Genomic DNA, 57671 nt, shown 5'->3' with positions numbered 1-57671 from the left:
ACAATTTGACCTATATAACGCTTATTCTTATTAACTGCATATTCATTCACTAGTGTATTTAAGCGTTGTAATCGCTCTTTCTTCACTTCCATCGGAACATTATCTTGCATTTTTGCAGCTGGTGTACCTTCACGCGGAGAATAAATAAATGTAAATGCCGTATCAAATCCTACTTCACGATATAACGACATCGTCTCTTCAAACTGCTCATCCGTTTCATTTGGGAAACCAACGATAATATCAGTCGTTAGCACTGCATTCGGAATTGTTTCTTTAATTTTTCGTACAAGCTCTAAATAGTGTTCTCGCGAATATTTACGCGCCATAATTTTAAGCATATCTGTACTACCAGATTGAACCGGTAAGTGGATATGTTCTACTAGGTTACCACCTTTTCCAAGAACATCAATTAAATGATTGTCAAAATCACGTGGATGGCTTGTTGTAAAACGAATACGCGCGATATCGATTTTACGAAGTTCATCCATTAAATCGCCAAGACCATATTGTATATCTTCAAAGTCTTTACCGTATGCGTTTACGTTTTGTCCAAGTAACGTAATTTCTTTATAACCGTTCGCAGCTAAATGGCGAATTTCTTTAATAATATCTTCTGGACGTCTGCTGCGCTCTTTTCCGCGTGTATACGGTACAATACAATATGTACAAAACTTATCACAGCCATACATAATATTTACCCAAGCTTTAATATCACCACGACGTACTTTCGGAAGGTTTTCGATTACATCCCCTTCTTTTGACCAAACTTCAACCACCGTCTCTTTTGAGAACATTGCGTCCTTTAGGATATACGGTAATCTATGAATATTGTGTGTACCAAACACCATATCTACATGCTGATTTTTTTGCATAATTTTATTTACAACAGATTCCTCTTGAGACATACAACCACATACACCAATTATAAGATCCGGATTTCTTCGCTTTAATGATTTTAAATGACCAAGTTCACCGAACACTTTATTTTCAGCATTTTCACGAATTGCACAAGTATTTAATAAAATTACATCTGCCTCTTCAGTTGAAAAGGTTGGCTCATATCCAAGTGTTGTAAAAATCCCAGCCATTACTTCTGTATCATGCTCATTCATTTGACAGCCATATGTACGAATGTAAAACTTTCTTCCTGCGCCAAAATTGCGAAACTCTTCAGGTAGGCCAAAATCTCTTTCAATTTTAACTTCTTCTTTCCCACGCTTTTTCGCCAATTTCAAGGAAGGTGGTTGGTATACACTTTCAAAGTATTTACTATAATCTTTCTCTTCTTTTTTCGTAGAGGAATTTGCTTGTCGACTTGCTAATCGTTGTTGCTCGTTCATCGGTAATCTCCTTTCACCCTTAACTATACACACACTCTGTAGTCCATTTTAATGCGCTTAGACCCATCTCAATGATGTTAGATAGCATGAGAGATAACTTGCCCTTTGAAACTTGAGTAATCGATCTAATCATCCGTAAGAATGAAGTCTTCCCCACACAAATAGACATTCCCTTTTTATTATTTCATCTTGTCCTACCCAAAAGCATATTGCTTTATCCCTATACACATTATCATAGTATAGAGCCTTTAGCCAACTTTAACGAAGAAGGCTTCTTATCCTATATTTCATTTCACAGTTAATGAACATGCTATTTTTATACAACGATTTATATATTATTTTATCATTCTGAATTTTCTAAGTAAACAAATCTATTAATTATTTTTATTCACTCAAAAAGAAGGTTACCAAGTGGCAACCTTCTCTCCGATCATTACATAAATTCAGCAACAAGCTCATCAAACATTTTCTGATCCATATTCAAATCAGCTTGCACTAAAGGTTTTTCACTATAGTCTTTTACAAGCTCTTGGTAAGAGGGCTGCTTTGTATTTTGATAAATTAAACCTGTTACTAACCCGTTCTTTTCCATTAATGTTTGCATAGCCATCATGCGGTTAGATGGATCATATCCTTCTACTGTACTTAGTTTCGTTAAATTCTCTTTAAACCAATCATAAGTATTTACTTTATTGTAAGTAACACATGGACTAAATACATTAATTAATGAAAAGCCTTTATGATTAATACCAGCTTCAATAATTTGCGTTAATTCTTTTAAATCACTTGAAAAGCTTTGCGCCACAAATGTCGCACCAGCTGTTAAAGCCATTTCCATAACATTTAGTGATGGTTCAATTGAACCTTGTGGTGTACTTTTCGTTTTAAATCCAGCTTCACTACGTGGTGAAGTTTGACCTTTTGTTAATCCGTAAATTTGGTTATCCATTACGATGTACGTAATATCAATGTTACGACGAATAGAATGGATTGTATGTCCCATACCAATCGCAAAACCATCACCGTCACCACCGGATGCAATAACTGTTAAATCACGATTTGCCATTTTCACACCTTGTGCAATCGGAAGAGCACGTCCGTGAATACTATGCAAACCATATGAATTAATATACCCTGAAATACGACCGGAACAGCCGATACCAGAAATAACAGCTAGCTCATCTGGATTTAAACCAACGTTAGCTGCCGCACGCTGAATCGCAGCCTGCACCGAGAAGTCTCCGCAACCTGGGCACCAGTTTGGTTTTACACTGTTACGAAAGTCCTTAAATGTTGCCATTTAATACAACCCCTTTTTTACATTCGTTGTAAATCTCTTTCGGCAAGAATGGATTTCCATCGTATTTTAAAAGACTAGAAATTTTCTCACCATTGCCAAGATTCATTTTCATAATGTTAGCAAGCTGACCAGTTGCATTGTTTTCTACTACTACAACACGCTTCGCTTTTTTCACAAGTGGATCGATTTCAGCTGTTGGGAACGGATGAATTAAACGTACATGGGCATGGTTTACTTTCATTCCTTCTTGTTCTAAACGCTGCATTGCCTCTTCGATCGCACCACGAGTTGAGTTAAAGCCTACTAACAATACGTCTGCGTCATCATGCTTAGCATTTTTGTAAATAGGGGTATTAAACTGTAAATTCGCCATTTTACGGAAACGTTTGTCCATTTGATCTTTACGATTTAACGCTGATTCAGATGGTTTACCCGTTTCATCATGTTCTACACCTGTAACATGGTGAATACCATTTTTCATACCAGGTAAAACACGTGGTGAAATCCCATCTTCTGTTACTTCATAACGCTTGAAGTATGCTTTATTTTCACGTTCTGGTAATTCTACTTCTAAATCAAGCTTACCACGACGAATTTCCACTTTATCTAACTTAAGTGGTTCTACTGTTTGCTTTCCTAAAGAAAGCTGTAAATCTGTTAAGAAAATAACAGGCACTTGATATTCTTCTGCTAAGTTAAACGCTTCTACAATATCATAGAAAGCTTCTTCAACTGTACTTGGCGCCATTACGATTTTTGGAATTTCACCATGCGTTCCGTAAATCATAGCCATTAAGTCAGACTGCTCTTGTTTTGTTGGTAAGCCCGTACTTGGGCCACCGCGTTGTGTATCAATGATAACTAGCGGTGTTTCAGTAATACCTGCTAAACCAATTGCTTCCATCATTAAAGAAAGACCAGGACCAGCAGATGCTGTTAATGTACGAACACCAGCGTAGTTTGCACCGATCGCCATTGTACAAGCTGCGATTTCATCCTCAGTTTGGATTACTGTTCCGCCGACTTTCGGTAACTTTTTAATTAAATATTCCATAATTTCAGATGCAGGTGTGATTGGATATGCAGACATAAAGCGAGCACCACCAGCTACCGCACCAAATGCGATTGCGTCGTTTCCAATCATAAACATGCGTTTCTGACCATCAGCTTTTTCAAGCTGCATCATGTTTACTTTCTCACCAAGCAATTCTTTCATGTATTGAGAGCCGCGTTTAATTGCTTCCATATTCTTTTGAACGACTTGCTCTCCTTTACGACCAAAGATTTCTTCAACAACCTCTAAATAAGCTGTTTCGTCTAATCCTAATACCGCACTAGATGCCCCAACAGCAACCATGTTTTTCATTAAAGATGTGCCTAATTCTGAAGCGATATCCGTAAATGGTATCACATATAGATTTACATCTGTATTATCAGGTATTGTCGGATTAAATTTCGCATCTGCAACTACAATTCCGCCCGGACGTAGTTCGTGGAAGTTAAAATCAATTGTTTCTTGATCAAAAGCAATTAAAATATCTAAATCATCTGAGATCGCACGTACTTCTGTTGTACTTACGCGAATTTTATTATTTGTATGGCCGCCTTTAATACGTGATGAGAAGTGGCGGTAACCGTATAGGTAATATCCTAATCGGTTTAATGCAATACAGAAGATTTCTCCTGTACTTTCAATTCCTTCACCTTGTTGGCCTCCAACTTTCCATGAAAGTTGACTAATCATCTCCTACACCCCTTTTGGCTGCATTCATTGTAGTGTATTTTTTTACAGTAATAGTTTAGCATTTTTTATGCAAATAAACTACAATGGACGCAAATTATGCCTCTTCTGATTTCCCTTAATCTTTAGTATAATGCTATTTCGTTTACCATTCTAGTATTAGGTCTTAAAAAAATCAATAAATTCAAGTAAATTTATTTTAATTTTTCTGAATTTTTAAAACATATTTTTTAGAACGTTATACAGTCAACAAAATTTTTATACAAAAATCGCTCTACAGTTGATTCATTATACTTTTTACACAGTTGATTCATTATATTTTCATAATCCCTATATGCTTCTACACCTACAACAGTTTCTAAAATCCCATCAAAATCAGAACCAAACCCTATATTTTTTTCTCCACCTAATGAACAAATATATTCCACATGCCTTAATATATCTGCTATATTCGCTTGTCTTTCATTCGTTAAAAACTGCGGTACGAAAGTAATACCAATAATGCTATTTTTCTTTATAAGGGCTCTTATTTGTTCATCGGTTAAATTGCGTGGATGCCCACAAAGTTGATAACAGTTTGAATGAGATGCAATTGGGTTTTTAGCAATTTCAATAACATCCCAAAAGCTTCTTTCATTTAAGTGAGACACATCGGTCCATAAATGTAACGTATTAAGTTCTTGTACAACTTGTCTACCAAATGTAGTTAAACCTGCTCCACGTGCCTCTAGCGCTCCATCAGCTAACAGATTGGCATAGTTCCATGTCAATCCAAAGGAACGTACACCTAAGCGATAAAACAAACGTAATTTCATCGCTTCTTTTCCAATTGCTTCGCATCCTTCTAATGTTAATAATGCTCCAATCTCGTCCTGTTTTAGCATGTTAATATCGTTTTTTGTCTGAATAAACTTCATTCCTGGTAGCGATAGAATTTCATTATGAAAAATATCTATCATTTGCAGCGCAACTTCAAAACGCTTTTCATACGCTACTGTTTCTGGTATATATATAGCAAAGCATTGTATACTTCCTTTTCTTTTCATTAATTGTTCAAATGTAATATGTAATTGTGAATCGTTTTGAAAGTCTTTTTTTCCCTTTGCACTCCATAACTGAAAGAGTACATCGCAATGCGCATCAAAAATTTTCATTTTCATTCCTCCATTACAAAAACAACCTGTTTGCATACATGCAAACAGGTTGTTTCAACTTAACGAGGTTCTACAATTAATTTTATCGCTGTACGCTCTTCACCATCAATCATAATATCTGTAAACGCTGGGATACAAATCAAGTCCAAACCGCTAGGCGCTACAAATCCTCTTGCAATTGCTACTGCCTTTACCGCTTGGTTCAATGCACCTGCACCAATAGCTTGAATTTCTGCTGTTCCGCGTTCGCGAATAACACCTGCAAGTGCACCAGCTACAGAATTAGGGACCGACGTTGCTTTAACTTTTAATATTTCCATTCCGCGTTTCCTCCTCGTTTCTATAAAAAGTAATAGCAATTATTTCACTTTAACTTATATTCACGAGGAATGGCACGTATTCCTGCTAAACTTCTGCAATTTTTCTAAAAAATTAAAATATAACGAATTCTCTAACTTTTCGTTGAAAATCAGTCAAAAAATGGCTGGTCATCATTAATTAAAATGCGCTCAATTTTCTTCGCTTTCCCTGTATTAGGATCCACATCAATTAACACTGCACTTAATTGTGTTCTACCATTCGTCACTTCAAAACGCACTGGTAAGTTCGTTAAAAACTTCTTCAATACCGCTTCGCGATCCATACCTAAAATCCCATCATATGGGCCTGTCATACCAACATCTGTAATATAAGCTGTTCCGCTTGGTAAAATACGATTATCAGCTGTAGGAACGTGTGTATGTGTACCTACTACCGCTGTAGCACGACCGTCTACATACCAACCTAACGCCTGCTTCTCACTTGTTGTTTCAGCATGAAAATCAACAAAGATAATGTTTGTACGTTTTTTTGCAATACTGATTAACTCATCCACTTTACGGAATGGACAATCAATTGGAGGAAGGAAAGTACGTCCTTGTAAGTTAATAACTGCAACTTCTGTTCCATTACAATTTACAAAGATAAGCCCTTTACCCGGCGTTCCTTCTGGGAAGTTAGCTGGTCTTGCAAGATATTTTGCATCATCGATAAATTCAAATACTTCACGGTTATCCCAAGCGTGGTTTCCAAGCGTAACCGCTTGTGCCCCGCACTCTAAAAAGTTTCGATATATTTTTTCCGTAATTCCACGTCCACCCGCAGCATTTTCTCCATTAATAATTGTTACTGTCGGTGTATATTTCTTCTTTAATGCCGGTACGTACTGTTGAATCATGTCTCTACCAGGAGATCCTACTACATCCCCAACAAATAATATTCTCATATGTCTTACCCTTTCTATGTACTACATTTTTTATTACCATACTATAACTTAAAGCTATTTCCTTACAACAGTTACAATTTATCTATTATAAGTTTCTTTCACTTGCATACTGCTCATAAAGTGAAACTATAATCAGTGGGGGTTTTGTTCATCCCCCATTGATTATTAGCCTTCACCAATCGGGCGTTTACGGGCAGTTTATCCCCCACCTAATTTCTTCTCTCAAGCCGAATTTTGAGGTGGGAGTTTTACTGCCCGTTAACGCGGGATAAATAATTTTCTTTATTTTACCCAATTCCAACACAAAAAAATAAAGTGGTGTTTCACCACTTTATTTTGCGTATTCCACTGCACGTGTTTCACGAATAACAGTTACTTTAATATGTCCTGGATAATCCAGTTCATTTTCAATACGTTTTCGAATATCACGAGCTAAACGATGAGCTTCTAAATCATCAATTGTATCTGGTTTTACCAGAATACGAACTTCACGTCCTGCTTGAATTGCGAAAGATTTTTCTACGCCTTCATAAGACTCTGAAATTTCTTCTAACTTTTCAAGACGACGAATGTAATTCTCAAGCGTTTCACTACGAGCTCCCGGTCTTGCAGCTGATAATGCATCTGCTGCAGCAACTAGAACTGCAATGATAGAAGTTGGCTCTGTGTCACCATGGTGAGATGCGATACTGTTTATTACAACAGGATGCTCTTTATATTTCGTTGCGAGTTCAACACCAATTTCAACGTGGCTACCTTCTACTTCATGATCGATTGCTTTTCCGATATCATGTAATAGACCAGCACGTCTTGCTAGTTTTTCATCCTCACCAAGCTCCGCTGCCATAAGTCCAGTTAAGTATGCAACTTCCATAGAGTGTTTTAAGACGTTTTGCCCGTAACTTGTACGGTATTTTAAACGACCTAAAATTTTAATTAAATCTGGATGTAAGCCATGAACACCCACTTCAAACGTTGTTTGCTCTCCGACTTCACGAATATACTCGTCCACTTCACGTCTTGATTTTTCGACCATCTCTTCAATACGCGCTGGGTGAATACGTCCGTCCTGTACTAGTTTATCAAGAGCGATACGAGCTGTTTCACGACGAATCGGGTCAAATCCAGATAGAATTACCGCTTCTGGTGTATCATCGATAATAAGGTCAATACCTGTTAACGTTTCTAACGTACGAATGTTACGACCTTCACGTCCGATAATACGTCCCTTCATTTCGTCATTTGGAAGATTTACAACCGAAACGGTTGTTTCAGCAACATGATCAGCTGCACATCTTTGCATTGCAAGAGATAAAATCTCTTTTGCCTTCTTATCCGCTTCTTCTTTCGCGCGAACTTCACTTTCTTTTACCATAACGGCAATTTCATGAGAAACTTCACTTTCCACTTTACCAAGAATAATTGCTTTCGCTTGTTCGCGGGTCAGATTGGAAATGCGCTCTAATTCTGTTTGTTGCTTTTGAACTAACTCTCCCACTTTGCTTTCCAACTCTTCAATCTGTTGTTGTTTCGCTACAAGAGATTCCTCTTTCTTTTCTAACTGTCGCTCGCGGTTATCGAGCGTTTCGTCTTTACGATCAAGGTTCTCTTCTTTTTGCATCAAACGATTTTCTTGTTTTTGTAATTCGCTTCTACGGTCACGAATTTCTAATTCAGCTTCTGTACGAAGTGTATGAATTTCATCCTTTGCTTCTAAAAGCGCTTCTTTCTTAAGTGCTTCAGCATCACGATTCGCTTCGTCTAGAATACGTTTTGCTTCATTAGCTGCACCATTAATCTTCGCTTCAGCAATAGACTTTCGAACAAAAAAGCCAACAACTGCACCGACTGTTGCAAGCAAAATGGAGATGAGTATCCAAACTGTACTACTACTCATGATTTCACCTCCCCTTGCTATGAATGAAAAAAGACTGTCGGCATGTACATTGAATTACAACGTACAGCAAAGACCGTCGTCCCGCTTTTTTAAGGGACTTTCTTCATTTCACAATTAAAATGTCATATTATTATTTCGGCAAGATTTAAGTCTTACTCCGAATATTACTTCTCTTCTTGAGAAGAGTATATCGTATATAAGAAAAAATATACATTCTCATTGTATCTATCGCAATTTTCATTGTCAAGCGTTGTCTACTTTTACTTTCTTTACCTTCAGCCCTGAATCTTATATGGATTAAAAAAACAGACGGCATATTATCCTGGAAAACCTTAGAAAATCCCAATTCATTCACTTAAAATATATGAATATTCCCCTTTATACATAGCCTTTTGGATAGAATAAATATTTTATCTCCAGCTATATACAACGCTTTCATAGTGGATTAAAAAATAAAAGACACGGGACCGTGTCTTTTATTTTTTAATCTTGACGAGTTGAATCTTCCGTGTCTTCAACACCAGAGTTTTCACCAATTCCGTGATGTTCACGAACAAAGAAGGCAATTTCTTCTCTTAAATCCGTATTCTCTTTTAAGAATTGCTTCGAATTTTCACGACCTTGTCCTAAGCGTTCTTCATTATAAGAGTACCAAGCACCGCTCTTTTGAACGATATCAAGTTCAGAAGCCATATCTAAGATTTCACCTTCTCTTGAAATACCTTCTCCGTACATAATATCAACTTCAGCAACACGGAATGGCGGTGCTACTTTATTTTTAACTACTTTTATTTTCGTTTTATTACCAACAATATCGTTACCTTGCTTTAACTGCTCAGCACGACGTACTTCAAGACGGACAGTTGAATAGAATTTCAACGCACGACCACCTGGAGTTGTTTCTGGCACTATCTATAGATTTTCCATCTCTATAGTCCGGACTATCTCTTCATCTCTTTGCAGAGAGCCTTGCACTTCCAGCAGTAGCCTATCATCTGCCGTACCCTACTCAGTTAACTAAAAGTCCTTTTCGGTAGTCTCTACACCTTCCCCATATCACTATGGAGCTTGGCACGGTATTACCCTAATTAATGGTGGGCTTCACCGTTAGCAACTATATAAATAGTTACACCCTTAGGCAATAAGGTTCACAAGGTTTTTTAACATGCTATCACTAGCAAGGGAAACCCATGGTAAACTCCTTAATCTTTTGCGCGACTTTTTCTTTATTTGCTAGTTCTTCTTCATGTATAACAAGATATTTATAGCAGCTCTCTTCCATAAATAAAAGTTTTCTTTTATCTCGTTCTTTTATTTTTTTGAGTGAGTGTGCCCATTTCCCATGGACATCTAAACAATATTTTCTACCTAAGTAGAAATCAATAGACCACTTATCGATTCTTTTTTGCTTAATGAACACCAAATCTAAGCTTAACAATATCTGTTCAACCTGTTGTTCCAGTAAAGTATCATAATTTTTCTTTCTGACCTTTACATTAAGCTCTTTTCTCCTTTTAGCAACACATGTATCGGATACGCCATACTTAACGGCAATTTCAACATGTGATAAATATGGATTTTTCAACTCTTGTTCAACTTCTGCGGTTTTAGGTAAGTAAATCTTCCAATGTCTGGTTCTTTTAATTCCGAGTAACTTTAATATTTCACCTACTCGCCTTTCATCAAGATTAATTTCTTTACCTATATCTTTTAATTTTCTATCCGCATGTGTCGCAATAAAATCCACTTGCCATTGTTCTATGTTTCGATAAGTTCTATTTCCAATTGTCACTGCCATTTTAATCTCTCCTTATAAGAAATCCCTTATAAAGACTTAAATGAAGAAAACAAATAAAGATTCAAGTACTACACTCTGATTAAGCAACTTGTAGTTGATTTCCGAACATAACCCCAACTTTTTCACGAATTTGGTTGATAAAGATTGCGATTGTTTTTGATTTGTTGATTGCACCTGAAAGTTTACGAAGTGCTTGTGACATTAAACGTGCTTGTAAACCAACGTGAGAGTCACCCATGTCCCCTTCGATCTCAGCTTTCGGTACAAGAGCTGCCACAGAGTCAATTACGATAATATCAACCGCTCCACTTCGTACAAGTGCTTCTGCGATTTCTAGTCCTTGCTCCCCTGTATCAGGCTGTGATAATAGTAATTCATCTATGTTAACACCTAATTTTTGTGCATATACAGGATCCATTGCATGCTCGGCATCAATGAACGCTGCTTGTCCACCTTGACGCTGTACTTCCGCGATTGCGTGTAATGAAACTGTTGTTTTACCTGAACTTTCAGGTCCATAAATTTCAATAACACGGCCACGTGGGTATCCGCCTACCCCTAGTGCCACATCAAGTGCTAAAGAACCACTTGAAAATGTAGAAATTCTACGCTCCGCTTGTTCTCCTAATTTCATAATTGAGCCTTTACCGAATTGCTTCTCTATTTGTTTTAACGCCATATCTAATGCCGCTTGACGATCGCTCATTCAAAATTCCTCCTTAACTAACTTGCTAATCTTATTATACCTATTTTCAATTCAATTTGCCAACAAAAATCGAACATTTATTCGATTTTTTATTTTATATCGAATAAAACTAGGTTTTCCAACAAAAAAAACTAGAAGAAATTTATATCTCTTCTAGCTTTTTAAATAAATGATAAAATCCATATTTTGTAGAGCGTTCTCTAATTTGTTGACGACTTCCACTTAAATTAAGCGAGAAGACTACAGCTGGTTCATCTTTAATCACCAATCCAATAAATACTGTTCCTGGTTCTTTATGCTCTGAAGCATCCGGTCCTGCCACCCCAGTGAAACTAATTCCGATATCTGCTTTTAACAGTTCCTTTACATTTTCAGCAAGATAGCGAGCACACTGTTTACTAACCGCGCCATCAGTACGCAACACTTCTTCAGGTACATGTAAAATTTGTTGCTTCACATCATTTTGATAACAAATGACACCGCCTTTAAATACAGACGAAACACCAGCATTTTCTGTTACTTGATTTCCAAAAAGACCACCTGTTAAACTTTCTGCACACGCTAAAGTTAACCCTTTTTCCTTCAATAGCCTTATTGCCTTGTAATGAAGGAAATCTTGGTCATATCCGTAGAAAAATTCTCCTACTCTTTCTAAAATCAAATCTTCCACATGCTGAATCAGTTTCTCCGCCTCATCAGCATCATGATGTTTGGCAGTTAAACGTAATGTCACTTCTCCATCATTTGCAAGTGGTGCAATGGTTGGGTTCGTTTGTCCATCAATTAAATCTTGAACTTTCACCTCTAATTGAGATTCCCCAATACCAAAAAAACGAAGAACACGAGAATAAATATTTTCCCCCGTTGTAAACTTACATAAAAAAGGCTCTACGTAACTTATATACATCGGCTTCATTTCTTTTGGTGGTCCTGGTAATAAAATATAAACTTTTCCGTTCTTATTTAACCCCATACCAGGCGCCATACCGTGATCATTCGCAAATACAGTCGATCCATTTAAAACGAGCGCCTGCTTTTTATTATTCTCCGTAAATTCACGGCCTGTACGCTTAAAATAATCGCTTATCGATGTTAATGCCTTTTCATCATACACAAGCTCTTCATCTAAACTAGACGCTATTGCTTCTTTCGTTAAATCATCTTTTGTCGGTCCTAATCCACCTGTAAAAATGAGCATATCAGCTCGTTCTTCAGCCAATTCAATTGCCTTCTGTAATCGCTTGTTATTATCCCCAACAACAGTATGGTAGTACACGTTAATTCCGATTGAAGCTAACTTTTCAGATAAAAACTGGGCATTTGTATTTGCAATTTGTCCAAGTAATAATTCCGTTCCAACCGCAATAATTTCAGCATTCATCCCAATTCCCCCATAAACTTCTATTTTGAGTTTACAAAAGCATCTTTATTTTTCCAGAAATAATCCCATCCTGAAATAACGGTAAAGAATAATGCAATCCATATGAAAATATCTGCAACTGGAATATGAAGTAGATTTAACGGTACATCATGTAATAAGTATGCTGCAATCGCAATAATTTGTGTCCATGTCTTAATTTTCCCTAGCTGATTTGCTGCAACTACTTCCCCTGTCCCAGCAAGTACAAGGCGTAAACCTGTTACTGCAAACTCACGGCTTATAATTACAATAACGATCCAAGCAGGTACATATTGCATTTCTACCAATGTGATAAGCGCTGCCGAAACAAGTAATTTATCTGCTAACGGGTCAAGGAATTTCCCTAAATTCGTTACAAGATTATACTTTCTTGCATAATGTCCATCAATCCAATCTGTAGCCGAAGCAATAATAAAGATAAGTGCCCCTACTAAATGTTGAATTGGTAACTCTACATCACCAATTATAAATGAGCCCCACTCAAAGGGCGCTAACATAATTACCATAAAAATTGGAATTAAGAAGATTCTAGATATTGTAATTTTATTTGGTAAATTCACAGCTATTCCTCCATCATGTCAAAAACATTTGTTCATTGAAAAAAGTCATCGAAGCGATGACTGTTATTGCGCAGCTTGCCCTATCCCTTGGTTTTTTATCACCAATCTTTGGTGAAGTTCTTTTGCTGGATCCAATGGGAAAGCAACCACTTGACCATTCAGTTTAACTTCAACATTCGTTGCATTTCCAATATTAAGTCGCACTTCTTTTACTGTTGATAAATCACGTTTTTCTATTTGGCCACCTTGTACTGTAGTGTTTAGAATTTCGTTCCCAGCATCATCTTTAACATCTACATAACTCGCACCTTTACCCGATATTTCCAGTTCTAATGTTTTATTATTATGAATTTCCAAAGTAGATACCTTACCAGTTGTTCCAACTACTTTTATCTCTTGCTGTCCAGTTGGTTGTGCTGGTTGTTCCTCTTTCTTTGGCTCTTCTTTTTTTGGTTCTTCTTTCTTTGGTTCTTCCGCTTTCGCTTCATCTTTCTTTGTATCTAGCGGAGAATTTTTTGCTTTTTGAACCTCAATTTTCTCACTTTGAGCATTTGGAACTTGCCTATCATCTTTTCCAGTTAACGCTTGAATAACAAACCAGACTACCACTCCAAATGCGATTACTAACAACGCAATCAAAATTTTGGGCATATGATCCGCAATTGGCCATGATGAAGATTTTTGCATTGTTTCTTGTGTTTTTTGTCCAGTTGATACTTGTGGAACTTCACGTTTTTCAGACTGTGGTATCGTACTCTGATATTCTACAAGCAGTTCCTCTCCACTTAATCCAACAGCATCTGCATATTGTTTAATGAATGCACGCGCATAAAAAGCTCCTGGCAACACATCATAATTGCCTTCTTCAATCGCTACTAAATGGCGTTTTTGAATTTTTGTAATCTCATGCAGCTGATCAATAGATAAGCCTTTCGCTTCTCTTGCTTCTGTCAGCTTTTGTCCTAATTCCGTCACTACTAACACCTCAATATTTCTTTAAAAGTCGAACATAGAGAAATTGTTTTGCGTACCTTGCTCAATTTCATCTACTAAATTATATTGAATTTCTTCATCATAATCGTTACGCAATTCGATAATATAATCAAAATCATCCAATGTGTATTCTGACTGACTCACAAACACATCCGGATGTTCCACAACTTTCGTTGCAGGCAATCTCATGATTTCACGAACGAGCTGCCAGTGTCTTTCATTTGCACGCTTTGTCGACACAATTCCATCTAGTATGAAAATATTATCGTCGCTATACTCATCTTCAATCAATTGGCTACGAACAGTTTGCTTAATGAGAGTAGATGATACGAATAACCATCTCTTATTTGCACAAACACTTGCGGCAACAATAGATTCTGTTTTTCCGACACGGGGCATTCCTCGTATCCCAATTAATTTATGACCTTCTTTTTTCATTATCTCCGCCATAAAGTCTACAAGCAATCCTAATTCATCACGCACAAATCGAAATGTTTTCTTATCATCTGCATCTCGTTGTATGTACCTACCATGTCTAACTGCTAGCTTATCTCTAAGCTTTGGCGGACGATATTTCGTTACCGTTATATTATCCATCGTATTTAAAATTGATTCAAGTCTAGAGATTTGTTCTTGATTATCACACATAAGCAAAAGTCCACGTCGTGCATTATCTACACCATTAATTGTGACAATATTGATGCCAAGCATACCGATTAACGAAGAAACGTCACCAAGTAAGCCAGGTCGGTTTTTATGTATTTCATATTCAAAATACCATTCAATCATCCAAGATCACTCCCCTACGCTTACTTTACACCTACGTACTATATTATATGATTTCATCTTAATAGGGAAGCTAAATGTATAATCTATTCCTCCTAATTACTATACAAAAAAAGTAGAGAGGAGCTTCTCCTCTCTACTTTTACTTATGTTGTACAAACTTCACCATTAAATTTGCAATTGTATGTTGCTCTTGTTCATCAGCAACTTTCCAAAGCTCAGACAATAATTTTTCTTGATCGTTGCGCGCTTCTACTTCATTTGCTAAATAATCACCAACACGAAATGCCATATCTGATACGGCACCACCATCAAGCCCTTTTCCCCCCGCTTGTTCTAAACGTTCTCCTAAAAAGCTCTTCCACTGATCAAAATTATCTAACACTGACATGTTTAAGCACCTCACTATTTTAGTAATAGAATCATGCTTAATTTGTACAATTTCTTGTTTTTTATGTAAGAATTTTTTAGCAATGCCAACCGCCATTCACTCCGATAATTTGCCCCGTAATATAAGAAGCTCCTGGCGAAACGAGGAAGGAGACTGTTTTTGCTACCTCTTCGGGTAGTCCTATTCTACCTAATGGAATATCTTCAGCAATTTCATTTTTATCATCTTCTGAAAATACATTTAACATTTCTGTTTCGATTGCACCTGGCGCTACCGCATTAACGCGCAATCCACTTAGAGAAACTTCTTTCGCTAAAGCCTTCACATATGAATTTTGTGCACCTTTCACCATTGAGTACAGCACCTCACAAGACGCTCCTATTTGCCCCCAAATGGATGAAATAACAACAACATTACCCCTTCTCCGCCCGATCATCGGTGGAAGCGCCATCGATAAAAGTCTATATACACTCTTCACTTGAAGCTCCACCATATAATCTAATTCTTCATTAGTAACATCTGTTACTAATCCAAATATACTCTTTCCAGCTGCGTATACAATAACATCAATAGGATGTTCGATTTGTCCCCACAATTTCTCTGCTCCATCGATAGAAGCTAAATTTGCTTGCACAGGAATCACTGCATCAAACTCCTTTTGTAACCCCCTTATCTTCTCTTCGCTTTTATTGTAATGAATATAGACTGTATAACCATCCTCGATTAACTGCTTCGAAATAGCAGAGCCAATCCCTCCGCTTCCTCCAGTTACTAATGCATACTTTTTCATAAATTCCCTCTCTTATCTTTTTATGTATAAATAAATAATACCCTCATCTTACCATTTGGCAATAACCAAACGTTAGATGAGGGATATAGATACTGCGTTTTTTATTCACATATCACTTCATTTTTTTGGTAACACTTGGCAGACACTCATTTTCTCTTCAATCAATAATGTTTTTGCTGCTTGTTGTAAGTCTTGAACAGTTAATCCTTCTAACACTGTAAGAGCATCAAATAAACTAGATTCATTAAACGCATATCGTGTAAACTGATTTGCAATATATTCAGGTGAATTCAACGATCGTAAAAATCCGCCAATTTTCTTTTTCTTCACCCGTTCCAGTGCAGTCTCATCTAACTGATCATAATTCGTTTGTAGTAAAATACCTTTTAATCGCTCTGCCAATTCATCAGGGTGCTTCGTATCTCCACCAACCATTGCAAAACCAAAGTTATTTTCTTCTGTATAGTCATACGAGAACGAATCATCAATAAGACCTTCATTATATAAAGATTCGTAATGAACTGACCCTTTTCCAAATAAATAATCTAAAAGTAATGTAAGTGCAATTTCTTGTTTTAACAGAGCTTGCCCTTTTTCTTTTAAATTCGTTGCCTTAATACCAACTAAACATTTTGGAGTTTGAACAGGCATTGAAATAATCCTTTTCTTTTCATTTACTTCTTCTGGTTCCTCTTCAAAAGAGCGAACGATTTCTGGTTGATTTTCGTAATCTTTTTTCGCTTGATTTTCACGAACTAAATCCATTGTTTTTTCAGGATCAATCGCTCCAACAACAAATAATAACATGTTGCTCGGATGGTAAAAAGTCTCATAACATTCATACAGTAGGTCTTTTGTAATTTTACTAATAGACTCAATCGTCCCTGCAATATCAATTTTAATTGGATGTTTCACAAACAAACTATCGATTAACCCAAAGTATAAACGCCAGTCTGGGTTATCTTGGTACATTTGAATTTCTTGACCGATAATACCTTTTTCTTTTTCAACCGTTTTTTCAGAGAAATACGGTTCTTGTACAAAGTCTAACAACGTATTTAAATTTCTCTCTACATTTGATGTACAGGAAAAGAGATAAGCGGTTCTTGTAAAAGATGTAAAAGCGTTCGCTGAAGCACCTTGTTTACTAAACAATTGAAACGCGTCATGGTCCTCTTTTTCAAACAATTTATGCTCAAGGAAATGAGCAATTCCATCTGGTACACGAGTCATGTCTTCTTTTCCAAGCGGTACAAATGTATTATCAACAGAACCGTACTTCGTCGTAAATGTTGCAAATGTTTTGTTGAAGCCTTGTTTCGGTAAGATATATACGTCTAATCCATTCGGAAGTTTTTCATAATATAGCGTCTCTTTTAATTGCTCATACACAATTTTCTCCATTTATTCTCCCTCCGTTCCATGTAAAAAGTAAATTGTATCTAGTTCAATATTATTAGCAACTTTCACAATCTCTTCTTTCGTCACGCTTTCTATTCCCGTTAGCCATTCTTCAACTGGACGCGTACGCTCTGAAATCACCCCGTGATAAAGCATTTCAACAAAACCACGTGGTGTATCAATTGCCTCTAAGATTTGATTTTGAATTACACTTTTCGTTTGCTTAATCTCTTCCTCTGAAAAATCACCGTTTTGCATTGCTTTCATTTGTTCTTTAATAATTTCAACAGCTTTTTCAAAGTTCTTCGCTTCAATTCCAGACATAACGAAGAGCAAACCTTTATGACTTTCAAATCTCGATGCTGCATAGTACGCTAAACTATTTTTTTCACGGACATTTACGAATAACTTCGAATGAGAAAACCCTCCAAATAATCCGTTAAACAATTGTAATGCAAAATAATCTTCATCTTTATACGTAATGAATGTGCGATAGCCGATATTTAATTTACTTTGCTTTAGTTCTTGTTTTTCAACAATTTCTTTTTCTTCATTATTTCGTTTATGAAGAAGTACATTTCTCTCTTTCATAGCGCGAGGTGAAATCGAAAAATACTTATTTACAAGCTCCACAGCATCTTCTGAAATGTCACCAATGATATATAAATCCATTTCATCCTCAGCTAACACTTTTTGATAATATTGATACAAACTTTCATTTGTAATAGAAGCAACACTTTCTTTTTTTCCATTTGCACTTAAGCGATATGGTTCTACTTTGCACATTTCTGCAATTAAACGCTCGTTTGCATAACGCATTTTATCATCATAAGTAGCTTCAATTCGTTGCAAGAGTGCTCGTTTCTCACTTTCTACAATAGAAGATAGAAAACCGTCCCCTTCTGTTGCTGGATGTAAAACAATATCAGATAACATAGAAAGCGCTTTTTCAAATAACGGTGGTGCATCGCGTAAATATGTTTCATTTGCAATGTCTACATAAATAGAGATGATATGGTCTTCCCCTTTTTTACTTACATCTACCGCTAAAGAAGATCCATATAATTCTTCTAAATATTGACGAAGACGAATTACAGAAGGCAGTTTTTCTGTCGCACTTTGCAATACGTACGGCAATAGGGCACGCTCTGTCACCGTCTCCTCATTTAAAGGTGCTTTAAAACGAAATACAAAGGTATTTGTTTTAAATTTATCAGTCGGAATAATATGTACTCGCAAGCCACCTAATTCATGCAGTTGCTGTTCCATTAGTTTCATTAATAGCCCTCCTTTACGTATGTAGGAATATTCCTCTTCAATATACAGTTTTTAGAAATAAAAAATCAACTTTTCTTCCTTATTATGCTTACATTTGAGTCTTTCTAAAAACTTTAATATGTAAGGAACATAGTAAAATTCCGTATTAAATATATTCTATGTAAAAAAGCCCGCACTAATGTGCGAGCTTTTTTTATACTTTCTAAATACTCATCGTTTTCCTTTTTCATAAGGCGTTCCTAATGCTTTCGGAGCTTCAGATCGGCCTACAAAACCAACGAGTGCTAATATTGTAAATACATACGGTAATATCGTTAAGAATACACTTGGAATTTCTTTTAATATAGGAATTGTACCACCTGTTATCCCAAGTGATTGAGCAAATCCGAAGAACAGCGCTGCTCCAAGAGCACCAAGTGGATTCCATTTACCAAAGATCATAGCTGCTAGTGCCAAGAAACCTTGTCCAGTAATTGTAGCACCTGAGAAGTTACCAGAAATCGACATTGCGAAGACCGCACCACCCACTCCTGCAAACATTCCAGATATACAAACTGCAATATAACGCATTTTATATACATTAATTCCCATCGTATCTGCTGCCATTGGATGTTCACCAACAGCACGAAGACGAAGACCGAACGGTGTTTTATAAATAATGTACCAAACAACAAATGCTAAAATAATGGCAATATACGATGTTAACGGTACATTTGAGAAAAAGATTTTCCCGATTACCGGAATATCCGAAAGTCCTGGAACATCGATTTTTTCAATTCGGTATTGAATAAAATCAGTCTGTCCTTTACCAAAGATTTTCTTAATCGCAAATACTGTTAAACCGAGCGCTAAAAAGTTAATCGCTACCCCGCTTACTACTTGATCCGCGCGGAATGTAATGGACGCTACTGCGTGAAGAAGTGCAAATAATCCACTACCAATAGCTGCAAATAATAGTGCAATCCAAGGAGTCATTGATCCCCACGTATCACCCATTAATAACGTTGTAACGATACCAGTAAATGCACCAAATAACATTAAACCTTCTAAGGCTATATTTACAACCCCAGAACGTTCACTGAACACTCCACCTAACGCCGTAAAAATAAGTGGCGCTGCCGTATATAACGTACCAGTCACAAGAATGGCTAAAATATCTATAAAGCTCATTTATTTCCCCTCCTTGCTCATGCGTGTAAGTGCCCAGCGTAAAACATAACTGCAAGCAACAAAGAAAATAATACATGCGATAATAACATTAATTAACTCAGAAGGTACATCTGCTTCAAAATTCATTTGCGGGGCTGCACTTTTCAAACCACCGAACAGTAAAGCCGATAATAATATACCAAACGGATTATTTCCTCCAAGAAGAGCTACCGCAATCCCATCGAATCCAATACCAGTAAACGATGTCATTGCCGTCATACTTTGGAATGTTCCTAGACCTTCCATTGCCCCACCAATTCCAGCAAAAGCGCCAGCAATTGTCATTGATAATACAACATTACGAGAGACTTTCATCCCTGCATATTGCGATGCATTTTGGTTAAAACCAACCGATTTTAACTCATATCCTAACGTAGTTCTATCTAATACGAACCACATTACAATAGCAATTAAAATAGCTACAACAATTCCCCAGTGCAAACGAGATCCATCTGTCAATGAAGATAGCCAATCAGAAGCTAATGAAGCACTCGCTTGTACATCATAAGATTTCTCATTACCTTCATGTATAAAACGTTTAATAAGATCATACGTAACATAAAGTGCAATGTAGTTCATCATAATTGTGACAATTACTTCATTTACTTTAAGCTTTCCTTTTAAATATCCAGGTATAAATCCCCATAAACCACCGGCAATCGCGGCTACTAAAATAGATAACGGAATATGCAAAAATGCTGGTAACGATACTGCATATCCAAACCAGACAGCGGCAAGCCATCCAACTAATAATTGTCCTTCTACCCCAATGTTAAAGAGACCTGTACGAAACGCAAATGCAACAGACAGACCAGCTAACACGAGTGGGATCATCGTACGTAGCGTCTCACCGATAGCCTGCGGATTTCCAACCATTCCTTCCCAAAGCGCTGCATACCCAACAATTGGATCATATCCACTAACTAACATTACAATGGCACCAACAAGTAAACCAAAAATAACGGATAATACAGGAACTAAAATGTTAATTGTTCGCTCCGTTAAAAATTTTTTAGCCATTTGTATTCACCTTCTCTTTCTCCGTTCCGCCAGCCATCAACAAACCAAGCTGTTGTTCATTTGTTTCTTTCGCATCGACAATTGCTACAATTTTCCCTTCATATATAACAGCAACTCGATCACTTACATTTAAAATTTCATCCAGTTCTAACGATAGAAGTAATACCGCTTTCCCGTTATCTCTCTGCTCGATTAATTTTTTATGAATAAATTCAATTGCACCTACATCTAAACCACGTGTTGGTTGTGCTGCAATTAATAAATCTGGATTACGATCTACTTCACGTGCAATGATAGCTTTCTGCTGATTTCCACCTGATAGAGCACGCGCTAATGTTTGTTCACTAGGTGTACGTACATCAAACTGTTCAATAAGCGCCTTTGCTTTCTCTGTGATTTTGCTAAAGTTTAAAATCCCCTTCTTTGAAAATGGATTTTTATAGTATGTTTGCAAAACTATATTGTCTTTAACAGAAAAATCAAGAACTAGCCCGTGTTTATGACGGTCTTCTGGAATATGACCTATTCCTTCCTCTGTAATTCTTCGAACAGGCCAATTCGTTATTTCTTTTCCTTTAATTGCAATAGAACCTGACTCAACTTTTCGTAAACCAGTAATCGCCTCTATTAATTCACTTTGACCATTTCCATCAATCCCTGCAATACCAACGATTTCTCCTGCACGAACAGTTAAGTCAAGGCCTTTTACAGCAGGTAATTGGCGTGCATCATGAACGACAAGATTCGCAACAGACAGAACCTCCTCTTTCGGTTTGGCCCCTATTTTTTCTGTTTTAAAATTCACTTGACGTCCGACCATTAATTCTGCAAGTTTATGTTCATCCATTTCCGCAACGTCAACTGTACCAATTCCTTTACCTTTACGAATAATTGTGCAACGATCGCAAACTTCCATAATTTCTTTTAATTTATGTGTAATAAGAATGATAGATTTCCCTTCTTGCACAAGCTTTTTCATAATTTGAATCAACTCATGAATTTCTTGAGGAGTTAACACTGCAGTCGGTTCATCGAATATTAAAATCTCCGCACCACGATAAAGCGTCTTTAATATTTCAACCCTTTGCTGCATCCCAACCGAAATATCTTCAATCTTTGCATTTGGATCAACAGCTAAACCGTACTGTTCAGATAATTGTTTAATTTCTTTTGCAGCCTCTTCAACAGCTATTTTCCCTTTTCTCTTCGGCTCATTTCCAAGAATGATATTCTCTGTAACTGTAAAATTATGAACAAGCATAAAGTGCTGATGGACCATCCCAATTCCAAGGTCATTTGCAATATTCGGATTTGTAATTTTTACAGGGTTTCCTTTAATTTTAATTTCGCCCTGTTCTGGTTGATACAAACCGAACAGTACATTCATCAACGTTGATTTCCCTGCACCATTTTCTCCAAGTAAAGCGTGTATCTCTCCCTGTTTTACTTGCAGCGTAATATCATCATTCGCTACAATGCCTGGGAATACTTTTGTAATATTGTTCATCTCAATTACGTATTCCATTTTATTCCTCCTTCTAGCAGGGAACACTCCCTAATTACACTCTATTAAAAGTATTTTTATATATGCAAAGGTTAGTTCTAAGAACTAACCTTTGCTATTGCTCTATCATTATTTCTTTAGAGCAGCTTCGTATGCTTTATATTCATCATCAGTCGCAGGTACTTTAATTTCACCAGCAGTGATTTTCTTCTCAAACTCTTCTATTTTTGTTAAAATTTCTGGGTTTACTTTTTTCACATTATCAGTTGTTTTCGCAATACCAACGCCATCATCTTTTAAGCCGAACTCTTCTACTTTACCGCCTTTTAACTTACCGTCTTTCGCTTCTTGCGCTACTTTTGCTACTGCAACATCAACACGTTTTACCATTGAAGTTAAAGTTACGTTTTCAGGCATGCCTTCTTGATTTTGGTCACGGTCAACACCGATTACCCAAACATTTTCACCTTTTTTCTTACGGTTTTTCGCTTCTGTGAATACACCGTTACCAGTTGCACCTGAAGCATGGTAAATTACGTCAACGCCTTGACCGTACATTGCTGAAGCTAATACAGATCCTTTTTCTGGCTTATCAAATGCATCAGCATATTGTGATACAATTTCGATATTTGGATTTACTGCTTTTGCACCAGCTTTAAAACCTGATTCGAATTTTGTAATTAACGGGCTCTTCACACCACCAACAAAACCAACTTTATTTGATTTTGTTGTCATCGCTGCTACAGCTCCAACTAGGAATGAACCTTCATGGTCTTTAAATGTAATACTTGTTACGTTCGGCTTCTTTACAACTGTATCTACAATCGCAAATTGCTCTTTTGGATACTGTTCAGCCACCTTTTCAATTGATTTCTCCATTAAGTATCCAATACCAAATGTTGTGTTATAATTATCTTTCGCAAATTTCGTTAAATTTGGAATGTAATCAGCATCTTTACTTGATTGAAGGTAACGATATCCTTCATTTTTCTTTAAATCGTTGTCTTTACCAAATTTCGTTAAACCTTCCCAAGCTGATTGGTTAAATGATTTGTCATCAACGCCCCCAACATCTGTAACCATACCAACCTTAAACTCTTTATCCCCTTTTTTGTCACTATCCGCTTTATCCGAGTTACCACATGCACCTAACACTGTACTTGCTGCTAACGTTAACGATAATAAAAGACCTGTTTTTTTCTTCATACTAGAAACCCCTCCTGAAATGTTTTGTCTAATGATTCATACGCTGCTGTCCCTTACTTCTTGCTGTCACCTCCCTAAAAAGGAACTTCCCTACATACGTTTTCTTAATACGTGGAAGCTAAACTTATCAGCTCTAAAGTAATTAATAGAATATAAGATTGGCTCATCATTTTGATCATAGTGCATTTGTTTTAAAACTAGCAGTGCCGTTTCAGGTTCACATTCTAAAATCGGTGAAATTTTCGGGTGATAACCAATCGGTTCAATGTGAGCAACTGCGTATGTGATACGCTTGTGCGTATTATTATGTATTACTGTAAGCAGCGATTCCTCATTGTATCCCGATAAATCTGGTAATATCTCTTTTGCCAGTTTATCAATGCAATATACAACTGGTTCCCCATCCGCTGTACGAACACGTTCAATCATTACTGCGCTAAAAGCATCTTCACAATTAAATTTCTCTTTTTCTTCTTCTGTTAAAGTTGTTGTAGATGATGATAAAAAGATTGTTCCTGGTGTTTTCCCCACACTAGAAATCATATCTGTAATACTAGAAAGTTGCTCTATTCCAGAAGAAAATAACGGCTTCGCATTTACAAATGTCCCTACACCATGTCTACGAATAACAACATTTTCTTCTTCTAAAATACGTAGTGCTTCCCTTAAAGTTGCCCTACTTACACCAAGTTCTTTCGCTAGATCAAACTCTGAAGGTAACTTTTGTTTTTCTTTGTAAGCCCCATCTTTAATTTTTCCTTTGATGTGATCAATCACCCGCAAATATAGGTGACGACTATCGGATTTTACTGACATAAGACTCCCCCGCATTTCAATTATTCGACCTCTGATGTAAGACTTCTTTTCTCTTTTTTCAACTTACAACATAGTATAAATTACTAAATACTAAAAATAAGCGTAATTATCGAATAAATATTAATAATTTTTCAAGATGAAATTTTCACACTTTATCCCATAAAAAAAACTTTGTACCATAAACATTTCTCATATAGAGAAAAAGTTCGGCACAAAGATTCCTTACATCCTTTGTTACACACTTTTCCCCTCATAGTCTAGCAATTCATGGTTGCCAGGTAGAAACTTATGGACCTTATCTCCAAGATTATATGAGGCAGTGATTCTTTTCGAAGTAATCTTACCACTTGCTCCCATATGTGTCAACAGAATTCAACATTTTTCTACATTAAATATCGAACGTTTTGAAAACCAAAACGATAAGCATTCGTATTCTAAAGAGCTCCCTGTTATGTAAGCACTTTCTTTTCTGTTGAATATAGTATATAACAAAAACAGCATATAAAAAAGCCTAATTGTAAAACAATTAGGCTTTTTTTAAGAACTTTTTTCTTGTACATCTTTAATGAGTACTCCCCTTGGTTTACTACCTTCATAAGGACCTACTACACCATTCATTTCCATGGCATCAATTAAACGAGCTGCTCGCGTATATCCTACTCTAAATCTACGTTGTAACATAGAAACAGATGCTGTTTGCATTTCTACTACAAGCTGAACCGCTTCATCATATAATTCATCTTCTACTTCCTGCTTTGTTTCAGGAACATCTTGTGGAATCATATCCTCTTGATATTGCGCTTTTTGCTGCGCAATAACAGATTCTACGACTCTCTCAACTTCATCATCTGATAAAAACGCCCCTTGTACACGAACAGGTTTCGATGCACCAATTGGTATGAATAACATATCTCCACGACCTAGCAACTTTTCTGCACCACCACCGTCAAGAATCGTTCGAGAATCTATTTGGGAAGATACAGCAAATGCAATACGCGATGGAATATTCGCTTTAATAACACCTGTGATAACATCAACTGACGGACGCTGAGTCGCAATAATTAAATGAATACCAGCAGCACGTGCCATTTGTGCTAAACGCATAATCGCATCTTCTACATCCGAAGAAGCAACCATCATTAAATCAGCTAACTCGTCCACAATTACTACAATATATGGTAATTCAGGTTGTTTCGCTTCCGATTGGCTATTATGTTCTTTAATATAATCATTATATCCTTCAATGTTACGCGTACCGCTATGCGCGAATAATTCATAACGACGCTCCATTTCACTCACAACTTTCTTCAAAGCCTGTGATGCTTTTTTCGGATCTGTTACGACTGGTGTTAATAAGTGCGGAACACCGTTATATACATTTAACTCTACCATTTTCGGATCAATCATCATTAATTTTACTTCATGCGGTTTTGCACGCATTAAAATACTTACAATAATTCCATTAATACATACACTCTTTCCACTACCAGTCGCACCAGCTACTAATAAATGGGGCATTTTATTTAAACGTGCCAATACAGCCTCTCCTGTAACATCACGTCCAAGACCGATTAATAACTTCTCTTCTGGGTGGTTATTCGCCTTTGAATCAAGAACTTCTCTCAGCGTTACCATAGAAACTTCTGAATTCGGAACCTCAATCCCTACAGCTGATTTCCCGGGAATAGGTGCTTCAATACGAATGTCTTTCGCTGCTAAAGCAAGCGCTAAATCATCACTTAAACTAACAATTTTACTTACCTTTACTCCCATATCAGGATACACTTCATATTTCGTAACTGCAGGACCTCTATGTACTTTTGTTACTTTCGCTTTCACACCAAAACTTTGGAATGTACGTTCCAATTTACGAGCATTTTCATAAATTTCCGCATTTTCATTTGTAACTTGCTTATTTTGGGGAAACTTTAATATATCAAGCGAAGGAAGCTTATAATCTTTATTTTCCACATTAGAAAATTGCATAGGAGGTGCTTTCGTTTCACCTTCTAGCGATTCAACGATTTTTTCTCCTCGTTTCTTGTGAGGTTGTTCTTCTGGCGCAGGCGGAACTGCCTCTTCAATAAACGGAGGAGTGATTAAATCATTTTCTTCTATCTGCTTTTCCGTCTCTTCACGTACTGGATAATTCTCAGTAAAATTCGAAATAATTGGTGGACCAATTTCTATTTCTTCTACTGGCTCAATAGCTTCTTCTTGTTCAGCAACACGTTCACGCCTCTTGCTTCTTGTTGTTTTTTTCTTTTCAGTTTGCTCGGCGACCCTTTGAGATTTCCAATCTTTATAATCCCCTTGCATGACTTGAAACTGACTTCTAAGAATTCTCCCTACCGGAGCAAGTACTTCTCCAATATGTTTATTTGTTATACAAAGTATTCCAAGAATAACTAAAATAATTCCAATGATATATGCCCCTACTTCGTCAAATAAGAAGTAGCACGTTGCGAACATCAGTGCACCGAACATACCACCACCTAAATGAACACTATCCGGGCCCTTTTTCATTTCAAGGAAGAAGTAATCTTTTGTACTAACAATTACAGAAGTATTTTGCACAGCTCCATCTTTCGTAAGCAGGTTAAATAATGTAATATGACTAAACATTAATATTGCTAGTACAATTAAATAAACACCTATTAGCCGTTTATTTAAAAGGTTGGGCCATCCCCGCTTTATTACAAACGCAACAGATAAAGCTATTACACCTAATACACCAATTATGTACCACTCACCAAAGAAGAAGCGAAAAAATAACACAAACGATTTCCCTACAACACCTAGCTGTAAAATCGTAATAATCGAAAGTGCAAAAAGAGTCAACCCGACGATTTCATAATACAAAGTTGGCTTTATCGTACGTCTTGCCTTAGCCTTCGTCCCTCTTTGCTTTTGTTTTGCCATTTCTTCACCTCGTGTTCTAAAAATTAAGTACAACTTTCTTATAAAAAAGCTCCACTTACATGTCTTTCTCTCTATTTTTCAGGTCTTTATATCTTCTATTTTTACACTTCTTGTAAAATGTTAAATAAACAGAAGAAAGCAGCCTACTCATGGCTGCTCAACCGTCTTGTTTTTTATATTATACCATAGCTCCTAAACAAAATCCTTCTTTTTGCTAAAAGGTAATTTTCTGTCCAGGCTCAAACTCTAGGTAGTGAGACGGATTCGTACTTAATACACGTACAATAGAGTAACATTGATTATCCTCCTCAGAAACCACTAATTCCACGCCATTTATATTCACAACTTTTTGGCTTTCGCATTGTGAATAATCGGCCGGATACACAAGTTGCTCTGGCATAATTGTATATAAAATCATTGTAGCATTGTCCCTTCTGTACTATTATCCTTGTGTTCATCAATTAATTCGTTTAATTTTCGAAGTGCGCTACCAATACCACCGACACCATCTATAAGACCATACTTCACTGCATCTCCACCTATTACATTCGTCCCAATATCTCGCGTCAAATTCCCTTTTGCAAACATAAGCTCTTTAAAACGATCTTCCGTTACTTTCGAATGCTTTGTCACAAATCGAATGACTCTTTCTTGCATTTTATCCAAATACTCAAATGTTTGTGGCACACCTATAACAAGACCTGTTAAACGAATCGGATGAATTGTCATCGTCGCTGTTTCGGCAATAAATGAATAATCAGTTGAGACCGCAATCGGTACACCGATTGAATGCCCTCCTCCTAAAACAAGAGATACAGTTGGCTTTGAAAGCGAAGCCACCATTTCAGAAATCGCTAATCCAGCTTCAACGTCACCCCCAACTGTATTTAATATTAACAGTAAGCCTTCAATTTTTGGATTTTGTTCAATCGCGACAATTTGCGGAATGATGTGTTCATATTTTGTTGTTTTATTTTGTGGTGGCAACTGAATATGACCTTCCACCTGCCCAACAATTGTTAAGCAATGAATACGCGATTCATTCATTTGTGGTACATTTGTCTGTCCAAGTTGCTGAATTTTCTCCACTATAGAAGCCTCTTTTGGAACTTCTTTCGGCTCAGCTTCTTTTTCTTCATTTGTATAACGATCACGTTCTGTCATATCGCATCCCCTTTCACTCGTATATAACTATTATTTCTTAAGTTATGAATTTCATTCGATAGGGTTAAAAAAGAAAAAGATCACCTGTAAAGGTGACCTTCTTTATACTTCCATAATAATCGGTAAAATCATTGGCTTTCTCTTCGTTTCTTCGTACAAGAACTGCCCTAATAATTCACGAATATTTTGTTTCAACATAGACCATTCAATTGTATATTCTTTAATTGATTGTTCAACAATCATACGTACAATATCTGTGGATCGTTCGATTAATGCTTCTGATTCACGAACATATACAAAGCCGCGTGAAATAATTTCTGGACCAGAGATTATTTTCTTTTCATCCTTACCTAGTGTTACAACAACAACTAAAATTCCATCTTGAGATAACATCTTTCTATCTCGAAGAACGATGTTACCGACGTCACCTACACCTAATCCATCAATTAAAACATTACCAGCTTGCACTTTACCAGCTAATTTTGCTTCATCGTCACCAAAAGCAATTACATCGCCTTTTTCTACGATAAAGATATTCTCTCTCGCAATACCTACATCTTCCGCTAAATACGCATGTGCTTTTTGCATACGGAACTCACCATGTACGGGTACAAAATACTTCGGCTTCATTAAATTTATCATCAGCTTTAATTCTTCTTGGCTACCATGACCTGAAACGTGAACTTTTCTTTCACCGTAATAAATAACCTCAGCACCAGATCTAAATAACAAGTCAATAATTTTTGATACAGATACTTCATTCCCTGGAATTGGAGAAGCTGCAATAATAACAGTATCACCTTTACGAATTGAAATTTGTTTATGAGCTTGCTTCGCCATTCTAGAAAGGGCTGCCATCGGTTCCCCTTGACTACCAGTCGTTAAGATAGCTACCTTTTTTTCCGGGAAATTGTCTATTTCTTGTAATGAAATAACCATACCTTCTGGAACATCTAAATAACCAAGACGTCTTGCAATATCTACCACTTTCACCATGCTACGTCCTACTACCGCTACTTTCCTTCCAGTTTCAGCAGCTGCATCAAACACTTGTTGAATACGATGTACATTGGAGGCAAATGAAGCAACAATAATACGCCCTTCTGAACTATAGAATACTTTAGAAATCTCTATACCAACTTCTTTTTCCGAACCTGTATAACCAGGACGTTCAGCGTTTGTACTATCAGATAACAAGCAAAGTACGCCTTCATTTCCAATTTGCGCCATTTTCCCAAGATCTGCTCCACTATTTCCGATTGGAGTTTGATCAAATTTAAAGTCTCCTGTATATACTACAGCACCTTTTGATGTATGGAAACAAACACCCACAGAATCCGGAATACTATGTGTCGTTCCGAAGAATGACACATTTGTTGAATTAAACTCTACTGTTGAATTCGAGTCAATTGTTTTTAAGTCTACACGGCCTAACATTCCTGCTTCGCCAAGCTTTTCTTGTATAAGTCCTACCGTTAATTTCGTCGCATATACTGGAATAGATAATTTACGAAGCACATAAACAATTCCACCAATATGATCTTCATGACCATGGGTAATAAATAGTCCTTTTACTCGCTCTTGATTTTCTACTAAATATGTAATGTCAGGAATAACAATATCAATCCCAAACATTTCATCTCCCGGGAACATCAATCCTGCATCTACAATAAAGATTTCAGAATCAATTTCAACACAGTACATGTTTTTACCGATTTCACCTACTCCGCCAAGAGCAAATACTTTAACAGACTCATTCTCTTTTCTCTTCATGTTGTTGCCTGGTTTAAAAATCTTGCAAACACTGATTTCACTAAAATTGCAGAGACACCAGGGGAAACTCTACAACCACCATATATTCACCGTCCAAGACGAATGTCCTTACCGTTATGCGATATCATGTCCTTGTTAATTTTTTAAACCAGGTTTCACCTCTCTTTCATTATATAAATCAAATATCTTATTCGATATGATATGAAAATTTCATTAAATCGTAATTTTTACCAATTTTGCTAAGCATACCCGTACTAAGCTACTTAGCCATATTATAACTGATACAAGAAATAGAACACAAGTTAAATTATGCGAAAGACAAGAGAAGACACTAAAATGAGATTATAATTTAAGAGGGCAAAATTCATATCGGTTTTACTATTTTCCCTACGTAATAAGAGTTTGATGGAAAAATATTCATGTAAATTCTTTACATAAACATGAAACGATATTCACTAAAAAAACCTTATCTCTGTAATCAGTTTCTTACTAATTCTCCCCCCTGCCATCCCCTTCTTATTACAGCCTATTAACTATAGCTAATTTTCATCACTTACATATAGTTAGTCAAAATAAAAATGACCTAGTTTCACACTAGGTCATTTTTATTAACGAGGAATAGATTGCATTACGGATTGTAACGTTATTCTTTCTTCTTCCGTTAATGGAAGAAGTGGCAAACGTACAGAACCTACATCTAATCCCACCATTTGTAATGCTGTTTTTACTGGTGTTGGGCTCGGCGCCATAAATAGTGCATCCGTTACTTTTACTAGTAATTGATGTAATTTCTGCGCTTTTTTGAACTCTCCAGCTTGGAATGCAGCAATCATTTCTTGCATTTCATTCCCGATAACATGAGATGCTACAGAAACAATACCTTTTGCTCCAATTGCCATAGCTGGTAATGTTAAACCATCATCACCGCTGTATACTGCAAAGTCGTCCGCTGTTTTTTCAATGATTTCTGTCATTGTTAATACATCGCCGCCTGCATCTTTAATCGCAACAATGTTTTCGATTTCTGATAAACGAACAACTGTATCAACGGAGATTTGTACAATAGATCGTCCTGGAACATTATATAGCATTACCGGAAGCGGAGTGCTTTCAGCGATTGTTTTAAAGTGCTGGTACATCCCTTCTTGACTCGGTTTATTATAATACGGTGCCACTAGCATAACTGCATCAACACCAACTTCAGTTGCCTTTTTTGTTAAATCAACAGAAGCATGCGTATTATTGCTACCTGTTCCAGCGATGACGGGCACCCTTTTATCGACAACAGATACGACATGGCGATATAACGCTACTTTTTCTTCTGATGTTAATGTAGGAGATTCTCCAGTCGTCCCTCCTACCACGATTGCTGTTGTACCGTTATCAATTAAATAATTTACCAATTTCGTTGTCTTTGCAAAATCGATATTACCATTTTTATCAAACGGTGTTACCATCGCGGTTGCAATTGTCCCAAAATCTATCATGATCTCACTCCTTATTGTTCCAGTTGCTTTTCTTTTGAAAGCTCAAATGCACTATGTAATGCATTCACAGCCTCCACTAAATCGGCTTCTTTTACAAGAACCCAAATTGTCGTATGACTATCTGCTGATTGCAGAATTTGAATACCTTTTTCCGCTAAAGCTGTGACAATTTTCGCTGTAACCCCTGGAATACCTGCCATTCCAGCACCAACGATAGAAACCTTCGCACAATGCTCTGTCACAACTGGATCATATCCAAGTTGCTTTAAAACCTCAACTGCACGCGCTGATACACTATCCTTTACTGTGTAAGCTACACCGGTAGGAGAAATGTTAATTAAGTCCACACTAATTCCTTCATTAGCCATTTCTTTAAACACGTGTTGTTGTAAATCATATGCAGTTTCTTTTGCAAGCACTTTAATTTGCGTTACGTTTGACACATGGGCAATCCCTGTAACAGGACGTTCTTCTACATCCTGCCCTTTTGTAGCACCATCATATGCCGCAATAAGCGTACCTTCACTATCCGAATACGTAGAACGTACACGAAGTGGTACTTTTGCATGCATCGCAATTTCAACCGCACGCGGATGAACAACCTTCGCACCCTGATAAGCCATGTTACAAATCTCGTTATATGTTACAGTTTGAAGATGACGTGCATCTTTTACGATACGAGGATCCGCAGTCATAACACCTTCAACATCTGTGAAGATATCGATATATTCAGCATGAAGCGCAACACCTAATGCTGAAGCTGAGGTATCACTACCTCCGCGTCCAAGTGTTGTCGTATCTCCATTTTTCGTTTGACCTTGGAATCCAGTCACGACGATAACATCTACATTTTGTAACTCTTCATGTATACGATCGCAATTCATTTCAATAATCTTAGCATTCGTAAAGTCATTATTCGTTACAAAACCAGCTTGCGCACCATTTAATGCTGCTGCTTTTATACCATTCTCATTCAACATGTTAGAGAAAACAATTGCTGAGATTAATTCTCCGCATGATAATAATAAATCTTGCTCACGTTTAGAAATATTAGATTCCTCTTGATTTACAAGACTTAATAACGTATCAGTTGCATACGGTTCACCTTTACGGCCCATTGCTGATACGACAGTAACTACTTTATAACCAGCAGCTAACGATTTTTTTATATGGTGAAGCGCATGCTTGCGCCCATTGTCATCACGTACTGATGTACCACCAAATTTTTGAACAATAATTTTCATATTTTGCACCTTCTCTTAGCCGTTTACACTAATTGTAATTTTACTAAGCGCTCTGCAATTTGAACAGAATTCCATGCAGCGCCTTTTAATAAGTTATCAGATACGACCCAAAGGTGGAATCCTTTATCATTATTTAAATCTTTACGGATTCTTCCAACGAATACTTCATTTTTACCTACTGCAGTAGCTGGCATTGGATATAACTGCTCTGCTGGATTATCTTGCAGTACAATACCTTCTGCATTTGCAAGTAAGTTTTTCATTTCTTCTACTGTTACGCCTTCTTTATCTACTTCAATGTACACAGACTCGGAATGACCCGATACAACTGGTAAACGTACACATGTCGCAGCTACTTCTAATTCAGGCATATGCATAATTTTTTTCGTTTCATTAATCATTTTCATTTCTTCGAATGTAAATCCATTATCTTGGAATTTATCAATCTGTGGAATAGCATTAAAAGCGATTTGGAAATGCTTTTCGTCACCTGATACAGGTAAAACATTCGCCTTTACTTCTTCGCCATTTAAGATTGCTTGTGATTGTTCATGAAGTTCTTCAATAGCTGCCGCACCAGCACCTGATACAGCTTGATATGTGGAAACGATTACTCGTTTTAAACCATATTGCTGGCGAACTGGTTCAAGAGCTACTACCATTTGAATTGTAGAACAGTTTGGATTTGCAATAATACCATTATGTTCTTTTAAATCATTTTCATTTACTTCAGGTACAACAAGTGGCACGTTTTCTGTCATACGGAATGCACTTGTATTATCAACAACAATTGCACCGCGCTTTGCTGCTTCTGGCGCTAATTGTTTCGATACAGATCCACCTGCACTAAATAGTGCAATATCTACTCCTTCAAAACTTTCAGGAGTTGCCTCTTGAACTGTAAATTCTTCGCCTTTAAATACAAGTTTCTTACCTGCAGATCGTTTAGATGAAAGTAACGTTAACTTCCCAATTGGAAATTCTCGTTTCTCTAAAGTATTTAACATTTGTTCACCAACTGCGCCGGTTGCTCCAACTACAGCGACATGAAAAGTTTTTTGCTTTTCCATCACTATGCCCCTTTCTAGATACCAATCCTTCTATAACTTAGAATTAGAAGGAGCTTACAATGCCCCCTCTAATCTTAATAACGTTAATTTTATCATATTCTACAGTAAGAATGATGGTTTCAACAAAAATTGTACGTTTTTTTCGTTTTTTAATTCATATATCTGAATTTTTCTACAACAACAGGTTGTAATTGTTTTCCTTGTAGCGCTTCCAATACTGTATCTTCAAGTAACTCCATACGAGCTACCATTGAGTTCGGTTTTTTCTCTGGTGCATCTTGGCCAAATGGTACAAAGTAGATGTCTTTTGTAGCCATTAGGCGCATTAGATTTACTCCATTAAGCCCTAAAGCATCATTCGTCGAAACAGCTAACACGACAGGCTTCCCATTTCTAAGCGTCGCTTTTGCTGCCATTAATACTGGAGAGTCTGTCATTGCATTTGCAAATTTACTCATCGAATTCCCTGTTAGTGGTGCAATCACCATGCAATCTAGTGGAATTTTCGGTCCTAGTGGCTCTGCGCCAACGATTGAATTAATTGCCTTAAAACCGGTTATTTCTTCGATCTTTTTAATCCATTCTTCCCCTTCGCCAAATCTAGTATTTGTTGATTGGACAGTATAAGAAACAACGGGACGTACTTCTGCACCTTCTGCAATTAACTTCTCTAAATGTGGCATAACTTCTTCATACGTACAATGTGAGCCTGTAAATCCGAAACCAATTCGTTTTCCCTTCAAACTCATTTCTCATCATCCTCCTTTGCGATTGCATCTGCTATTAATAACTGAGAAAGAACATTCGCTAATATTTGTCCTGCTGTTTTCGGTGCAACAATCCCAGGAAGACCAGGTGCTAATAGTGCCTTCACTCCACGCTTCTCCGCATAGCGAAAGTCCGTGCCACCTGGCTTAGAAGCTAAATCAATAACTAGCGTATGAGCTGGCATTTTTGAAATAACATTCGCTGTCACAACGAGATGTGGAATTGTATTAATAACAATATCGATATTACCTACTTCTTTCTCTATGTCTTGCATATGAAAAGGAGAAAACATCATTTCTGTAATACGAGCAATATGTTCCGAACGTCTCGCTCCAACTTTGACATGTGCTCCTAATGATTGAAAGGCTCTTGCAACACTCATACCAGTTCTACCAAATCCTAAAACCATTACATTCGATCCATGAATTGTGTAATCAGTATGTTGAATAACCATCATTAGTGTACCTTCTACGGTCGGAATAGAGTTATAGATTGCAACATCATCACGATCAAATAATTTTACAAGTTTGCGATTTGTAGTAGCTACGAGATTTTCCAAGTAAGGTGTACCAATACCTGAATATATAGTGAAGTTTTCTGGCGTCTTTTCAATTTGTTCTTTCGTTATGGAAACTTTTTCATTTGAAAAAATAGTATCTACTTCTCCTCTGGCATTCGTCCCTGCAACCGGCAAAATAATCGCATCTAAAGAAGTGAAATTTAAATCTTGTATACTTTCCTTTGCTGCCCCTGTGAAGCCATGATCTAACTGTTCAAACCCTATTAATGAAAGTTTCGCGTCCAGTTCGACTAGCTTGCGAATTACTTCTAGCTGCCGTGCATCTCCTCCTATGACAGCAATATGCATCTCAGTCAACATTCCCTAATTCACCTTCTTTTTCTTTCATTTATAAGAAAAATGCCTACTTTTTCTTTTTCCTCCACATCATATGTAATGTACGCGTTTGAGGTGATTGAAAAACAAAAAGCACACGTGATTTATTTTCTTTATATAAAGATAAAAAAAAGACAACCAAAATGGTCATCTTTCACTATGATCTTGAATGGTTCGTAAGATCGCAAAGTATCATATCATTTCCAACCTTCTTTATTTTGCTCCATTCTACTCTCGCTTCTTGCTGTTCTCTTTTAAAACCTCCCCATTTCCCAGCAGGTATAATAAGCGCTTGTATTTTTCCATCTCTCTCATCAATTTCTAAATCTGCATGACCTAAAACTCCCATTTTTTCTGCTCTTTCTAAATCCACAATCTCTTTGCCACTTAATTCACTTAAACGCATTAAATCTCCCCCTATCCTACTTTTTATGAAGGTTATCCTATAATAAGTACCTATTCTGCATATATAAAAAAAATAACCGTATCTCATATAAAAGAGATACGGTTATTTCCGAAAGCGAATGAATTACAAGATCGATTAAAGTTTCATTCCTTTTGGCAGTTTTCCATCCGGACTAATAAGTGCCGCAGAGAATTCATCGGTAAACATATTGCGAATTAACTCGTCTACATTTTGCTTTGTTACAGTGTTTACACTTTCAATAATCTCATCAAGAGAACGATGTTTACGAAGAAGCAATTCGTTTTTACCATTACGGCTCATACGACTATTCGTACTTTCTAAACTTAACATTAAGTTTCCTTTTAATTGTTCTTTACTGTTAACAAGCTCTTTTTCTGTAATACCTGTATTTTTCAACGTATTTAACGTTTCTTGCATTGTTTCATACAGTGTATCTAATTGTTTACTACCTGTTCCACCGTAAAGTGTTAACATACCTGTATCTTCATAAGAAGAATGGTAAGAAAATACTGAGTACGCTAACCCACGTTGCTCACGTACTTCTTGGAATAAACGGCTACTCATACTACCGCCTAAAACATTATTTAATACAATTAAGTTATAAATATCTTCGTGTCCCATTTGCAAGCCTTTATATCCTAAACATAAATGAGCTTGTTCTGTTTCCTTCTTACGTGCTACTTTATTGAAATGGAAAATTGGGCTATGTACTTGTTCACGATTTGTTGTCCCTTCGTAACTACCGAAATATTGCTCTACAGTTTGTAAAAATGCTTCATCAATATTCCCTGCAATTGATACAACAACATTTTCAGGTGTGTAATGATCTTTCATATATTGACGTAACGTATCACCTGTAAATGTTTCAAGCGTTTCTTCTGTTCCTAAAATAGGATATCCAAGCGGATGCGTTTCATATGTCGCTTTCGTTAACATATCATGCACAATATCATCTGGCGCATCTTCGTACATTTTTATTTCTTCAAATACAACATTCTTCTCTTTTTTCAGTTCTTCCTCATCAAATGTTGAATTAAAGAACATATCTGCTAAAACATCTAATGCATATTTAGCATGCTCATCTAGCACTTTCGCATAGTAACATGTATATTCTTTTGAAGTAAAAGCATTTACTTGTCCACCAATGCTATCAAATGATTCTGCAATCTCTCTTGCACTTCGCGTTTCTGTCCCTTTAAAGAACATATGTTCCAAAAAGTGCGAAACCCCATTATTTTTTTCATTTTCATTTCTTGAACCTGCGTGGATCCATATACCAATCGCAACCGAGCGTACAGTTGGTATATTCTCCATAACAATTCTTACACCATTTTTACACGTATATTTTTTAATCAAAAACTTTCCTCCTAATGCCAGTTTCTCTAAATAATTGCTATTATTTAATGATAACAAGTTTAGAGATGAATGTCATGCAAATGTATTTAATCCACACGTTTTTCATCTAGTAATTCTGTAATATTCCCCACTTTATATCCTTGTTCCTTTAAATTTTTAATCATAGTATCTAGCGCTTCTGTTGTAGATGAAGTAGGATGCATTAGCACAATAGCACCTGGATGTATTTTTCGCATTACTCTCTGCAATAGCACACCCGGTTCTGGCCGCTTCCAATCAATTGTATCTACAGTCCACATAATCGTCCCCATTTGGAAATCATCCGCTATTTTTACTACCTCATCCCGAAAGCTTCCACTTGGCGGAGCAAACCATCTCACTTTCTGATTTGTAGCTGCTTCTATCATTCGATTCGTTTTTTGTAATTGATCTCGTATTTCATCTGTAGACAGCGTTTTCATATTAGGGTGTGTGTAAGAATGATTTCCTACTTCTTGATTTGCATCGACAATCATTTTGGCAAATCGTAAGTTTTCTTTCACCCAGCGTCCTTCTAAAAAGAAAGTCGCCTTCACATCATGTTTTTTCAATATCTCTAATATACGTGGCAAATACTCATTACCCCAGGCCACATTAATTGTTAATCCCACCATCCTTTTATGTGGATGTCCTCGATAAATGGGAGCCGGTGGTAAATCTTCTAAGTGAACACTCGGTGATACTTCCTTAAATTCAAGTTGTTTTTGATCAAATTTCTTGATTTTCTTCATATTATTATAGGACGCTTCTATATCCACTTGTTTTCCATTATACCCAGGCGTCGCCTTCCAAATCTTATCAATCATCGCATTTTGCGGCATAATCTCATACTGTTTTACATGCTTTTGAATCTCTTCATGCAAGTTATCCTGCGCAAAAACGGAATAAGAGCCACAACCCATATATAAAGAAAATATAAATATGTACGCTAATATACGAGCTTTCATATAAACCCTCCCATTAACTATAAAAAAGAAACCATTTTCTTCTTATCTTTGTTAATTTGAGCGTTATGATGAAAACTATACCTATACTCACATAAAAATCTAAATGAATCACATTTTTTACATAACAAAAAAAGCCAGCTAAACTGGCTTTCACTTATTGTTGCTCTTGTGCGTTTTCTTCTTTAGCTGCTTCTTCTTTAGCTGCTTCTTTTTCTTGCTCTTCTTTTAGCAATACTTTTCTAGATAAGTTTACACGACCTTGTTTGTCAATCTCGATAACTTTAACTGAAATCTCATCACCGATTTTCACAACGTCTTCTACCTTACCTACACGCTCAAGTGCAAGTTCAGAAATGTGAACAAGTCCATCTTTACCGCTAAATAATTCAACGAACGCACCGAATTTTTCAACGCGTTTAACTTTTCCTAAGTAGATTTCGCCTACTTGTACTTCGCGAACGATATCTTCGATAATTTTCTTCGCTTTTTCATTCATCTCTTGATTAATTGATGAAATGAATACTGTGCCATCTTGCTCGATGTCAATTTTAACGCCAGTTTCTTCAATGATTTTATTGATCTGTTTACCACTTGGTCCAATAACATCACGAATTTTATCTGGGTTAATTGCCATTGTAATAATCTTCGGAGCATACGCAGATAACTCAATGCGAGGTTCCGCGATAACAGATAACATGTGATTTAAAATGTGCATACGACCAACTTTCGCTTGTTGTAATGCTTCTTCTAAAATCTCACGAGATAAACCATCGATTTTAATGTCCATTTGTAGTGCAGTTACACCTTTTGCAGTACCTGCTACTTTAAAGTCCATATCACCTAAATGGTCTTCCATTCCTTGAATATCTGTTAAAATTGTGTAATGCTCACCAGATTTCACTAGACCCATTGCAATACCAGCAACTGGTGCTTTAAGTGGTACACCCGCATCCATCATCGCTAATGTACTACCGCAAATACTCGCTTGTGAAGTTGAACCATTTGATTCTAATACTTCAGATACAAGACGAACTGTATATGGGAAATCCTTTTCAGATGGAAGTACAGGTTCAAGAGCACGTTCTCCTAGTGCACCGTGACCAATTTCACGACGACCTGGTCCACGCATTGGTCTTGTTTCACCAACACTAAATGAAGGGAAATTATAATGGTGCATAAAGCGTTTTGACTCTTCTACACCTAGACCATCTAAAATTTGCACATCGCCTAATGCACCTAATGTACAAATACTTAATGCTTGCGTTTGTCCACGTGTGAATAGACCAGAACCATGTGTACGAGATAAAATGCCAACCTCTGATGCTAAAGGACGAATTTCGTCACCTTTACGACCATCTGGGCGGATTTTTTCAACTGTAATAAGACGACGTACTTCTTCTTTTACAATTTTATATAAAATCTCACTTACTTGTCCTAATGTATCAGCATCAGCTTCCTGAGCTTCGTAATGCTCAATTACACGCTTTTTCACTACGCTAATTGCATCTTCACGTGCATGTTTTTCGTGCACTTGAATTGCAGAATGCATATCTGTCTCAGCCATTTCACGTACAGCTTGATTCAAATCAGCATCCACTTCATAAAGTTTCACTGCTGTTTTCTCTTTACCGACAGCTTGTACAATCTCTTCTTGGAATGCAATTAGACGTTTAATTTCATCGTGTCCAAACATAATTGCTTCTAACATTGTTTCTTCAGGTACTTGATCCGCTCCTGCTTCAACCATGTTAATTGCATCTTTCGTACCAGCTACAACAAGGTGCATATCACTTTGTTCTTGCTGTTCTACTGTTGGATTAATAACGAACTCGCCATTAATACGACCAACTGTCGCACCTGCGATTGGACCTTCAAATGGAATATCTGAAATAGATAATGCTAATGAAGAACCAAGCATAGCTGCCATCTCAGAAGAACAGTCTTGATCAACACTCATTACGATGCTGACAACTTGTACTTCATTACGGAAACCATCTGCGAAAAGTGGACGGATTGGACGGTCAATTAAACGACTTGCTAAAATTGCTTTTTCACTTGGACGGCCTTCGCGCTTAATAAAACCGCCTGGGATTTTTCCAACTGCATATAAACGCTCTTCATAGTTTACTGTAAGCGGGAAGAAATCTACATTTTTTGGCTCTTTTGATGCAGTTGCTGTAGATAGAACTGCTGTGTCGCCATATCTTACTAATACTGCTCCGTTTGCTTGTTTTGCAAGCTGACTTGTTTCAATTGTTAGCTGACGACCAGCTAAATCTATCGAGAAGACTTGCTTTTCCTGACTCATTTAAGTACCCCTCTCAATTTAAAATATTCAATTCTTCTATGTAAATGGGTAGTATATCACAATATTCTTTCCTCTAGTATTGCCGAAAATTAAGTAAGCTATAAAGAGTAGAAGATATATTTTTACCTAACAAAAAAGCGGGAATATTCCCGCTTCTTTGACTATCGACGTAAGCCAAGCTTTGTGATTAATTCACGGTAACGTGTGATATCGCTATTACGAAGGTAAGTAAGTAAGTTACGACGTTTACCAACCATCTTTAATAGACCACGACGTGAATGATGATCCTTCTTGTGAGTACGTAAGTGCTCGTTTAGAGTGTTAATTTGCTCCGTTAGGACAGCAATTTGAACCTCTGGAGAACCAGTATCAGTCTCATGAGTTCTAAATTGTGCAATGATTTCGTTTTTACGCTCTTGTGTTAAAGCCATCCTATTTCACCTCCTAATAATTAAACCCCCAGTTACCTAGCAAGCATCGGTGAGTCGCAATGCCAAGTAATGGTTGTCATAAAGTACATAACATAGAATACTACTTTTCATTTGAAAAAGCAAGTATATTCTTTACGCTCGCAAAATATTCTTCGGCAACCTTTTTATCTTGAGCGATTTGCGCAACTAACTCATCAATTCCATTAAACTTTTTTTCTTCTCTTATACGCATGTGCCATTCCACTGTAACACTTTGATCGTATATGTCTTTATTAAATTCAAATAGATGCACTTCAATAGATAATTGACGCTCATTCTCTTTGAAAGTTGGTTTATATCCGATATTACACACACCATCATGCCATTCATCATGAACCTTCAACCTTACCGCATATACACCTACAGGTGGCAACAAATATTCATCACTTAAACCTACATTTGCAGTTGGAAAACCAATTTGACGTCCACGCTTATCACCGTGTACAACTGTTCCTTCTACCGTGTAAGCTCTCCCTAAAATAGATGGAATTTGTTCCATTTCACCGTTTCGAATTAACTTTCGTAATGAAGTAGAACTTACTTTTTCTTCTTGATATTCAACTTTTTCGATCACGGTCTGTGTAAACTCCCCTCTTGCATGAAATGGTAAAGTCTCCATCTTCCCTTTTCCTAAACGTCCATATGAATAATCAAAGCCTGCTACTACATGCTTTACATTTAAACCAATAATATACTCATCGACAAACTGCTGTGGTAATAATCCAGCAAATGGCTCATCGAATTTCACCACATATAAGATATCAATTCCTAAACTTGCGATGATTTCTTCTTTAAGGCGCATCGGTGTAATATACTCCACATGCGCTTCTTTTTTTCCTAATACAACAGATGGGTGTGGATGGAACGTCATGACAGCACTTTTACATCCTCTTTCATCCGCTATTTTTTTCGCTGTTCGAATCACACGTTGATGTCCTAAATGAATGCCATCAAAATATCCTAATGCCATTACAGTAGGTGGTAATTCTATTTTATTTTGTTCATGTGGATGAGTTAAATGAATAAGTTTCACGCTTGAATTCACCTTTTTCTGTAATAATCCTTCCAATAATTCATTATAGCTTTAGTTCTTGATTATTCACAAGTACTTTCATTGGCTTTAGCATTCCAGGGTGTTTTGGGTGATGCTCATAAATTGCTAAGCAACGATCATTTTTATCAAATACTGTAATAAATGGCGCTGTTGTTTCTAATTCATTCTTTAAGAACATACCGTTCTTTATTTTTTCAGCTTGCTTTTCATCTACAACCATTTTTGGAAACTTACTTAGCGCCTCATCAATTGAGATGAAAATAGACTCTACTGTTCCATTTTGCACGTTTTCTTCAATTTCTTCAAATGATATGCAATCTTCTAGTAAAAATTCACCAGATGCTGTTCTTACAAGATGAGACATATGTGATGGAAATCCAAGTTTTTCACCTATCATTACTGCTAGTGTTCTTACATATGTTCCTTTACTACACGTTACACGGAAACGAAATGAAATATTTTCCCCTTCAAAAACTTCACGTTCATCAAGTAATACAAATTCATGAATTGTAATTGTACGAACTGGACGTTCAACTTCTTGTCCTGCTCTTGCATATTCGTATAGTTTTTTCCCGTTAACTTTTACAGCTGAGAACATCGGCGGCATTTGTTCAATTGTCCCTGTTAATTCCGCTAGTACCTCTTCTACTTCTTTACGTGTAATGACACGATCTACATCTTGTTTCTCCACAACTTCACCAGAAGCATCTTCTGTTGTTGTTGAAAATCCTAATGTCACTTCACCTTCGTATGTTTTTGTTTCACTTGTTAAAAATTGCGCAATTTTTGTTGCACGCCCAACGCAAATAGGTAATACTCCTGTTACATCTGGATCCAGTGTCCCTGTATGACCAATTCGTTTCTCACGCAATATCTTTCTTAATTTGAACACACAATCATGTGATGTCATTCCCTTTGGCTTATGTAATAATACTACACCTTCCATATACTCACCTCATCGTTATTCTTTTATAGTAATTGCAATTATGCAAAACTTATTTTACATTGAAAAAATGGATAGACAAATGTCTATCCATTATTCTTCACGTTTACCGTCTTTATTAATTTGATGTAAAAGTGTATCAATTCGATGACCATATCCAATAGACTCATCAAACTCGAAGGAAATTTCCGGTGTTTTACGAAGACGAATACGTTGGCCAATTTCTGAACGAATAAAGCCTTTTGCCTTCGCTAAACCTTTTAATGTATTTTCTTTCTGTTCTTCGTCACCTAAAACAGAAATATATACTTTAGCAATTTGTAAATCTCCACTTACCTGTACATCTGTTACTGTAACAAATCCAATACGTGGGTCTTTAATTTTACGACTGATAATGTCGCCTAATTCTTTTTTCATTTGCTCGCCCACACGGTTCGCACGTAATTTCATAACTCTTCACCTCATTCAATACCATTCCAAATGTGTTATCGTACGTTCAATTTCAGGAAATGAATCGATATACTCAAGTACACGATTCATTTCTTTTTCACAGACAACACGATTTGAGGATACGGAAACAATTGCAATTTCTGTACGTTGCCATACATCTTGATGCCCAACTTCAGAAACAGCTACATTATAGCGCTGTTTCACACGAGTTAACACACGTTGCAAAATTGCTCGTTTCTCTTTTAAAGAATGCACATCGTAAATCATACACTCGAATGAGAGTGAAGCGATAATCATCGCTTCACTTCTTCCATAACGTATGCTTCAATGATGTCCCCTTCTTTAAGATCATTATATCTCTCAATTGTAATACCACACTCATAGTTTTGTGCAACTTCTTTTACGTCGTCTTTGAAACGTTTTAACGTATCAAGTTTTCCTTCGAAGACTACTACGCCATCACGGATAATACGAACGCCACTATCACGTGTAATTTTACCGTCTATTACGTAACAACCTGCGATTGTTCCAACTTTTGTTACTTTGAATGTTTGACGAACTTCCGCTTGACCGATTACTTTTTCTTCGAATTCTGGATCCAGCATACCTTGCATTGCTGATTCAATTTCTTCGATTACTTTATAGATAATACGGTGTAAACGAACATCAACTTTCTCTAATTCAGCTGTACGCTTCGCATTCACATCAGGGCGTACGTTAAATCCAATTACAATTGCATTAGATGCAGAAGCTAAAATAATATCAGATTCTGTAATCGCACCTACGCCTGTATGGATAATTTTCACTTTTACGCCTTCAACATCAATTTTACGAAGTGATGCTGCCATTGCTTCTACAGAACCTTGTACGTCTGCTTTCACAATTAAGTTAATTTCTTTTACATCGCCCTCTTGGATTTGTTGGAATAAATCTTCCAGGCTGAATTTAGATTTCTCACCACGTTGTGCAACTAACGCTTCTTGTGCACGTGATTCACCGATTTGACGAGCTTTCTTCTCATCAGCGAATGCCATGAAACGATCTCCCGCTTGTGGCACTTCATTTAAACCTGTAATTTCAACAGGAGTTGACGGACCAGCAACTTTTACACGACGACCAATATCACTTACCATTGCACGAACACGACCGAATGATGTTCCAACAACAATTGGATCTCCAACTCGAAGTGTACCGTTTTGAACAAGTAATGTCGCGATAGTTCCTTTACCTTTATCAAGCTGTGCTTCAATTACAGTACCAGCTGCATAGCGATTTGGATTTGCTTTATATTCTTCTACTTCACTCACAAGAAGGATCATTTCTAGTAAGTTGTCAATTCCCTCGCCTTGAATCGCAGAAATTGGTACGAAAATCGTGTCTCCGCCCCAAGCTTCTGGAACTAATTCATATTCTGTTAATTCTTGCATTACACGATCAGGATTTGCCGCTGGTTTATCCATTTTATTCACAGCAACAATAATTGGTACTCCAGCTGCTTTCGCATGGCTAATCGCTTCAACTGTTTGTGGCATAACACCGTCATCAGCTGCAACAACAAGAATTGTAATATCTGTTACTTGTGCACCACGAGCACGCATTGTTGTAAATGCCGCGTGACCTGGTGTATCTAAGAACGTAATTTTCTTATCATTTACATCAACTTGGTATGCACCGATATGCTGAGTAATTCCACCAGCTTCGCCAGCAGTTACTTTTGAATTACGGATAGAGTCAAGCAATGTTGTTTTACCATGGTCAACGTGTCCCATAATTGTAACAACAGCTGGACGTTCTTTTAAGTTTTCTTCATCATCTTGCTCATCGATGAATGTTTCAAATTCAGTTTCACTTACAACTACTTCTTCTTCTACTTCAATACCGTAATCAGTAGCAATTAACTCAATTGTATCTTTATCTAAGTCTTGGTTAATTGTCGCCATAATTCCTAGCATGAAGAGCTTTTTAATAATTTCAGATGGCTCTTTGCTTAACTTTTTAGCAAGGTCACCTACTGTAAGGCTTCCAGAGAAAGTGATTTTATCTGGTGTTTCTACTATTGGTGTTTGTTGTCTTCCAGCAAAGTTATCTTGACGTTTATCTTCATTTGCTTTGCCTTTTTTCTTATTCTTATTGCTGTTCTTTTTACTGCGAACAACTTTCTCTTCTACTTCAAACTCATCTGCAACAGAAGGTTTTTCCGCTCCAGCGCTATATTGATTATCTAATTTGTTTACTACTTCATCTTCTAACATTGTCATATGATTCGAAACCTCGATATTCATCTCTTTTAGTTTTGTCATAAGATCTTTACTTGAGATATTATTTTTTTTTGCATATTCATGTACTCGAATTTTACTCATACCTTCACCCCCGGTAATTTGTATCGAGCATGCTACGTAGCTTTTTCGCAAAGCCTTCATCTAAAACAGCTACAACGACTCGCTCGTCTCTCCCAATCGCATGCCCTAATTGTTGTCGATTTTCGACTTTTCTCATTGGTATGTTGTAGTACGTGGTTTTATCAATGATACGTTTTGTAGTGTTCGCTGACGCATCTTCAGAAAGCAATACTAGCTTTGCTTTGCCACTTCGTACTTCTTTTAAAACGAGTTCTTCACCCGAAATAATTTTTCGAGCGCGGTTTGCTAGTCCTAAAAATGATTTCCAATCAGACACTTATTTCGACTCCTTCTCAACAAGCTCAAGAAGCTCTTCGTACAGAGAACTGTCGATTTTCGCTTTTAGATGATGTTCCAAAATGTTTTTCTTTTGGGCTTGAATAATGCTTTCTTTATCTTTTGATAAATATGCACCTCGTCCTGATTTTTTTCCTGATAAATCAATAGACACTTCGCCCTCTTTGGAACGAACAATGCGAACTAGCTCTCGTTTTGATTTCATCTCTTGCGTCGCAATACATTTTCGTAACGGAACTTTTCGATTGCTCATACTCATCACCTCTATTCGATTTCGTCTTCAGCTGAATCGAATCCGAATGCGATTACGCTATCTTCTTCTGTCACAATACCAAGTTGTTTCGCATCAGACTCACTTTTAATATCAATTTTCCAGCCTGTTAATTTAGCTGCAAGACGCGCATTTTGTCCACGCTTACCAATCGCTAATGAAAGCTGGTGGTCTGGAACAACAACAGTTGTTGCTTTCTCTGCTTCATCTACAAGTACTTTAACAACCTGTGATGGACTTAAAGCATTTGCAACATATTCAACTGGGTCATTCGACCAGCGAACGATGTCAATCTTTTCACCTTTTAGTTCATCTACAACGCGTTGTACACGTTGTCCTTTCGGTCCTACACAAGAACCTACTGGATCAACATCGATATTCTCTGCATATACAGAAATTTTAGAACGGTCGCCTGCTTCACGTGCTACAGAGCGAATTTCTACAGTTCCATCATAAATTTCTGGAACTTCCATTTCGAATAAACGTTTTAAAAGACCAGGATGTGTACGTGATACGTAAATTTGTGGTCCTTTTGTTGTCTTTTCTACTTTTGTAATAAATACGCGAATACGATCATGTGGTTTATATTGCTCATTTGGCATTTGCTCACTTACAGGTAATAAAGCTTCTACTTTACCTAAGCTTACATAGATGAAACGAGCATCTTGGCGCTGTACAATACCAACCATAATGTCTTCTTCACGATCACTAAATTCTGAATAAATTACACCACGTTCCGCCTCACGAACTCGTTGTGTTACAACTTGTTTTGCAGTTTGTGCTGCAATACGACCAAAATCTTTTGGCGTTACTTCAATTTCTAGTACGTCACCATCTTGGTAGTTTGGATTAATTTGTCTTGCCTCTTCTACAGAGATTTCAAGACGTGGATCAAACACATTATCTACAACGTCCTTACGTGCTAAAACTTGAATTGTTCCCACTTCTGGGTTAAAGCTCACACGAACGTTTTGTGCTTGGTTAAAATTGCGTTTATAAGCAGAGATTAATGCTGCTTCAATCGCATCAATAATAATATCTTTGCTAATACCTTTTTCTGACTCTAATACGAGCAAAGCATCTAACAACTCAGTGCTCATGAAGATCCCCCTTCTTACTAAAACGTAACAGCAAGTCGCGCATTTGCAACTTTATCCATTGGAATTTGGATTTCTTTTTTACGTGTTTTAATTGTTAATAGTAGTGTAATTGTAGTACCGTCGTAGGAAAGTAGCTTTCCTTCAAACATCTTCTCACCATCAATCGGCTTATATGTTTTAATTGCCACTTGTTTTCCTACCGCTTGCTGGAAGTCTTTCTCTTTCTTTAATGGGCGTTCCGCTCCAGGAGATGATACATCCAAAAAGTAAAGATGAGGAATTGGATCCTCTTTATCTAAAGCTTCGCTTAAACGTTCACTTACCGCACCGCATTCTTCAATTTCGACTCCCTTTTCAGAATCAATGAATACGCGTAAGAACCAGTCTTGTCCTTCTTGCACATACTCTACATCTACAAGTTCAAGATTTAACTCTTCAACGATTGGCTGCGCAAATGCTTCTACAATTTCTGTGACTTTCTTATCCATAAACAGCCTCCTTCCTGCCGCCATGTACCATTTACAAGAAAAGATCCCGTTCATAAAGACGGTCTATCTTATTCTTTCTCGTTAGCTAACAAAAGCCCCTGCCGTTAAGCAGGGAATATCTGTCTTAGTATTACCAAATTTAAGAAGTAAAACTTGTAACAAAATATGTATATACGACAGAAATATCATTACTATCTACATAAGCAAAATGTAGATAGTAACACGAAAGAGTGGGTTTCCCCACTCTCTTTTTCACAAAATATACATGACATGGTTATCTCGGTTTATAGTATACCATAGCAAATGTTGATTTGCAAAGATTTTTCCTACCTATTAGAACAGTGACAATTGGTTTTGATCCGGTAAATCTCCTAGACAACCTTGACCATCTAAATACTCAATAATCGTTTTAGAAACCTTACTGCGCTGCTGTAAGTCTTCTTTTGATAAGAAATCACCATTTTTACGAGCTTCAACAATACTGAAAGCTGCGTTTGTACCAAGACCAGGAACTGCATTAAATGGAGGAATTAAAGTATCCCCATCAATTATAAATTCGGTTGCATGCGAGCGGTATAAATCAACCTTTTGGAATGAATAACCACGCTCACACATTTCAAGTGTCATTTCTAGTACCGTTAATAAACTCTTCTCTTTCGGTGCTGCATCCAATCCTTTTTGTGCAATTTCATCAATTTTTACACGTATGGATGCTGAACCTTTCGCCATCGCCTCTACATCAAAGTCATCTGCACGAACTGTAAAATATGCCGCATAGAATAAAAGTGCGAAATGTACTTTAAAGTATGCAATACGCACAGCCATAAGTACGTAAGCAGCCGCATGGGCTTTAGGGAACATGTACTTAATCTTCTTACATGAATCAATATACCAACCTGGTACATTGTTATTTCTCATTTCCTCTTCCCATTCTTCTGGTACACCTTTACCTTTACGCACCGACTCCATGATTTTGAAGGCTAATGATGGATCCAAGCCTTGATAAATTAAATATACCATGATGTCATCACGACAACCGATAACTTCACTCAGTGTACACGTACCATTATAAATTAATTCATTCGCATTACCTAACCATACATCTGTACCATGGGACAGTCCAGAAATTTGGACAAGCTCTGAAAACGTTGTTGGTTTCGTTTCTTCTAACATTTGTCTTACGAATTTCGTACCAAACTCTGGTATACCAAGTGTACCTGTTTTACAGTTAATTTGTTCTTCCGTTACCCCTAAAGATTCTGGACCAGAGAAAATTTTCATTACTTCTGGATCATCCGTTGGGATTGTTTTCGGGTCAATACCACTTAAATCTTGAAGCATACGAATAACAGTCGGATCATCGTGTCCTAATATATCAAGTTTCAATAAATTATCATGAATTGAGTGGAAGTCAAAGTGCGTTGTTCTCCACTCAGCACCTATTGAATCAGCCGGAAACTGAATTGGTGAAAAGTCAAAAATATCCATGTAATCTGGTACAACGATAATACCACCTGGATGCTGTCCGGTCGTACGCTTTACACCTGTACATCCCGCAACTAAGCGATCAATCTCTGCATTTCGAATTGTTAAGTTATGATCATTAGCATAACCTTTCACATACCCATAAGCGGTTTTTTCCGCAACCGTACCAATTGTTCCTGCGCGGTATACATAATCTTCACCGAACAGTAATTTCGTATAGTTATGGGCGCGTGGTTGGTATTCTCCGGAGAAATTCAAATCGATATCCGGTACCTTATCCCCTTTAAATCCAAGGAACGTTTCGAAAGGAATGTCATGCCCATCTTTCACATATGGAACATTACATGTTGGGCATTCTTTATCTGGTAAATCAAAACCAGAACCTACAGAACCGTCATTAAAGAACTCTGATTGTTTACACTTTGGACATACATAGTGCGGTGGTAATGGGTTTACTTCTGTAATTTCCATCATCGTTGCAACAAATGATGAACCTACCGATCCACGCGAACCTACTAGATAACCGTCCACTAACGATTTTTTCACAAGCTTATGTGAAATTAAATAAATAACAGCGAATCCATGTCCAATAATACTTTTCAATTCTTTTTCCAAACGAGCTTCTACAATTTCCGGTAGTTCATCTCCATAGATACTTCTTGCCATTATATAGCTCATATCACGTGTTTCATCATCAGCACCTTCAATTTTCGGTGTGTATAAATCATCTTTTACTGGACGAACATCACCAATTAATGATGCGATCTTGTTTGTATTTGTCACAACAATTTCTTTTGCTTTGTCTTCACCTAAGAATGAAAAACAATCTAGCATTTCATTTGTTGTACGGAAATGTACAGGCGGTAATGAATGGCGATTTAACGGATTAGCTCCTCCCTGCGAACTGACTAAAATTTTCCGATATATCGCGTCCTCTGGATCTAAATAATGCACATTCCCAGTAGCAACAACTGGCTTATCTAACGTCTCACCTAGTTTTACTAAGTTAGAAATTATTGTTTTTAACTGTCCTTCATCTCGAACGAGTTCACGTTCCACTAAATGACGTAACACTTCTGGAGGCATAACCTCAATGTAATCATAAAACTGTGCAATTTCTTCTACTTCTTCAGGCGCTTTTTGCATCATAGCTTCAAATACTTCACCTTTGTCACAAGCTGTTCCTACTAAAATACCTTCGCGATATTTTTTTAATAGTGATCGTGGTACACGTGGTACACGATAAAAGTAATTCAGGTGAGAATATGAAACAAGTTTATATAAGTTTTTCAACCCAACATCTGATGTGGCAAGTAACGTCATATGACTTGGACGCCCACGTTTATACGCATCCCCTTGTCCCATACTATCGTTTAGTTGATCGTGATATTCAAATCCCTTTTCAATCACATCTTTTAACATCTTCACAAGTAAATATCCCGTTGCTTCTGTATCATAAATCGCACGGTGATGTTGCGTTAATTCAATATCAAGCTTTTTACACATCGTATTTAATCGATGATTTTTCATTTCTGGGAATAAGAACCGTGCAAGTTCTAACGTATCAATAACTGGATTTTTCGTTTTTTCTATCCCAGCCTTTTTAAAACCTACGTTAATAAAGCCCATATCGAAGCTTGCGTTATGAGCAACAAGTGTATGGTCACCCATCCATTCCTCAAACTTTTTAAACACTTCGTCCACTTCTGGTGCATCAGTTAACATATCATCTGTAATGCCTGTTAATTCAATAATCGTCGCCGATAATGGTTGATGAGGATTTGCGAAAGATTCAAAGCGATCAATAATTTCTCCACCTTTTATCTTTACAGCAGCTAACTCAATGACTGTATCATATACAGCAGATAGCCCTGTTGTCTCAACGTCAAAGACAACATATGTTTCTTCTGCAAGCAGACGATGCGCTTCGTTATATGCTATCGGCACACCATCATTAACTAAATTTGCTTCTACACCATATAGAACTTTAACTCCAGCCTTTTTACCAGCAGAATATGCTTCTGGGAACGACTGTGCAACAGCATGGTCTGTAACTGCAATAGCCTCATGCCCCCATTTTCCGGCTTGGGCAACGAGCTTAGAAACAGAAGTAACAGCATCCATTTGACTCATTGGAGTATGAAGATGAAGTTCTACTCTTTTTTCCCCTTCTTTTGCTTTATCTTTACGAGAAGGTCCCGTTATTTCATTTATATCATTTGCGATCATAACTAAATCGCGCACGAATGTATCATTTTGAACTGAACCACGCGCTTTTACCCAAGTTCCTTTTTTCAAGGATTGTAACATCGGGATATCTTCTTTATCACGTGAGAACATCTTAATCATAATAGAGTCCGTATAGTCAGTTATCTTTAAAGTTAATAATGTACGTCCACTACGAAGTTCTTTCGTCTCTACATGGAAAACATACCCTTGAACGGTTTTTCTTCTTTCTTCATCTTGAATTTCACGCAGCGGCGTAATCTCTTCATCTGGCTTAATAAGATAACCAAGCACAACTGGTCCTTCATGAACAACATCACTTTCTTCAGCTTGCCTTTTAGCCATCTCTTCCATAGCCTGTATAACTCGTTGACGATCTTCTTCCTGTGTTTGCTCACGAAACTTTTGCATTTCTTCTGCATTTTGCTTTATATGTGTGTCTAACTGAAAACGCGGGAATCCAAAAGCTTCGTATTGATCACCTACTGGTTTCGCAACGTTTTTCTTTAAAGTAGTAGATTCCAGCTCATTATTCACATTTAATAGCAACTTCACGCCATTGACCTGCGGAAGTTGCTTCTTTAAGTACGCGAACATAGGTGAAAATGTAATTCGTTCTGTACAAAGCGGCCAATATGCCTTCACTTCTTCTTCTGTAAATTGTTTATTCTCTGCTTCTAATGCAAATGTTGTTCTTGCAATATGAGAAAATGATTGCTTAAGCTTTGTTTCTAGCAACTCATATAATTCTGTCGGCAAAATACGTGGCACTTGTAAGTCAAAATGCCAACTTTTATTCGCTTTATCAATAACTAGCTTTTCAATACCACCGCCATGTAAATATTGATTTATAAGGTCTTCTGGTATTTGCAACTGTTGGAGCAAAATTTGAAATCGCTCTTGTTGTTCATTTGTTAATGACATAAGCACTCTCCTTCCATTTGCTATTATAAATTGAAACGTACTACAAAGAAAGATTTCTTCCTTCTTCTTTTACAAAATACGTTTACAAAGAAAGAGAAGGTACCTCATTACGAGGTACCTCTTCTTATTTTAAAATATTAGCAATATATGTTTGAAGTTCTTCTACTTTCACTTCTTCAGACTCGCCTGTAGCACGTACTTTCACTTCTACAATACCTTCATCTGCTTTTTTACCAACTGTAACACGAACTGGAAGGCCGAATAAATCTGCATCTGCAAATTTAACACCTGCACGTTCTGCACGATCATCTAGTAATACTTCGTATCCTTGCTCTTGTAATGAGTTATATATATTTTCACCCATTTCACGTTGTGCATCAGATTTCATATTTACTGGAATTACATGCACATGGAACGGTGCAACAGATTTTGGCCAAACTAAACCATTCTCATCATTAAACTGCTCTGCAATTGCTGCCACTGTACGAGATACACCGATACCGTAACAACCCATAATAAGTGGTTTTGTTTTTCCGTTTTCATCTAGGAACGTTGCGTTCATTGCTTCACTATAACGAGTTCCTAATTTGAATACATGACCAACTTCAATTCCACGTGCGAAAAGAATTGTTCCATTTCCATCTGGAGATTGGTCTCCTTCTTGGATGAAGCGTAAATCTGTATATTGACTTACTTTAAAGTCACGTTCTGGATTTACATTTACATAATGGAATCCTTCTTCGTTCGCTCCTGAACATCCGTTGACAATTGATGCTACAGCATGGTCAGCAATAATTTCGATATCCCCTGTAACACCAATCGGTCCTAAAGAACCCACTTCACAGTTTAATAACTCTTTTATTTCTTCATGTGAAGCAAGCTCAACGACTGAAGCTCCGTATACATTCTTCACTTTTACATCATTGACTTCATGATCGCCACGAACAAGTACTACTACTAATTTCGCATCTACTTTAAACACCATAGATTTAATGCATTTTTCCGCTGCGATATTTAAGAATGCAGATACTTCTTCAATAGCTTTTTGATCTGGAGTTGCTACTTTTTCAAGTGCTTTTTCGGCTTCATCACTCTTCGTATACGTAGCAACAACAGGAGCCATTTCAATATTTGCCGCATAATCAGATGTATTAGAATACGCAATTGTATCTTCACCTACATCAGATAACACCATAAATTCGTGTGTATCTTTTCCACCCATTGCTCCAGAATCAGCTATAACTGCACGGAAATTCAAACCACAACGAGCAAAAATATTAGAATACGCTTTGTATAAACCGCTATATACTTCATCCAAACTTTCTTGTGTTGCATGGAAAGAATACGCATCTTTCATTAAAAATTCTCTTCCGCGTAATAAACCGAAACGTGGTCTTTGCTCATCACGGAATTTTGTTTGAATTTGATATAATGTTAATGGTAGTTTTTTGTATGATTTAATTTCATCACGTACAAGATCTGTAATTACTTCCTCATGAGTTGCCCCTAGCGCAAACTCGCGAGCATTACGATCTTTCATACGCATTAATTCTGATCCGTAAGAATACCAACGGCCTGATTCTTGCCATAATTCAGAAGCTTGCATAGCTGGCATTAATAGTTCTACTGCCCCTGCGCGCTCCATTTCTTCACGAACAATACGTTCTACTTTGTGTAACACTTTTAAACCAAATGGTAGAAAACTATAAATACCAGAAGCATTTTGACGCATAAACCCTGCGCGAAGTAATAATTGATGACTCTTAATTTCAGCATCTGCTGGAACTTCACGTAATGTAGGACTGAATACCATACTTTGTTTCATTTATTCGCACCTCTTCATTTTACTCTTACACGCAATAAAACCCCTCACCTCGAGTTAGGTGAGGGATTTTATTCTATGAGCTCTATTTCATTATAACCTTCTTCTTATTTTACAAGAAAAACTTACGGATGTCATTCCATGTTACAACTAACATAAGCAACATTAATAATGCAAACCCAATAAAGTGAACCATTCCTTCTTTTTGACGATCAATTGGTTTTCCTCGTAACGCTTCAATTAAGAAGAAGAACAAACGTCCACCGTCTAAAGCTGGGACTGGTAATAAATTAAATAAACCAAGGTTAATACTTAAAACTGCCGCTAAACTTAGTACACGCGTAAATCCATAATCTACAACTTGATCTGTTAGATTATAAATTCCTACTGGACCTGACAACTCATTAATAGAAAATTGACCCGTTACTAATTTCACAAGAGAATCAAAAATTAGTTTCGTCCATTCGTATGTTTGTTCAAACCCTGATTTAATAGAACCCATCACTGTTTTCTCTACAGGAGAATAAACACCAATTCTACCAACTTCGTCTTTTCCTTCTTTATCAAGCGTTGGTGTTACTTTCACATTAAATTGCTCACTATCACGCTTTACATGTAACGTAATTTCTTTATTTGGGTTTTCACGTACAATCGTTACAACATCTTTCCATGTACTAGTGTTCTTCCCATTGATTGCTTGAATTGTATCGTTTTCTTTTAATCCAGCTTGTTCTGCAGCACTATTCTCCATTACTTTTCCAACCATCGGTTTGTCAACAGGAACTCCTTGTACAAATCCAAGAATCACAAAAATAACAAATGCTAGAATAAAGTTCATTGCAGGACCTGCAAAGATTGTTAGAGCACGTTGGCCCAATTTTTTAGAGCCAAATTGTCTATTGTACGGAGCGATTTGAATTTCTTCTCCCGCAGAAATGATACGAGCTTTTTCATTCACTCGGAATGTTTGCAGCTCTTCCTCGTACTCTTCATAACCCAAAATTGTAAGATTATGCTCTAAATCAGCTTGTTCGACTTCAATGACACGAACATTTGGATATTTTTCATGTCCATCAAAAACTAATTTCACAACTTCGTCTTTTTCATTTAATACAAGTCCAACCTTTTTTCCAGGTTTTAACTCAACTGTGTCCGCATCCTCGCCAGCCATTCTTACATAGCCACCAAGGGGCAGTAATCGAATCGTATACACCGTTTCATTCTTTTCAAATGAGAATATTTTCGGACCAAAACCAATCGCAAACTCGCGGCACAAAATACCTGCTCTTTTTGCGAAATATAGATGCCCTAGCTCATGGAAAAATACGAGTGCACCGAAAATTAATATAAAGGCAATCGCTGTATTCAATTCCATAACCACCTTTGCTAAATTTGTTCCATCACAAACCGTCTTGTGGCTGCGTCAATTTCCTGAATTTCCTCTAAGCTCGGACGTGCAATGACAGTGTGATGGTGCATTGCTTTTTCAATGAGGTCTTCCACTGTTAAGAAACCAATTCTCTTTTGTAAAAAAGCTTCAACAGCTACTTCATTTGCCGCGTTCATTACAGCCGGCATACTTCCACCTGTCTTTCCAGCTTCATACGCAAAACGTAGACAACGGAAACGCTCTTGATTCATTTTCTCAAAATGCAATGTTCCCATTTCCCATAAATTTAACTGTTTCGTGTCTGAAAGAGGTAATCTATCAGGATATGTAAGCGCGTATTGAATCGGTACTCGCATATCAGGTGAGCCAAGCTGTGCCATTACACTACGATCTTCAAATTCAACCATAGAATGAATAATACTTTCTTTATGTAGAACAACATCGATTTGCTCATAAGGGATACCAAAAAGCCAGTGTGCTTCAATTACTTCTAGCCCCTTATTCATCATTGTAGCAGAATCAATTGTAATTTTCGAACCCATTGACCAGTTTGGATGACGAAGTGCATCTTCTACGGTCACTTGATGCAATTCATCTCTCGTTTTATCACGAAAACTTCCGCCTGAAGCAGTTATAATTAAGCGAGAGATTCTTTTTTCATTTTCACCATTCAAGCATTGAAAAATAGCTGAATGTTCACTGTCTACTGGAAGTAACGATACATTATGTTTTCGTGCTGCTTCCATTACAAGATGCCCTGCAGTTACTAACGTTTCTTTATTTGCAATTCCAATTGTTTTTTTCGCCTCAATTGCGCGGAGTGTCGGTAACAACCCTACGCTACCTACAATAGCATTCACTACAATTTCTGTATCTGGGTGCAGCGCTACTTCTAATAAGCCTTCGCTACCATATACTACTTTTGTATTACCAGAAACAGCTTGTAATTTTAAAACATCTTCCTCTCTTTGCACAGAGACAATTTGCGGGGAAAATTCTTGAATTACCTTTACTGCATAATCAACATTTTTCCCTACAGAGAAAGCAACGAGACGGAATTGGTCTGGGTGCGAGCGTAACACATCTAATGTTTGTGTACCGATTGATCCGCTTGCACCTAGTAAACTAATGTTTTTCATGACTCCAACCCCTCGTTCATTTATTAATTGTATTGTAATAAGAAGTATAGAATTGGTAACACAAATAACCAACTATCTGTTCGATCTAAAATACCACCATGTCCAGGTAAAATTGTACCTGAATCCTTTACACCATAATGGCGTTTAAATGCAGATTGCACTAAATCACCAATTTGTCCAAAAATAGAAATGATAATCGTCAGAACGATTAAAACTCCTACATTCGCTTCAACTGGGAA

General features: G+C 37.0%; 50 protein-coding genes, 1 pseudogene and 1 riboswitch (2 of these 52 running past the window's edge). All 51 genes and pseudogenes read right to left on the bottom strand.

What is annotated here, in order from left to right:
• Nucleotides 1-1340, bottom strand: the 5' portion of a protein-coding gene (gene miaB / locus MR155_RS03890; protein ID WP_002137905.1) for a tRNA (N6-isopentenyl adenosine(37)-C2)-methylthiotransferase MiaB. It extends 190 nt beyond the left edge of the window; only the first 1340 of its 1530 coding nucleotides appear in the window; it begins with the start codon at nt 1338-1340; its stop codon lies beyond the left edge, outside the window.
• 433 nt (nt 1341-1773) lie between these two features.
• Entirely contained in the window at nt 1774-2640 is an 867-nt protein-coding gene (locus tag MR155_RS03885) for a 2-oxoacid:ferredoxin oxidoreductase subunit beta (RefSeq protein ID WP_002088040.1), read from the bottom strand.
• Entirely contained in the window at nt 2627-4384 is a 1758-nt protein-coding gene (locus tag MR155_RS03880; protein ID WP_016092174.1) for a 2-oxoacid:acceptor oxidoreductase subunit alpha, read from the bottom strand. Before MR155_RS03880 ends, MR155_RS03885 begins: the two co-directional genes overlap by 14 nt.
• A 227-nt stretch (nt 4385-4611) precedes the next feature.
• A complete protein-coding gene (locus MR155_RS03875; protein WP_016092175.1) occupies nt 4612-5535 on the bottom strand; it encodes a dipeptidase in 924 nt (307 codons plus the stop codon).
• A gap of 59 nt (nt 5536-5594) precedes the next feature.
• Nucleotides 5595-5855: a stage V sporulation protein SpoVS gene (spoVS, locus tag MR155_RS03870; RefSeq protein WP_000404341.1), complete on the bottom strand. Its 261-nt coding sequence runs from the start codon at nt 5853-5855 to the stop codon at nt 5595-5597.
• A 149-nt stretch (nt 5856-6004) separates the two neighbouring features.
• The gene (locus MR155_RS03865; protein WP_002014601.1) at nt 6005-6799 is read right to left on the bottom strand and encodes a TIGR00282 family metallophosphoesterase; all 795 of its coding nucleotides are present in this window, start codon (nt 6797-6799) and stop codon (nt 6005-6007) included.
• A gap of 331 nt (nt 6800-7130) precedes the next feature.
• Nucleotides 7131-8696, bottom strand: a complete 1566-nt coding sequence (gene rny / locus MR155_RS03860) for a ribonuclease Y (RefSeq protein ID WP_002014600.1) — start codon at nt 8694-8696, stop codon at nt 7131-7133.
• 483 nt (nt 8697-9179) lie between these two features.
• Nucleotides 9180-9605 (bottom strand): recombinase RecA family protein, encoded by a 426-nt coding sequence (locus tag MR155_RS03855; RefSeq protein ID WP_002088046.1) that lies wholly within the window; start codon nt 9603-9605, stop codon nt 9180-9182.
• Nucleotides 9606-9870: 265 nt separating this feature from the next.
• A complete protein-coding gene (locus MR155_RS03850; RefSeq protein WP_002137908.1) occupies nt 9871-10494 on the bottom strand; it encodes a PDDEXK family nuclease in 624 nt (207 codons plus the stop codon).
• Nucleotides 10495-10591: 97 nt separating this feature from the next.
• A pseudogene (gene recA / locus MR155_RS03845) lies at nt 10592-11200 on the bottom strand (recombinase RecA); the annotation flags it as partial.
• Nucleotides 11201-11342: 142 nt separating this feature from the next.
• The gene (locus MR155_RS03840; protein WP_002137911.1) at nt 11343-12581 is read right to left on the bottom strand and encodes a competence/damage-inducible protein A; all 1239 of its coding nucleotides are present in this window, start codon (nt 12579-12581) and stop codon (nt 11343-11345) included.
• Between the two features lie 20 nt (nt 12582-12601).
• Entirely contained in the window at nt 12602-13180 is a 579-nt protein-coding gene (pgsA, locus tag MR155_RS03835) for a CDP-diacylglycerol--glycerol-3-phosphate 3-phosphatidyltransferase (RefSeq protein ID WP_002014596.1), read from the bottom strand.
• Nucleotides 13181-13243: 63 nt separating this feature from the next.
• Complete coding sequence (locus MR155_RS03830) at nt 13244-14155, bottom strand: helix-turn-helix domain-containing protein (protein WP_242308275.1); 912 nt, start codon at nt 14153-14155, stop codon at nt 13244-13246.
• 21 nt (nt 14156-14176) lie between these two features.
• Nucleotides 14177-14962, bottom strand: a complete 786-nt coding sequence (locus tag MR155_RS03825) for a DUF3388 domain-containing protein (protein ID WP_000574107.1) — start codon at nt 14960-14962, stop codon at nt 14177-14179.
• Nucleotides 14963-15101: 139 nt separating this feature from the next.
• Nucleotides 15102-15350, bottom strand: a complete 249-nt coding sequence (locus MR155_RS03820) for a DUF3243 domain-containing protein (protein WP_000114449.1) — start codon at nt 15348-15350, stop codon at nt 15102-15104.
• 76 nt (nt 15351-15426) lie between these two features.
• Nucleotides 15427-16140 carry an elongation factor P 5-aminopentanone reductase gene (gene ymfI, locus MR155_RS03815; protein ID WP_113936842.1) on the bottom strand — a complete coding sequence of 238 codons (714 nt, stop codon included), beginning with the start codon at nt 16138-16140 and terminating at the stop codon, nt 15427-15429.
• Between the two features lie 117 nt (nt 16141-16257).
• Complete coding sequence (yfmH, locus tag MR155_RS03810; RefSeq protein ID WP_242308011.1) at nt 16258-17544, bottom strand: EF-P 5-aminopentanol modification-associated protein YfmH; 1287 nt, start codon at nt 17542-17544, stop codon at nt 16258-16260.
• A complete protein-coding gene (gene yfmF, locus MR155_RS03805; protein ID WP_002066759.1) occupies nt 17545-18819 on the bottom strand; it encodes an EF-P 5-aminopentanol modification-associated protein YfmF in 1275 nt (424 codons plus the stop codon).
• Between the two features lie 210 nt (nt 18820-19029).
• Nucleotides 19030-19989: an ABC transporter permease gene (locus tag MR155_RS03800; protein WP_242308008.1), complete on the bottom strand. Its 960-nt coding sequence runs from the start codon at nt 19987-19989 to the stop codon at nt 19030-19032.
• A complete protein-coding gene (locus tag MR155_RS03795; RefSeq protein WP_002088061.1) occupies nt 19990-21048 on the bottom strand; it encodes an ABC transporter permease in 1059 nt (352 codons plus the stop codon). It lies immediately after the preceding gene.
• Nucleotides 21041-22573 (bottom strand): ABC transporter ATP-binding protein, encoded by a 1533-nt coding sequence (locus MR155_RS03790; protein ID WP_002066755.1) that lies wholly within the window; start codon nt 22571-22573, stop codon nt 21041-21043. The genes MR155_RS03795 and MR155_RS03790 overlap by 8 nt, the downstream gene beginning before the upstream one ends.
• Before the next feature lie 108 nt (nt 22574-22681).
• Nucleotides 22682-23758: a BMP family lipoprotein gene (locus MR155_RS03785; protein ID WP_002066754.1), complete on the bottom strand. Its 1077-nt coding sequence runs from the start codon at nt 23756-23758 to the stop codon at nt 22682-22684.
• A gap of 90 nt (nt 23759-23848) precedes the next feature.
• Nucleotides 23849-24574: a GntR family transcriptional regulator gene (locus MR155_RS03780; protein WP_002088063.1), complete on the bottom strand. Its 726-nt coding sequence runs from the start codon at nt 24572-24574 to the stop codon at nt 23849-23851.
• A gap of 233 nt (nt 24575-24807) precedes the next feature.
• Nucleotides 24808-24909: riboswitch (purine riboswitch) on the bottom strand.
• Between the two features lie 202 nt (nt 24910-25111).
• Nucleotides 25112-27496, bottom strand: a complete 2385-nt coding sequence (locus MR155_RS03770; protein WP_002014584.1) for a DNA translocase FtsK — start codon at nt 27494-27496, stop codon at nt 25112-25114.
• A gap of 214 nt (nt 27497-27710) precedes the next feature.
• Nucleotides 27711-27914 (bottom strand): YlzJ-like family protein, encoded by a 204-nt coding sequence (locus tag MR155_RS03765; RefSeq protein WP_002088064.1) that lies wholly within the window; start codon nt 27912-27914, stop codon nt 27711-27713.
• Nucleotides 27911-28660 carry a translocation-enhancing protein TepA gene (gene tepA, locus MR155_RS03760; RefSeq protein WP_113936839.1) on the bottom strand — a complete coding sequence of 250 codons (750 nt, stop codon included), beginning with the start codon at nt 28658-28660 and terminating at the stop codon, nt 27911-27913. The genes MR155_RS03765 and tepA overlap by 4 nt, the downstream gene beginning before the upstream one ends.
• A 102-nt stretch (nt 28661-28762) precedes the next feature.
• Nucleotides 28763-30433, bottom strand: coding sequence for a ribonuclease J (locus MR155_RS03755; protein ID WP_002014581.1), 1671 nt, complete (start codon nt 30431-30433; stop codon nt 28763-28765).
• Nucleotides 30434-31041: 608 nt separating this feature from the next.
• Entirely contained in the window at nt 31042-31920 is an 879-nt protein-coding gene (gene dapA / locus MR155_RS03750) for a 4-hydroxy-tetrahydrodipicolinate synthase (protein WP_002014579.1), read from the bottom strand.
• 11 nt (nt 31921-31931) lie between these two features.
• Nucleotides 31932-33164 (bottom strand): aspartate kinase, encoded by a 1233-nt coding sequence (gene dapG, locus MR155_RS03745; protein WP_002137918.1) that lies wholly within the window; start codon nt 33162-33164, stop codon nt 31932-31934.
• Between the two features lie 23 nt (nt 33165-33187).
• Nucleotides 33188-34234: an aspartate-semialdehyde dehydrogenase gene (asd, locus tag MR155_RS03740; protein WP_002014577.1), complete on the bottom strand. Its 1047-nt coding sequence runs from the start codon at nt 34232-34234 to the stop codon at nt 33188-33190.
• Between the two features lie 149 nt (nt 34235-34383).
• The gene (gene dpaB, locus MR155_RS03735) at nt 34384-34983 is read right to left on the bottom strand and encodes a dipicolinate synthase subunit B (RefSeq protein WP_002111357.1); all 600 of its coding nucleotides are present in this window, start codon (nt 34981-34983) and stop codon (nt 34384-34386) included.
• The gene (gene dpaA / locus MR155_RS03730; RefSeq protein WP_002128797.1) at nt 34980-35882 is read right to left on the bottom strand and encodes a dipicolinic acid synthetase subunit A; all 903 of its coding nucleotides are present in this window, start codon (nt 35880-35882) and stop codon (nt 34980-34982) included. The genes dpaB and dpaA overlap by 4 nt, the downstream gene beginning before the upstream one ends.
• A 172-nt stretch (nt 35883-36054) precedes the next feature.
• On the bottom strand, nt 36055-36303 hold the full coding sequence (locus MR155_RS03725) for a YlmC/YmxH family sporulation protein (RefSeq protein ID WP_242308005.1): 249 nt from the start codon (nt 36301-36303) through the stop codon (nt 36055-36057).
• Between the two features lie 135 nt (nt 36304-36438).
• Nucleotides 36439-37680: a M16 family metallopeptidase gene (locus MR155_RS03720; RefSeq protein WP_113936807.1), complete on the bottom strand. Its 1242-nt coding sequence runs from the start codon at nt 37678-37680 to the stop codon at nt 36439-36441.
• A gap of 86 nt (nt 37681-37766) precedes the next feature.
• Nucleotides 37767-38666 carry a polysaccharide deacetylase family protein gene (locus MR155_RS03715; protein ID WP_242307991.1) on the bottom strand — a complete coding sequence of 300 codons (900 nt, stop codon included), beginning with the start codon at nt 38664-38666 and terminating at the stop codon, nt 37767-37769.
• A 154-nt stretch (nt 38667-38820) separates the two neighbouring features.
• Nucleotides 38821-40974, bottom strand: a complete 2154-nt coding sequence (pnp, locus tag MR155_RS03710; protein ID WP_113936805.1) for a polyribonucleotide nucleotidyltransferase — start codon at nt 40972-40974, stop codon at nt 38821-38823.
• A gap of 161 nt (nt 40975-41135) precedes the next feature.
• Nucleotides 41136-41405: a 30S ribosomal protein S15 gene (gene rpsO, locus MR155_RS03705; protein ID WP_001229392.1), complete on the bottom strand. Its 270-nt coding sequence runs from the start codon at nt 41403-41405 to the stop codon at nt 41136-41138.
• Nucleotides 41406-41505: 100 nt separating this feature from the next.
• Nucleotides 41506-42477: a bifunctional riboflavin kinase/FAD synthetase gene (gene ribF, locus MR155_RS03700; RefSeq protein WP_242307977.1), complete on the bottom strand. Its 972-nt coding sequence runs from the start codon at nt 42475-42477 to the stop codon at nt 41506-41508.
• Between the two features lie 43 nt (nt 42478-42520).
• Nucleotides 42521-43444, bottom strand: coding sequence for a tRNA pseudouridine(55) synthase TruB (truB, locus tag MR155_RS03695; protein ID WP_219303409.1), 924 nt, complete (start codon nt 43442-43444; stop codon nt 42521-42523).
• A gap of 90 nt (nt 43445-43534) precedes the next feature.
• Nucleotides 43535-43891 (bottom strand): 30S ribosome-binding factor RbfA, encoded by a 357-nt coding sequence (gene rbfA, locus MR155_RS03690; RefSeq protein ID WP_002146104.1) that lies wholly within the window; start codon nt 43889-43891, stop codon nt 43535-43537.
• Nucleotides 43892-43906: 15 nt separating this feature from the next.
• Nucleotides 43907-44188: a DUF503 domain-containing protein gene (locus MR155_RS03685; RefSeq protein WP_002088157.1), complete on the bottom strand. Its 282-nt coding sequence runs from the start codon at nt 44186-44188 to the stop codon at nt 43907-43909.
• Nucleotides 44185-46251 carry a translation initiation factor IF-2 gene (gene infB / locus MR155_RS03680; RefSeq protein ID WP_002014558.1) on the bottom strand — a complete coding sequence of 689 codons (2067 nt, stop codon included), beginning with the start codon at nt 46249-46251 and terminating at the stop codon, nt 44185-44187. The genes MR155_RS03685 and infB overlap by 4 nt, the downstream gene beginning before the upstream one ends.
• Nucleotides 46252-46255: 4 nt before the next feature.
• Nucleotides 46256-46567: a YlxQ family RNA-binding protein gene (locus MR155_RS03675; RefSeq protein ID WP_001286519.1), complete on the bottom strand. Its 312-nt coding sequence runs from the start codon at nt 46565-46567 to the stop codon at nt 46256-46258.
• Nucleotides 46568-46840: an RNase P modulator RnpM gene (gene rnpM, locus MR155_RS03670; RefSeq protein WP_002088161.1), complete on the bottom strand. Its 273-nt coding sequence runs from the start codon at nt 46838-46840 to the stop codon at nt 46568-46570.
• Nucleotides 46841-46851: 11 nt separating this feature from the next.
• Nucleotides 46852-47958, bottom strand: coding sequence for a transcription termination factor NusA (gene nusA, locus MR155_RS03665; RefSeq protein WP_002014554.1), 1107 nt, complete (start codon nt 47956-47958; stop codon nt 46852-46854).
• A 17-nt stretch (nt 47959-47975) separates the two neighbouring features.
• Nucleotides 47976-48446 (bottom strand): ribosome maturation factor RimP, encoded by a 471-nt coding sequence (gene rimP, locus MR155_RS03660; RefSeq protein ID WP_002146103.1) that lies wholly within the window; start codon nt 48444-48446, stop codon nt 47976-47978.
• A 333-nt stretch (nt 48447-48779) separates the two neighbouring features.
• The gene (locus MR155_RS03655; protein WP_088034484.1) at nt 48780-53081 is read right to left on the bottom strand and encodes a PolC-type DNA polymerase III; all 4302 of its coding nucleotides are present in this window, start codon (nt 53079-53081) and stop codon (nt 48780-48782) included.
• A gap of 124 nt (nt 53082-53205) precedes the next feature.
• Complete coding sequence (locus tag MR155_RS03650) at nt 53206-54906, bottom strand: proline--tRNA ligase (protein WP_002014550.1); 1701 nt, start codon at nt 54904-54906, stop codon at nt 53206-53208.
• A gap of 109 nt (nt 54907-55015) precedes the next feature.
• A complete protein-coding gene (rseP, locus tag MR155_RS03645; RefSeq protein ID WP_002088169.1) occupies nt 55016-56272 on the bottom strand; it encodes an RIP metalloprotease RseP in 1257 nt (418 codons plus the stop codon).
• Nucleotides 56273-56289: 17 nt separating this feature from the next.
• Complete coding sequence (dxr, locus tag MR155_RS03640) at nt 56290-57432, bottom strand: 1-deoxy-D-xylulose-5-phosphate reductoisomerase (RefSeq protein ID WP_242307975.1); 1143 nt, start codon at nt 57430-57432, stop codon at nt 56290-56292.
• A gap of 23 nt (nt 57433-57455) precedes the next feature.
• Nucleotides 57456-57671 carry the end of a phosphatidate cytidylyltransferase gene (gene cdsA / locus MR155_RS03635; RefSeq protein ID WP_002088171.1) on the bottom strand. The gene runs 576 nt beyond the window's last position, so only the last 216 of its 792 coding nucleotides appear in the window; its start codon lies off the right edge, out of view — the gene reads right to left on this strand; its stop codon occupies nt 57456-57458.

This window comes from Bacillus cereus group sp. BfR-BA-01331 (genome assembly GCF_022663915.1).
GTDB classification, from domain to species: domain Bacteria; phylum Bacillota; class Bacilli; order Bacillales; family Bacillaceae_G; genus Bacillus_A; species Bacillus_A mycoides.
Note: the sequence above shows the minus strand (reverse complement) of the source record. Positions and strands in the feature narration are given on the sequence as shown.

Excerpts from the sequence above, each read along its gene's own strand:
- MR155_RS03885 (WP_002088040.1), bottom strand. The coding sequence starts at position 2,640 with ATGGCAACATTTAAGGACTTTCGTAACAGTGTAAAACCAAACTGGTGC.
- MR155_RS03880 (WP_016092174.1), bottom strand. The coding sequence starts at position 4,384 with ATGATTAGTCAACTTTCATGGAAAGTTGGAGGCCAACAAGGTGAAGGA.
- MR155_RS03875 (WP_016092175.1), bottom strand. The coding sequence starts at position 5,535 with ATGAAAATTTTTGATGCGCATTGCGATGTACTCTTTCAGTTATGGAGT.
- spoVS (WP_000404341.1), bottom strand. The coding sequence starts at position 5,855 with ATGGAAATATTAAAAGTTAAAGCAACGTCGGTCCCTAATTCTGTAGCT.
- MR155_RS03865 (WP_002014601.1), bottom strand. The coding sequence starts at position 6,799 with ATGAGAATATTATTTGTTGGGGATGTAGTAGGATCTCCTGGTAGAGAC.
- rny (WP_002014600.1), bottom strand. The coding sequence starts at position 8,696 with ATGAGTAGTAGTACAGTTTGGATACTCATCTCCATTTTGCTTGCAACA.
- MR155_RS03850 (WP_002137908.1), bottom strand. The coding sequence starts at position 10,494 with ATGGCAGTGACAATTGGAAATAGAACTTATCGAAACATAGAACAATGG.
- MR155_RS03840 (WP_002137911.1), bottom strand. The coding sequence starts at position 12,581 with ATGAATGCTGAAATTATTGCGGTTGGAACGGAATTATTACTTGGACAA.
- MR155_RS03825 (WP_000574107.1), bottom strand. The coding sequence starts at position 14,962 with ATGATTGAATGGTATTTTGAATATGAAATACATAAAAACCGACCTGGC.
- MR155_RS03820 (WP_000114449.1), bottom strand. The coding sequence starts at position 15,350 with ATGTCAGTGTTAGATAATTTTGATCAGTGGAAGAGCTTTTTAGGAGAA.
- ymfI (WP_113936842.1), bottom strand. The coding sequence starts at position 16,140 with ATGAAAAAGTATGCATTAGTAACTGGAGGAAGCGGAGGGATTGGCTCT.
- yfmH (WP_242308011.1), bottom strand. The coding sequence starts at position 17,544 with ATGGAGAAAATTGTGTATGAGCAATTAAAAGAGACGCTATATTATGAA.
- yfmF (WP_002066759.1), bottom strand. The coding sequence starts at position 18,819 with ATGAAACTAATGGAACAGCAACTGCATGAATTAGGTGGCTTGCGAGTA.
- MR155_RS03800 (WP_242308008.1), bottom strand. The coding sequence starts at position 19,989 with ATGAGCTTTATAGATATTTTAGCCATTCTTGTGACTGGTACGTTATAT.
- MR155_RS03795 (WP_002088061.1), bottom strand. The coding sequence starts at position 21,048 with ATGGCTAAAAAATTTTTAACGGAGCGAACAATTAACATTTTAGTTCCT.
- MR155_RS03790 (WP_002066755.1), bottom strand. The coding sequence starts at position 22,573 with ATGGAATACGTAATTGAGATGAACAATATTACAAAAGTATTCCCAGGC.
- MR155_RS03785 (WP_002066754.1), bottom strand. The coding sequence starts at position 23,758 with ATGAAGAAAAAAACAGGTCTTTTATTATCGTTAACGTTAGCAGCAAGT.
- MR155_RS03780 (WP_002088063.1), bottom strand. The coding sequence starts at position 24,574 with ATGTCAGTAAAATCCGATAGTCGTCACCTATATTTGCGGGTGATTGAT.
- MR155_RS03770 (WP_002014584.1), bottom strand. The coding sequence starts at position 27,496 with ATGGCAAAACAAAAGCAAAGAGGGACGAAGGCTAAGGCAAGACGTACG.
- MR155_RS03765 (WP_002088064.1), bottom strand. The coding sequence starts at position 27,914 with ATGATTTTATATACAATTATGCCAGAGCAACTTGTGTATCCGGCCGAT.
- tepA (WP_113936839.1), bottom strand. The coding sequence starts at position 28,660 with ATGACAGAACGTGATCGTTATACAAATGAAGAAAAAGAAGCTGAGCCG.
- MR155_RS03755 (WP_002014581.1), bottom strand. The coding sequence starts at position 30,433 with ATGAAGAGAAAAGAGAATGAGTCTGTTAAAGTATTTGCTCTTGGCGGA.
- dapA (WP_002014579.1), bottom strand. The coding sequence starts at position 31,920 with ATGATAGATTTTGGGACAATTGCAACCGCGATGGTAACACCGTTTGAT.
- dapG (WP_002137918.1), bottom strand. The coding sequence starts at position 33,164 with ATGAAAATTATTGTTCAAAAATTTGGTGGTACATCAGTACGTGATGAC.
- asd (WP_002014577.1), bottom strand. The coding sequence starts at position 34,234 with ATGGAAAAGCAAAAAACTTTTCATGTCGCTGTAGTTGGAGCAACCGGC.
- dpaB (WP_002111357.1), bottom strand. The coding sequence starts at position 34,983 with ATGAGTTTGAAGGGAAAACGAATTGGTTTCGGATTTACAGGCTCACAT.
- dpaA (WP_002128797.1), bottom strand. The coding sequence starts at position 35,882 with ATGTTGACTGAGATGCATATTGCTGTCATAGGAGGAGATGCACGGCAG.
- MR155_RS03725 (WP_242308005.1), bottom strand. The coding sequence starts at position 36,303 with ATGCGTTTAAGTGAATTAAGTGGCAAAGAGATTGTGGATTTAGAAAGA.
- MR155_RS03715 (WP_242307991.1), bottom strand. The coding sequence starts at position 38,666 with ATGAAAGCTCGTATATTAGCGTACATATTTATATTTTCTTTATATATG.
- pnp (WP_113936805.1), bottom strand. The coding sequence starts at position 40,974 with ATGAGTCAGGAAAAGCAAGTCTTCTCGATAGATTTAGCTGGTCGTCAG.
- rpsO (WP_001229392.1), bottom strand. The coding sequence starts at position 41,405 with ATGGCTTTAACACAAGAGCGTAAAAACGAAATCATTGCACAATTTAGA.
- truB (WP_219303409.1), bottom strand. The coding sequence starts at position 43,444 with ATGGAAGGTGTAGTATTATTACATAAGCCAAAGGGAATGACATCACAT.
- rbfA (WP_002146104.1), bottom strand. The coding sequence starts at position 43,891 with ATGAAATTACGTGCGAACCGTGTGGGCGAGCAAATGAAAAAAGAATTA.
- MR155_RS03685 (WP_002088157.1), bottom strand. The coding sequence starts at position 44,188 with ATGATTATCGCTTCACTCTCATTCGAGTGTATGATTTACGATGTGCAT.
- infB (WP_002014558.1), bottom strand. The coding sequence starts at position 46,251 with ATGAGTAAAATTCGAGTACATGAATATGCAAAAAAAAATAATATCTCA.
- rnpM (WP_002088161.1), bottom strand. The coding sequence starts at position 46,840 with ATGAGCAATCGAAAAGTTCCGTTACGAAAATGTATTGCGACGCAAGAG.
- nusA (WP_002014554.1), bottom strand. The coding sequence starts at position 47,958 with ATGAGCACTGAGTTGTTAGATGCTTTGCTCGTATTAGAGTCAGAAAAA.
- rimP (WP_002146103.1), bottom strand. The coding sequence starts at position 48,446 with ATGGATAAGAAAGTCACAGAAATTGTAGAAGCATTTGCGCAGCCAATC.
- MR155_RS03655 (WP_088034484.1), bottom strand. The coding sequence starts at position 53,081 with ATGTCATTAACAAATGAACAACAAGAGCGATTTCAAATTTTGCTCCAA.
- MR155_RS03650 (WP_002014550.1), bottom strand. The coding sequence starts at position 54,906 with ATGAAACAAAGTATGGTATTCAGTCCTACATTACGTGAAGTTCCAGCA.
- dxr (WP_242307975.1), bottom strand. The coding sequence starts at position 57,432 with ATGAAAAACATTAGTTTACTAGGTGCAAGCGGATCAATCGGTACACAA.